Raw genomic sequence first — 56689 nt, forward strand, 5'->3', positions numbered from 1 at the left:
ACCGTCGCCGACGCCTACGGGCTGCTGCGCGCCTCCATCGCCTCCGACGACCCGGTGGTCTTCCTCGAACCCAAGCGTCTGTACTGGTCGAAGGAGGCCTGGAACCCCGAGGAGCCGACGACCGTTGAACCGGTGGGCCGCGCGGTGGTGCGGCGCCCCGGACGGAGCGCCACACTCATCACGTACGGGCCGTCGCTGGTCGCCTGCACGGAGGCGGCCGAGGCGGCCCGGGCCGAGGGGTGGGACCTCGAAGTCGTCGATCTGCGCTCCCTGGTGCCGTTCGACGACGAGACGGTGTGCGCTTCGGTGCGGCGGACGGGACGCGCGGTCGTCGTCCACGAGTCGGGTTCCTTCGGGGGCCCGGGCGGGGAGATCGCGGCCCGGGTCACGGAGCGCTGCTTCCATCACCTGGAGGCGCCGGTGCTGCGTGTGGCCGGGTTCGACATCCCGTATCCGCCGCCGATGCTGGAGCGTCACCACCTGCCCGGTGTGGACCGGATCCTGGACGCCGTGGGGCGCCTGCAGTGGGAGGCCGAAAGCTGATGGCACAGGTGCTGGAGTTCAAGCTCCCCGACCTCGGTGAGGGGCTCACCGAGGCGGAGATCGTGCGCTGGATGGTGGAGGTCGGCGACGTCGTCACCGTCGACCAGCCGGTCGTCGAGGTCGAGACGGCCAAGGCGATGGTCGAGGTGCCCTGTCCCTACGGGGGCGTGGTCACCGCCCGCTTCGGCGAGGAGGGCGCGGAGCTGCCCGTCGGGGCGCCGCTGCTGACGGTGGCGGTGGGCGAGGGCGCCGCCGCCCGTCCGGCGCGGGACTCGGGCACCGGCGGCGAGGCGGCCGGACCGGCACGAGCCGGCGAGCCGGAGGCCGGGGAGGGGAGGGCGGAAGAGGCGAAGACCGGGGGCTCGGGCAACGTCCTCGTCGGATACGGCACCTCCGAGGCGCCCGCGCGCCGGCGCCGGGTGCGGCCCGACCGGCAGGCGTCCGTCGTGGCGGACGGGCGGGCGAACGGCCGGGTCCGTACCGCCGGCCCGGTGGTGGAGGGCCCCGTCCCGGTCATCTCCCCGCTGGTGCGCAGGCTGGCCCGGCAGCACGACCTGGACCTGCGCGAGCTGACCGGTTCCGGCCCCGACGGGCTGATCCTGCGGGCGGACGTGGAGTACGCGCTGCGTGCCGCCGCCGCGCAGGGCGGCCGTACGGCGGGCCAGGAGAACGGGCAGGTCGCGGCCGCGGTGGGAGGGACACCGTCCGCCGCGCCGCGCTCCGGTGGCGTCCGCACCCCCCTCAAGGGGGTCCGCGGTGCCGTCGCCGACAAGCTCTCCCGCAGTCGGCGCGAGATCCCGGACGCGACCTGCTGGGTGGACGCCGACGCGACCGAACTGATGCGGGCGCGCTCGGCCATGAACGCGGCGGGCGGGCCGAAGATCTCCCTCGTCGCCCTGCTGGCCAGGATCTGCACGGCCGCACTGGCCCGCTTCCCCGAGCTGAACTCCACGGTCGACACGGAGGCCAGGGAGGTCGTCCGGCTCGACCACGTCCACCTCGGTTTCGCCGCGCAGACGGACCGGGGGCTGGTCGTGCCGGTCGTCCGGGACGCGCACGCGCGCGACGCCGAGGCGCTCACCGCGGAGTTCGCCCGGCTGACCGGGGCGGCCCGCGAGGGCCGGCTGTCACCCGGTGAACTGACCGGCGGCACCTTCACGTTGAACAACTACGGCGTGTTCGGCGTGGACGGCTCCACGCCGATCATCAACCACCCGGAGGCGGCGATGCTCGGTGTCGGCCGCATCGTCCCCAAGCCGTGGGTGCACGACGGCGCATTGGCGGTGCGTCAGGTCGTCCAGCTGTCGCTGACCTTCGATCACCGGGTGTGCGACGGCGGCACGGCGGGCGGTTTCCTGCGGTACGTGGCGGACTGCGTGGAACAGCCGGCGGTGCTGCTGCGCACCCTGTGACGGCGGCGCCGGGGGCGCCCCGCGATCGCGCGGGCTCCCCCGCGTTCCCCGTGATCGCGCAGGGACGCATACTCAGGGGGTGACCGCGTACGAGCCCCCCGGTGAACCCGGCGCCGGCACCGAGCCCGCGCCGGACCCGGCATCCGCCGGATACGACGCCGTCGTACTCGCCGGCGGGTCCGCCCGGCGGCTCGGCGGCGCGGACAAGCCGGGCCTGCGCGTGGGCGGACGCGCGCTGCTGGACCGCGTGCTCGCCGCCTGCGCCGGAGCACGGACCACCGTCGTCGTCGCCGACCCGAGGCCGGCCGCGCGCCCGGTCACCTGGGCCCGCGAGGACCCGCCCGGCGGCGGACCGCTCGCCGCCCTCGCCGCCGGCCTGCGGCACACCACCGCGGAGCACGTCGTGGTGCTCTCCGCCGACCTGCCGTTCCTCGCCGGGCCCACCGTCGGGCACCTGCTGTCGGCCCTCACCGCGGGTGACGCCGACGGCGTGCTGCTCACCGACGCCGACGGCCGCGACCAGCCCCTCGTCGCCGCCTATCGCGCGTCCGCGCTGCGCCGCGGGACGGCCGCGCTCACCCGGGACCGGGCAGACCTCACCGGGCTGCCGCTGAGACGTCTGACCGGCACCCTCCGCCTCACTCGCATCCCCGGCGCCGTCGCGTCCTTCGACTGCGACACCTGGGACGACATCGCCATCGCAAGGGCACGCATCAGGGAGCATGGGCACGTGTTGGATGAATGGATTTCCGCAGCCAAGGACGAGTTGGGCATCGACCTCGACGTCGACACCGGCCTCCTGCTCGACCTCGCCCGGGACGCCGCCCACGGGGTGGCCCGGCCCGCTGCGCCGCTGACCACCTTCCTGGTCGGTTACGTGGCCGGGCGGGCCGGGGGCGGCCCCGAGGCCGTCGCCGAGGCCGCCCGCAAGGCCGCGGCCCTCGCCGAGCGCTGGGCCGAGGAGGCCGCCGGCACCGCCCCCGCCGGCACCGCATCCGCCTCCGCGCCCGCATCTGCGCCGGACGCCGCCTCCGCGCCCGCCGACGCGTCTGCGCCCGATGCCGTTTCCGCGCCCGCCGACGCATCTGCCCCCGACGCCGCCTCCGCGCCCGACGGCACCTCGTCCGCCGTCGACGCCGCGCCGGCCGGCACCGCACCCGCCCCCGACGCGGGCAAGCCCGGCGAGGCTCCCGGCGCCGCCTCCGACACCCGCCCGGACGCGTGATGGCCTCCCCCGGCACGCGCGCCGACGAGGAGGCGGAAGACCTCGACGTGGAGGAGGCGCTCGCCCTCGTGAACGAGACCCCCCGCCCTCCGCACGGCGATTCCGGCCGGGCGGCGACGCCCCCGCACACCGCGCACCCCGGTCACCACGGCGCCCCGCGGCAGCAGGCGGATCCCCACCACCGCGCGACGCCCTGGCCCGAAGCGAGGGCGACCGCCGAGCGTGCCGCGCGCACCGCCGTCCGTGCCGCCCGCCGGGCCCCGGTCTCCGCACCTCTCGACGTCCCCCTCGACGCGGCCCTCGGCCTGGCCCTGGCCGCGCCCCTGGCCGCCCTCACCGACCTGCCCCCCTTCGACACCTCCGCGATGGACGGCTGGGCCGTCGCCGGTCCGGGCCCCTGGACGGTCCGCGAAGAGGGCGTGCTGGCCGGGCACGCGGAGCCCGCGCCCCTCACCGACGGCGAGGCCGTCCGCATCGCCACCGGTGCCCGCGTCCCCCACGGCGCCACCGCCGTACTGCGCACCGAGCACGGCCGCACCGACGACAAGGACCGGCTCCAGGCCGTCCGCGAGGCCGCGTACGGCCAGGACATCCGCCCGCGCGGGCAGGAGTGCCGCAGCGGCGACCAACTGCTGCCCGCCGGCACCCTCGTGACCCCGGCGGTGCTGGGCCTCGCGGCGGCCGCCGGCTACGACACCCTCGCCGCGACCCCCCGCCCCCGCGTCGACGTCCTGGTCCTCGGCGACGAGCTGCTCACCGCGGGCCTCCCGCACGACGGCCTCATCCGGGACGCGCTCGGCCCGATGCTGCCGCCCTGGCTGCGGGCCCTGGGCGCCGAGGTCCGCACGGTCCGCCGGATCGGCGACGACGCCGAGGCCCTGCACCGCACCGTCACGGCCTCCGACGCCGACCTGATCGTCACGACCGGCGGTACCGCCGCGGGCCCCGTCGACCACGTCCACCCGGTCCTGCGCCGGATCGGTGCCGACCTCCTCGTGGACGGCGTCAAGGCGCGCCCCGGCCACCCGATGCTGCTGGCCCGGATCCAGGAGGACCAGCACCTCGTCGGCCTCCCCGGCAACCCCCTCGCCGCCGTCTCCGGACTGCTCACCCTCGCCGCGCCGTTGCTGCGCACGCTCGCCGCCCGCCCGGCGCCCGAGCCGTACACCCTGCCGCTGCGGGACGCGGTGCACGGGCACCCGTACGACACCCGGCTCGTCCCCGTGGTCCTGCGCGGCGACGGCGCGGTGCCGCTTCGCTACAACGGACCGGCCATGCTGCGCGGCGTCGCCGCCGCCGACGCCCTGGCCGTCGTACCCCCGGGCGGTGCGCGGGCGGGTCAGGAGGCCGAACTGCTCGACCTGCCCTGGACCACCGGTGGGATCGGGGTGTGTTTCACGTGAAACTTCCGGGCCAGGACGCGATCGCCCGTCAGGCGGACGAGCATCTCGTGACCCATCGCGTGAAACTCCCGCGGAAGCTGGTGGAGCACCCGATCCGCCAGGTCGGCAAACGGCTGTCGCTGGCCTTGGTGGTCCTCGTGGCGACCGCCTTCATCGTCTACACCGACCACGACGGCTACAGCGACAACTCCGACGGCTCCGTCGACCTCCTCGACGCCTTCTACTACGCCACCGTCACGCTCTCGACCACCGGCTACGGCGACATCACGCCGGTCAGCGACGCCGCCCGGCTGACCAACATCTTCGTCATCACGCCCCTGCGCGTGATGTTCCTGATCATCCTGGTCGGCACCACCCTGGAAGCCCTCACCGAGCGCACTCGGGAGGAGTGGCGCCTGAACCGCTGGAGGTCCACCTTGCGCGATCACACCGTCGTCGTCGGTTTCGGAACCAAGGGGCGGTCGGCGATCCAGACCGTCTGCGCGACCGGCCTGCGCAAGGAGCAGGTCGTGGTGGTCGACCCCAGCGGGAAGGCCATCGAGGCCGCGACGGCCCACGGTTACGCGGGCGTCATAGGGGACGCGACACGCAGTGACGTGCTCAACCGCGCCGAGGTGTACCGGGCGAAGCAGATCATCATCGCCACCCAGCGGGACGACACGGCCGTACTGGTGACCCTGACGGCCCGGCAGCTCAACCGGGGCGCGAAGATCGTGGTCGCGGTCCGCGAGGAGGAGAACGCGCCGCTGCTGAAGCAGTCCGGCGCCGACGCCGTGATCACCAGCGCCAGCGCCGCGGGCCGTCTGCTCGGGCTCTCCGTGCTCAGCCCCGCCGCCGGCATGGTCATGGAGGACCTCATCAGCCAGGGCAGCGGGCTCGACCTCATCGAGCGGCCGGTCATAAAGGCCGAGGTGGGCAAGAAGCCGCGCGAGACGGACGACCTCGTGGTGAGCGTCCTGCGCGGGCACCGGGTACTCGGCTACGACGATCCGGCCGTGGGCGGACTGGAGCCGGCGGACCGCCTGATCACGATCGTGCGGGCGACACCGGCCACCCACGTGGCACCCGACGCCCGCCCGCTGCCCCGCGACTGACGGAGCGCCGGCCCCGTACGCGGAGGGCTACTTGCGGTTGTAGAGCCGCATCGTGACGGGGCCGAAGACCAGGAGGAGCACGCCCGCCCAGCCCAGTGTCCAGGCGATCTCGGCCCCCGGCCACTCACCGGCCATCAGACCGCGCACCCCGGACGCCAGGTGCGTGATCGGGCTGTTGTTGACGAACGCCTGCAGCCAGCCCGGCATGGTCTTCGGGTCGACGAAGACGTTGGACAGGAAGGTGAGCGGGAAGATCACCATCATGCTGACGCTCATCACCGACTTCTCGGTGCGCATCATCAGCCCGAACATCGTCCAGATCCACGAGAAGGCGAACGAGAACACCAGCAGCAGCGCGACCCCGGCGACCACACCGGCGACCCCGCCGTCCGGCCGGTAGCCGAGCAGCAGGCCCACGGCGAGCATGACGACGGACGCGATGGTGTAGCGCAGGGCGTCGCCGAGCAGGTAGCCGACCATCGCCGAGGGCCGCCAGATCGGCAGCGAGCGGAAGCGGTCGAAGACGCCTTTCTCGATGTCGACGTTCACCGAGATCCCGGTGTACATCGTGATCATCACGACCGACATCACGAGGATGCCCGGCAGCACGAACTGGATGTAGTCACTGGGCGAACCCGCCAGTGCGCCGCCGAAGAGGTACGTGAACATCAGCAGGTTCATGATCGGGAAGGCGGTGACGTCGAACAACTGCTCCGGCACGTGCTTGATCTTGAGGATCGCGCGCCAGCCGAACGTCACGGACGTGGACAGCGCGCTGGGCCGCGGCGGCCGCTCCTTGGCGACCAGCAGGGCCGCCAGCGACTCGGTGCTGACCGCCGCGAGTTCCTTGTTCCCGGTGCTCGTGGCCGTGCTCATGCCGCCACCTCGTCCTTCGTTTCGGGGCCGGTTCCGTTGCCGGTGCTCTGGCCGGTGTGGCGTCCGGTCAGCGCCAGGAAGACCTCGTCGAGGCTGGGCTGTCCGAGGGAGAAGTTGTCGACGGTGATGCCCTGCCGGGTCAGCTCACCGAGCGCCTTGGCGGCCTGGTCGGCGGCCGTGTCGCTCGCCGTCACCCCCAGGCGGGCGGTCAGGGCCACCGGGTCGGGCTCCAGCTGCACCTCGGCGGTCAGCAGGTCGCGCAGCAGCCGCTCGGCCTCGGGGCGCCGGTCCGCGTCGCGCAGCCGCAGATGGACGGAGCCGGCGCCGACGGACGCCTTCAGCTCGCCCTTGGTGCCCTCGGCGATCACCCGGCCCTTGTCGATGACGGCGATCCGGGACGCCAGCTGATCGGCCTCGTCGAGGTACTGCGTGGTCAGCAGCACGGTCGTGCCCTGGGCGACGACCGCGCGCACGATGTCCCACACCTGGTTGCGGCTGCGCGGGTCGAGGCCGGTCGTCGGCTCGTCGAGGAAGAGCAGGTCCGGGGTGTTGAGGATGGACGCGGCGATGTCGATGCGCCGCCGCATGCCACCGGAGTAGTGCTTGACCTGCTTCCCCGCGGCGTCCGTCAGCCCGAAGGCCGCCAGCAACTGCTCGCCCCGCTGCCGCGCGGCCGTCTTGCCGTGTCCGAGGAGACGGCCCAGCAGGGTCAGGTTCTCGGTGCCGGTGAGGTCCTCGTCCACGGAGGCGTACTGGCCGGTGAGACTCACCCGGCCGCGCACCTCGTCGGCCTCGCGCACGACGTCGTGGCCGAAGACGCGCGCCTGGCCGCCGTCCGGCCGCAGCAGGGTGGCGAGCATCTTCACCGTCGTGGTCTTGCCCGCGCCGTTCGGCCCGAGGACGCCGTAGACCGTGCCGGCCGGCACTACGAGGTCCACCCCGTCCACGGCTCGGGTCTCACCGAACGTCTTCACCAGTCCTGCGGTCTCGATCGCTGGTCCGGACGTCTGCGTGCTCATGCCTGGTGGTCCTTCCACGCTCGTGGCCACGCGTTCTTGGCCGTGCATTCTCGGCTGCGTTCTCGGCCGTGCGTTCTCGGCCGTGCGTTCTCGGTCTATGCAGGGGAAGACCTTCACCGTCGCGCAAACTCATCGGTTCCGCACCGGATTTCCCGGCCCACCGTCCGAAAGTCCGAGGGTGCTCCGTCCGGGGAACCAGGTGGGAGGGCCCGGCCGGGGCCGGAGGAGTAGCGTCGCCCTCATGCATGCGATCACGATTACCGAACCCGGAGGCCCCGAGGCGCTGGTCTGGGCCGAGGCCCCCGACCCGGTGCCCGGCGAGGGCGAGGTCCTGGTCGAGGTGACGGCCAGCGCCGTCAACCGCGCGGACATCATGCAGCGCCAGGGCTTCTACGACCCTCCGCCCGGAGCCTCCCCCCACCCCGGCCTGGAGTGCTCCGGGCGGATCGCGGCCGTCGGGACCGGCGTGACCGGCTGGTCCGTCGGCGACGAGGTGTGCGCGCTGCTCGCGGGCGGCGGCTACGCCGAGAAGGTCGCCGTCCCGGCCGGCCAGCTCCTGCCGGTCCCCGAGGGCATCGACCTCAAGCGGGCGGCGGCGCTGCCCGAGGTGGTCTGCACCGTCTGGTCGAACGTCTTCATGGTGTCCCACCTGCGTCCCGGCGAGACGCTGCTGGTGCACGGCGGCTCCAGCGGCATCGGCACCATGGCCATCCAGCTCGCCAAGGCCGTCGGCGCCGTGGTCGCCGTCACGGCGGGCACCGCGGAGAAGCTGGAGCGCTGTGCCGAGCTGGGCGCCGACATCCTGATCAACTACCGGGAGCAGGACTTCGTCGCCGAGGTGAAGGAGGCGACGGGCGGCGCCGGCGCCGACGTCATCCTCGACAACATGGGCGCCAAGTACCTGGACCGCAACGTGCGGGCCCTCGCCGTCAACGGCCGGCTCGCGATCATCGGCATGCAGGGCGGCCGCAAGGGCGAGCTGGACATCGGCACCCTCCTCGCCAAGCGCGCCGCGGTCAGCGCGACCTCGCTGCGCGCCCGGTCGCCGGAGGAGAAGGCGGCCATCGTGGCGGCCGTGCGCGAGCACGTCTGGCCGCTGCTGGCCGGGGGGCACGTCCGCCCGATCGTCGACCGCGAACTCCCGATGAGCGACGCCGGTGCCGCCCACCGGGTCGTGGAGGAGAGCGGGCACATCGGGAAGGTGCTGCTCGTCACCTCGTCGTAGGGGCGTGCCGGTCCTCGTCCCGCGGCCCGGCCCCGGCGGGCCGTGCCGCGGACGGGGAGCCCGCCGTGGCCTAGCCGCGGCGCAGGCGCAGGCCGACGAAGGCCAGGCCCAGGCCGAGACCGACGAGGACCAGCCCGGTGCCCAGGGGCAGGACCCGCAGGACGGGTTCGGCGGCCCGCCCGGCACCGGCGCGGCTCCGGCCCGGGGACGCGGAGGGCACCGCGACGGCCTCCCCGGACGGTACGGCGGTGGCCGGGTCGTCGGGGACGTCCTCGGCGTCCTCCTCCGCGTGGTGAGCGGGGGCCTCGTCCGCGCCGTCGTCCTCGGACACCCGCTCCCCGGGCCGCCCGGGACGCTGCCGCCCCTCGCCCGGCCGGCTCCCCGCCCGGGAAGGGGCCGGACCGTCTGCCGAGGAGGAGGGGGAGGGGGACCGGGAACCGCGTGCCCCGTCGCCCGCCGGGCCGGAGGGCGGCCGGCCGGACGGGCGGGATTCCCCGGCGGACGGAGCGGCCGGGCCGGCGCCGGGCCCGGCCGCATCCTCGCCTCCGTCGTGGCCCTCGGGACCGTCGGGACCGTCGGGGCCCTTGTGGCCGTCCTGCCCCTCGAGTTCCCCGGGGCCTCGGTGCCCGTCGTCGCCCCCGGGGCCTTCGGGACGATCCCGGCCACCGGAACCGTGCTCGTCGGAGTCCGCCCCCCCAACGGGGGCCGACCCGGACGGAGAAGGAGCCACGGCGGCCCGTGACACCGCCGCCCCGGTGCCGTACGCCGCCTCCGCCCCGCACGGCGACACCAGCACGCTCACCCCCACCACCCCCACCACCCCCACCAGCCCCGTCGCTCGCAGGGTGCGCAGCCATGGAGTCACGTCCGTGACCCCCTCCCGGTGAGTACCAGTCGCAGGAAAGAGACGGAACAAGCCTCACCCCCGCCCGTCTCACCGGCATGTCGGGCGCCGCCGATCGTGTCGGGCCGCCCTTCCCCGGGGGGCACCGCACGGTCGGCGCGGACGCGTGCGCGACAATGGCCCCATGGAGATGCCGAGGAACGACAGGTCGCCGGAGAACCCCCAGATCCTGGTCGTCGGCCAGGACGGTATGGCGCTCAGCGGCGGCGGCAGCGGCGGGGACGACGACTCCCGCGAGATCCCGGTGACCGAGCAGGTGGAGCAGCCTGCCAAGGTCATGCGGATCGGCAGCATGATCAAGCAACTGCTGGAGGAGGTGCGCGTCGCACCCCTGGACGAGGCGAGCCGGGCCCGGCTCAAGGAGATCCACGCCAGCTCGGTGAAGGAGCTGGAGGACGGTCTGGCGCCGGAGCTGGTCAAGGAGCTGGAGCGGCTCTCCCTGCCCTTCACGGACGACGTGACCCCGACCGACGCCGAGCTGCGGATCGCCCAGGCGCAGTTGGTCGGCTGGCTGGAGGGCCTGTTCCACGGCATCCAGACCACCCTGTTCGCCCAGCAGATGGCCGCGCGGGCCCAGCTGGAGCAGATGCGCCGCGCGCTGCCGCCCGGCGTCGGCCAGGACGGCGAGGAGCCGCCGCACCCGGGCGGCCGCATCGGCGGCCCCTACCTGTAGGAACACCCACTCGACGGCATGACGAAGGGCCCGGCGGCACCTGCCGCCGGGCCCTTCGTCATGCCGTGGTCAGGCGGACGGCGGGTTGCCCGTCGAGACCTTCAGCTGGATTTCCGGCATGTCCTTCGGGTCGACGTCCGTACCGGGGGTCGGGAACTGGTCCCGCACCGACCCCTCGCCGTACGTGTTCTCGTCGACCTCGACGACCTCCATCGTCCAGCCGGCGGCCTGGAAGCACTCCTTGACCGAGCCGATGTACTTGAAGGTGAAGTCCGGCACCTGGATCTTGTCGGGGTCGTTGTACGACTCCTCGGGCTCCGTGCACTCGTCCTTCTCGATCGTCTTCGTCCTGTCCGGCCCGCGGTAGCCCGCCGCCTTCTCCTGCGACGCGGACGCACTGGCGGTGGCGGTGGCGTCCCCGCCCTCGGGGTCGTCCTCGCCGTTGTTCATCATCAGCGTGCCGATCAGACCGCCGGCCACCAGCACGGCGACCGCCACCGACCCGATGATCACCCTCTTGTTGCCCTTGCCGCCGCCCGGGGAACCGGACACGGAGGTGGCGGGCGTGAGGTTGTACGGCGGCGGCGTCTGCGCGGCCTGGTGCTGCTGCGGCGCGTACGGCGACGGGGCCGGCGTCTGGTAACCGCCCTGCTGCGGATAGCCGTACGCGGGTGAGTGCGCGGCCGGCGTCGGGGGGCCGTACGGGTTCGGGGCCGGCGTCGGCTGGTACGGCGTCTGGACGGGGCCCGTGGGCGCGGGCGCGGACTGGTCGACCGGCGGGAACACCGCGGAACCGACGCCCGCACCGCTGGCCGCGTGCGTGCCGGGCACGATGCTCGGCGCGGCCGGCCGGAAGGAGGCCGCGACGCGCAGGCACTCGTCCCGCATGGCCTCGGCGCTGGGGAAGCGCTCGTTGGGGTTCTTCTTCAGCGCGCGGGCCACCAGCGCGTCCACGGCCGGCGGCAGGGCGCGGTTGACGGAGGACGGGGCGACCGGCTCCTCCTGCACGTGCGCGTACGCGATGGCCAGCGGCGAGTCCGCGTCGAACGGCAGGCGTCCGGTGACCAGCTGGAACAGCATGATGCCGACCGAGTACAGGTCGGAGCGGGCGTCCACGCCGCGGCCGAGGGCCTGCTCCGGCGAGAGGTACTGCGGGGTGCCGACGACCATGCCGGTCTGCGTCATCGACGTCACGCCGGACTGCATGGCGCGGGCGATGCCGAAGTCCATGACCTTGATGACGCCGCGCTTGGTCATCATCACGTTGCCGGGCTTGATGTCGCGGTGGACCAGGCCCATCTCGTGGCTGATCTCCAGGGCCGCCAGCACGTCCGCGGTGATCTTCAGCGCCTTGTCGGCGGGCATCGCGCCCTGCTGCCGGACGTCCTCGTCGAGCACCGAGCCGAGCGGGCGCCCCTCGACGTACTCCATGACGATGTAGGGCGTCGTCAGCCCGTTCAGCTCGTCCTCGCCGGTGTCGAAGACGGAGACGATGTTGGTGTGCGTGAGCTTGGCCACGGCCTGGGCCTCGCGGCGGAAACGCTCGCGGAAGGCCTGCTCGCGGCCCAGCTCGGTGTGCAGCGTCTTGATCGCGACCTGACGGTCCAGCACCGAGTCGTACGCCAGGTGCACCGAGGCCATGCCGCCCTCGCCGAGCAAGTCGCGCAGCTGGTAGCGGCCGCCGGCGAGCGCCCGCCCCGCGTACCGGCCCTGTCCGGCGTCCTGGCTCATGTGTCCGTGTCCCCCGTAGGCGTTGGCGCCGTTGGAGGCGGCACGCACGCTCGTGTTCGAAAGTGCTATTCCCGGCCAAGTCTGCCCCAGGGCACTGACACGTCAAGCGCGGTGCCCGTTCCGTGACCGTACGCGGAAGAAGCGTCGCGGAAGCGTTACAGCCGGCGTACCGCCGGTACACGGAATTTGCACGACAGTACGGAACCAGGGTTTCATGACCGGTCCGTCTCGATGCCGGTTCCGGCGCCCATCTCGGACCGATGGCCCCCGTGAAGGCTGTAGCGTGGCCGACGGAGACCGTAACAACACCGCGCGCACCGCGGGCAGAAACGACGGCGAGGACTGATGGCACAGCAGCAGCGCGCCCAGGGCCCGTCCGATCCCGAGGCGACTGGCGGCGGTATGTCTGACGCGCCGGAGACCTGGGGCAACGGCGGCCTGGTCGGCGACGGCCGGTACCGGCTGACCCGCAGGCTCGGGCGGGGCGGCATGGCCGAGGTGTTCGCCGCCGAGGACGTCCGCCTCGGACGCACCGTGGCCGTCAAGCTGCTGCGCGCCGACCTCGCCGAGGACCCGGTCTCCAAGGCGCGCTTCACGCGCGAGGCGCAGTCGGTGGCCGGGCTCAACCACCACGCCATCGTGGCCGTGTACGACTCCGGCGAGGACTTCGTCGGCGGCCAGTCCGTGCCGTACATCGTGATGGAGATCGTCGAGGGCCGCACCATCCGCGACCTCCTCCTCAACGCCGAGGCGCCCGGCCCCGAGCAGGCGCTGATCATCGTCTCCGGTGTCCTGGAGGCGCTCGCCTACTCGCACCAGCACGGCATCGTCCACCGCGACATCAAGCCGGCCAACGTGATCATCACGCACAACGGCGCGGTGAAGGTCATGGACTTCGGCATCGCCCGCGCCCTGCACGGCGCGTCCACGACGATGACGCAGACCGGCATGGTCATGGGCACCCCGCAGTACCTCTCCCCGGAGCAGGCCCTCGGCAAGGCCGTCGACCACCGCTCCGACCTGTACGCGACCGGCTGCCTGCTGTACGAACTGCTCGCGCTGCGCCCTCCGTTCACCGGCGAGACCCCGCTGTCGGTGGTCTATCAGCACGTCCAGGACATCCCCACGCCCCCGTCCGAGGTCTCCGACGCCACCCCGCCGGAGCTGGACGGCCTGGTGATGCGCTCGCTGGCCAAGGAGCCCGACGACCGTTTCCAGACCGCCGAGGAGATGCGCGGCCTGGTCCAGTACGGGCTGCAGATGCTGTACGAGCAGGGCGGTCACACCGGCACCTGGAACACCGGCCCGGTCGCCGCGCACGACGGCCGGTACGCCGCGGCGGCCGGCCTCGCCGGGACCTCCGTGCTGCCGCACCCCGACCACGGTGCCTCGGGCACCCAGCAGATCCCCCAGCCGATCCTGCCGAACCGCTACGGCGGGGGCGACGACGGCGGCTTCGAGGGCCACGGCGCCAAAGGCGGCGGCCGCGGCAAGCTGTGGATCCTGGCCGTCCTCGCGGTGATCGCCATCGCCGCGGGCGTCGCGCTGGCCATGAACAACGACGGCGGCGGCGAGGGCGGCACCGACACGGACAAGAGCCCGTCGGCCTCCACCTCGCAGAGTTCCGACAAGGAGTCGCCCAGCACGTCGCCCAGCAGCGAGGAGACGCAGGAGTCCGCCGACCCGGGCACGGGGCAGGGCAACGGCGGGGGCGGCACGGGCGGCGGGGACTACACGCCGTCGTACACACCGTCGTACACGCCCTCGCAGAGCGTGACCCAGGACCCGACCGGCGATCCGACGGGCGACCCGACCGGGGACCCGACGACGCCCACGGGCGATCCGACGGGCGACCCCACCGGTGACCCGACCGGCGGCACCGACGGCGGCGCGACCGGTGACCCGACCGGCGGCACCGTCGGCGGGGCGACCGGCGACCCGGGCGGCGTCGACCCGGTGAGCGACTGACGCGGAAGCCACTCCACGCGCGCGTGCGGCCCGGAAACGGGCTCCACGCGCACGTCGCGTTCGTCCGGGCGTCAGGCGTCCTTGAGGACGTGGCCGGAGGCGCCCGCCATGATCGCGTCGAAGAGGGTCTCGTCGTCGGCGAAGGAGGTCGGCGCGAGGCACCGGACGGACTCGTCCCGGGAGCGGATCTCCCGGCACCCCTCCACGCCGCTGCCGCCCGGCAGCCGGACGTCCAGCACCGCCACGTCCGGACGGGTGGCCGGCATCCGGGCCGGCGCCTCGGCCGCCGTACCGGCCTCGCCCACCACCTCGACACCGGCCTCGCCCGCGAGCAGATCGTGGCCCCCGGCGGACGACCTCGTGGTCGTCGAAAAGAAATACCCGGACATGTCCGGCTTCACGCACACGCCCGGTCTCGCACACCGACTCTTCCCGTGCCCGGGGTGGCCGGGATAACGTGCCGTTGTTCCGGCCCCCTGCGAGGCTGTGACCAGCAAAACCTCCGCGCTTCGCCGATTTACTTGGAAATCCGAGTAAAAACGCAGGTCAGGAGGGGTTTCACAGAAATGTGGAGCACTGGGTAACGTGCTGTTCGCAGGGCGCTCGCCGGGGCACCTGTCACGCCTGTTCCCGACCGGGCCGCACCCACCCTCGTGCGTCCGCCGGGCCGCAGGTGAGCCGCACTGGCTTCCGGCGAACCCGGGGGCCGGACCGACGGAGGAGCACACGTGACCGAGAGCACTGCCGCGCGCAAGCCGCGACGCAGCGCCGGAAGCAAGGCGACCGGTAGCACCGGCACCAAGGCCGGTGCCGCAGCCGCGAAGGCCGGCGCCACCGGCGCCAGGCGCACCCCCCGCACCGCTGCCGCGAAGGACTCCGCGACGGAGCTGGTGCAGCTGCTGACGCCCGAGGGCGAACGCGTCGAGACCGCCGCGAACTCGCCCTACGCCGAGTACGCCCAGTACGTCGCCGACATCACCCCCGACGAGCTGCGCGGCCTGTACCGCGACATGGTGCTCACCCGGCGCTTCGACGCCGAGGCCACCGCGCTGCAGCGCCAGGGCGAGCTGGGCCTGTGGGCCTCGCTGCTGGGCCAGGAGGCCGCCCAGATCGGCTCCGGCCGGGCCACCCGCGAGGACGACTACGTCTTCCCGACCTACCGCGAGCACGGCGTCGCCTGGTGCCGCGGGGTGGACCCGACCAACCTGCTCGGCATGTTCCGCGGCGTGAACAACGGCGGCTGGGACCCCAACGGCAACAACTTCCACCTGTACACCATCGTCATCGGCTCGCAGGCGCTGCACGCCACGGGCTACGCCATGGGCATCACCAAGGACGGCGCGGACTCCGCCGTGATCGCCTACTTCGGCGACGGCGCCTCCAGCCAGGGCGACGTGAGCGAGGCGTTCAACTTCGCCGCCGTCTACAACGCCCCCGTGGTGTTCTTCTGCCAGAACAACCAGTGGGCCATCTCCGAGTCCAACGAGAAGCAGACCCGGGTGCCGCTCTACCAGCGCGCCCAGGGCTTCGGCTTCCCCGGCGTGCGCGTCGACGGCAACGACGCGCTGGCCTGCCTCGCGGTCACCCGGTGGGCGCTGGAGCGGGCGCGGCGCGGTGAGGGCCCGGCGCTGATCGAGGCGTACACGTACCGCATGGGTGCCCACACCACCTCGGACGACCCCTCCCGCTACCGGCACGACGACGAGCGGGCCGCCTGGGAGGCGAAGGACCCGATCCTGCGCCTTCGCCGCTTCCTGGAGTCCGCAAACCACGCGGACGAGGGATTCTTCGGGGAACTGGAGTCGGAGAGCGAGGCGTTGGGCAAACGAGTGCGCGAAGTGGTCCGTGCCATGCCGGACCCGGACCGTTTCGCCATCTTCGAGAACGTGTACGCGGACGGGCACGCGCTCGTCGACGAGGAGCGGGCCCAGTTCGCCGCCTACCAGGCGTCGTTCGCAGAGACCGAGGGGGTCTGACATGGCGGCGGTAAAGATGGCGCTGGCCAAGGCGATCAACGAGTCGCTGCGCCGCGCGCTGGATTCGGACCCCAAGGTCCTGATCATGGGCGAGGACGTCGGCAAGCTCGGTGGCGTCTTCCGGGTCACCGACGGCCTGCAGAAGGACTTCGGCGAGGACCGGGTCGTCGACACCCCGCTGGCGGAGTCCGGCATCGTCGGTACCGCCATCGGCCTGGCCCTGCGCGGCTACCGCCCGGTGGTGGAGATCCAGTTCGACGGCTTCGTCTTCCCGGCCTACGACCAGATCGTCACCCAGCTGGCGAAGATGCACGCCCGCTCGCTGGGCAAGGTCAGGATGCCGGTCGTCATCCGCATCCCCTACGGCGGCGGCATCGGCGCGGTCGAGCACCACTCCGAGTCGCCGGAGGCGCTGTTCGCGCACGTGGCGGGCCTGAAGGTGGTCTCGCCGTCGAACGCGGCGGACGCCTACTGGATGATGCAGCAGGCCATCCAGAGCGACGACCCGGTGATCTACTTCGAGCCCAAGCGGCGCTACTGGGACAAGGGCGAGGTCGACCCCGAGGCGATCCCCGGCCCGCTGCACACCGCGCGCGTGGTCCGCGAGGGCACCGACCTCACGCTGGCCGCCTACGGCCCGATGGTGAAGCTCTGCCAGGAGGTCGCCGACGCGGCGGCCGAGGAGGGCCGCGCGCTGGAGGTCGTGGACCTGCGGTCCATCTCCCCGGTCGACTTCGACACGATCCAGGCGTCGGTGGAGAAGACCCGCCGCCTGGTCGTGGTCCACGAGGCGCCGGTGTTCCTGGGCTCCGGCGCGGAGATCGCCGCCCGGATCACCGAGCGCTGCTTCTACCACCTGGAGGCCCCGGTGCTGAGGGTCGGCGGCTACCACGCCCCGTACCCGCCGGCCCGCCTGGAGGAGGAGTACCTGCCCGACCTGGACCGGGTGCTCGATGCCGTCGACCGCTCGCTGGCGTACTGAGGAGAGGGCCGTGACGACGATGACCGAAGGGTCCGTACGCGAGTTCAAGATGCCCGACGTGGGCGAGGGACTCACCGAGGCCGAGATCCTCAAGTGGTACGTCCAGCCCGGTGACACGGTCACCGACGGCCAGGTGGTGTGCGAGGTCGAGACGGCGAAGGCCGCCGTCGAACTGCCCATCCCCTACGACGGCGTGGTCCGCGAGCTGCACTTCCCCGAGGGCACCACGGTCGACGTGGGCACGTCGATCATCGCGGTGGCCGTCGGCGGCGCGGCGGCGGCGCCCGTGCCGGAGCCGGCGCAGGCACCCGTCGGGGGCGCGGAGGGCGCGGCGTCCGCGCCGGCCGAGGCGGAGGAGAAGAAGCCGGAGGGCCGCCAGCCGGTCCTGGTCGGGTACGGGGTGTCCACCTCCGCGACCCGCCGCCGCCCCCGCAAGGGCGCTCAGGCCCCGGGCCCGGAGGCGGCGGCGTCCGCCTCGATCCAGGCGGAGTTGAACGGCCACGGGCCGGCCGTGCCGGTCACCCGGGAGCGTCCGCTCGCCAAGCCCCCGGTGCGCAAGCTGGCCAAGGACCTCGGCGTCGACCTGGCCACGGTCACGCCGACCGGCCCGGACGGCGTCATCACACGCGAGGACGTGCACGCGGCGGTGGCCCCGGCCTCGGCCCCGGCCCCGGAGCCCGAGGCGGCACCCGCAGCCAAGCCCGCGGCCTCCTCCCCGGCCCCGGCCGCGGCGTCGTACGACACGGCGCGTGAGACCCGCGTCCCGGTCAAGGGTGTCCGCAAGGCGACGGCCGCGGCGATGGTCGGCTCCGCGTTCACCGCGCCGCACGTCACCGAGTTCGTCACGGTCGACGTGACGCGCACGATGAAGCTGGTCGAGGAGCTGAAGCAGGACAAGGAGTTCACGGGCCTGCGGGTGAACCCGCTCCTGCTGATCGCCAAGGCCCTGCTGGTGGCGATCAAGCGCAACCCCGACGTCAACGCGTCCTGGGACGAGGCGGCGCAGGAGATCGTGGTCAAGCACTACGTCAACCTGGGCATCGCCGCCGCGACCCCGCGCGGCCTGATCGTGCCGAACATCAAGGACGCCCACGCCCAGACGCTGCCGCAGCTGGCGGCATCCCTGGGCGAGCTGGTCTCGACGGCCCGGGAGGGCAGGACGAGTCCCGGCGCCATGCAGGGCGGCACGGTGACCATCACCAACGTCGGCGTTTTCGGCGTCGACACCGGTACGCCGATCCTGAACCCCGGCGAGTCCGCGATCCTCGCGGTCGGCGCGATCAAGCTCCAGCCGTGGGTGCACAAGGGCAAGGTGAAGCCGCGTCAGGTGACCACCCTGGCGCTGAGCTTCGACCACCGCCTGGTCGACGGGGAGCTGGGCTCCAAGGTCCTCGCCGACGTGGCGGCGATCCTGGAACAGCCCAAGCGCCTGCTCACCTGGGCGTAGGCACGACGGAACAGCCCAAGCGCCCGCCTCACCCGGGCGCAGGCGCGACAGACGGAGCCGCGTGACCCCGAGGGGCCACGCGGCTCCGCCGTGCCGGTGCCGGTGCCGGTCCGCTTCCCCCTCGTTCCGGTGACGCGCGCCCGCGTTCGCGCGGGCCCTCAGCGCCGGGGCCGGCCTCCGGTTGCCGGCGCGTTGAGCAGGGCCGCGCCCCGCTCCGCGTCGTCGACGCTCACCGCGAAGTCGGCACGGTGGCCCCGGGGCCGTATCACCACCATGGGATCCACCGGGACGCAGAACGGGCCCGGCGTCGTGGCGACGGGCCCGTTCGGGGGTGGGGTGGCGGGGCGTCAGCCGAGCCTGGCGAAGCCGTAGTCCATGAGCTTCGTCGCGTCCTTGGCGCGCTGCGCCGACGACGAGGAGGTCAGTACCGTGCCGATGACGGTCCGGCCCTTGCGGGTCGCGGCGAAGACCAGGCAGTACTTGGCCTCCGTACCCGACCCGGTCTTCACGCCGATCGCGCCGCTGTAACTGCCCAGCAGCGTGTTGGTGTTGGTCCAGGGCGCCATCGTGCGGGTGCCGCCCGTCCTGGTGACCGTCTTCGCCGTGTACTTCTTCGTCTTCACGATCGCGCGGAAGGTGGAGTTCTTCATCGCGCTGCTCGCGAGCTTCGTCAGATCGCGCGGCGTGGAGTAGTTCCTGCCGTTGCCGATGCCGTCGAACGAGTCGAAGTACGTGTTCTTCAGGCCGAGGCTCTTGGCGGTGGCGTTCATCTTGCCGATGAACGACTTCACCCGAGCCGCCCGCGTCGTGCCCGTGCCGAACTTGTCGGCCAGCGCGTAGGCGGCGTCGCAGCCGGACGGCAGCATCAGCCCGTGGAGCAGCTGCCGCACCGTCACCTTGTCGCCGACGATCAGACGCGCCGAGGAGGCGTTCTTCGACACGATGTAGTCGCTGTACGCCATCTGGATCGTGACCTTGGCGTCCAGGTTCAGCTTCGGCTGCGCCAGCACGACCTTGGCGGTCATGATCTTGGTGGTGGAGCCGGTGGCGCGCTTGGTGTCCGCGGCCTTGGTGTAGAGCGACGTGCCGTTCGCGTGGTCCATCACGAAGCCGCCCTTGGCGGCCACCGAGGGCACGGCGACGGCCTTCAGGGACGCCGTCTTCAGGGACGCCGTCTTCGCGGACGCCGCCTGCGCGGTCGCGGGCTGTGCGGGTGCCGCCTGCGCGGGTGCGGCCTGCGCGGGCACGGTGGAGAGGGCTCCGGTCGCGAGCACGGCGCCGCTGGTCAGGGCGACGGCAACGGCTCTGCGGAGGCGGGTGCCCTGAATGGTGTGTATCAAGTCGATTACCCCGATTGCTGTGAATTCCCCTGGAGTGCGGCCCAGTTGTGGTCGGTGTGGCCCGGACCGCGTCTGTGCGACACGTGAATAGCACGGATGGTTGCGCGGCGGTCGGCAGAGGCCGCCGCGTCCCCTCTGACGGGTGGTCCGGCGTCCGCATGATGGACGGCCCGCCGCTTGCGTCTCTGTTGTATCTATCCTGTCGGCATGATCACGGCAGTGAAGCAACCCCCCGCGGCGGACCGCGTCTACACCCACGTCAAACAGGGTGTCCTGGAGCGCAGCTACGAGGGCGGGACCCTGCTCACCGAGGGTGAGCTGGCCGAGGCAGTGGGGGTTTCCCGCACACCGGTGCGCGAGGCGCTGCTCCGGCTGGAGGCCGAGGGGCTGATCCGGCTCTACCCGAAGAAGGGCGCCCTGGTCCTGCCCGTCTCCGCGCAGGAGATCGCGGACGTGGTGGAGACCCGGCTGCTGGTCGAGGAGCACGCGGCCAGGAAGGCCGTGCCCGCGCCGCCCGGCCTCGTCGAGCGGCTGGAGGAGCTGCTCGCCCGGCAGCGGGAACAGGCCGCCGCCGGTGACTACGCCGCCGCCGCCGTCACCGACCGCTGCTTCCACGCCGAGATCGTCCGCAGCGGCGGCAACGAGATCCTCAACCGCCTCTACGACCAGCTCCGCGATCGCCAGCTGCGCATGGGCGTCGCCGTCATGCACTCCCACCCCGACCGGATCGCCAAGACCCTGGCCGAGCACGAGGAGATCCTGGGCGCGCTGCGCTCCGGGGACGCCGAGGCGGCCGTCGGTGTGGTCCACCGGCACGTGGGCTGGTTCTCGCACCTGGCCCGGGGCGAGGTCCGATGAGCGGCTCGGGGGGTCTGCCGGGCGATCCTCCGGGCGGTCGCCGCGCGATCGCCGTGTGGGGCGTCGGCGTCTCCGTCTACTTCGTCGCCGTCATCTTCCGTACGTCGCTGGGGGTGGCGGGCCTCGACGCGGCCGACCGCTTCCACGTCAACGCCTCGGCCCTGTCCACCTTCTCCATCCTCCAGCTGCTGGTCTACGCCGGCATGCAGATACCCGTCGGCCTGCTGGTCGACCGGCTCGGCACGAAGAGGGTGCTGGGCATCGGCGTGGTGCTGTTCACGGTGGGGCAGCTGGGCTTCGCCCTCTCACCGTCGTACGGCATGGCGCTCGCCTCCCGGGCGCTGCTCGGCTGCGGGGACGCGATGACGTTCATCAGCGTGCTGCGGCTGGGCACCCGCTGGTTCCCGGCCCGGCGCGGGCCGATGGTCGCCCAGGTCGCCGGACTGGTCGGCATGGCGGGCAACCTGGTCTCCACCCTCGTCCTCGCCCGGCTGCTGCACGGCATCGGGTGGACGGCGGCGTTCGCGGGCAGCGCGCTGGCGGGCGTGGTCGTCCTCGTCCTCCTGCTGCTGTTCCTGAAGGACCACCCGGAGGGCCACGAGCCTGAGCCGCCGCCGCACCAGGGTGCCGCCTACGTACGGCGGCAGATCGCCACGTCCTGGCGGGAGCCGGGGACGCGGCTCGGTCTGTGGGTGCACTTCACCACCCAGTTCCCGGCGATGGTGTTCCTGCTGCTGTGGGGGATGCCGTTCCTGGTCGAGGCGCAGGGGCTGTCCCGGGGCACGGCCGGCGGGCTGCTCACCCTCGTCGTGCTGTCCAACATGACGGTCGGCCTGGTCTACGGCCAGGTCATCGCCCGGCACCACGCGGCGCGGCTGCCGCTGGCGCTCGGCACGGTGGGCGCGACGGCCCTCCTGTGGGCGGCGACGCTCGCCTACCCCGCCGACCGGGCGCCGATGTGGCTGCTCGTCGTACTGTGCACGGTGCTCGGCGCGTGCGGGCCGGCGTCGATGATCGGCTTCGACTTCGCGCGGCCGGCGAATCCGCCCCAGCGGCAGGGGACGGCGTCCGGCATCACGAACATGGGGGGCTTCGTGGCGTCGATGACCACGTTGTTCGCGATCGGGGTGCTGCTGGACGCCACCGGCGACGACTACCGGGTCGCGTTCTCCTCGGTGTTCGTCCTCCAGGCGCTCGGCGTGACGCAGATCCTGCGGCTGCGCGGGCGGGCGGCGAGCAGGGAGCGGGAGCGGCTGGTCGCGAGCCGGGTGGAGACGGCGCACGTGCCGGTGTAGGCGCCCTGTGCGCGGTCGCCCGGTGCCGGCGGGGGGCGCGGCTGGCGTCGGCGTGGTGGGGGGCGCGGCTGGGGGCCCTGCCCCCAGTTGCCCGCCCGCTCCGGCGCTACGGGGTGACGACGAAGTTCCGCAGGATCGCCGCCGTCAGGTCCGGGTCGCCCTCCGCCTTGATGCGGTCCGCCGCCGCCTCCGGGGTCACGCGGCCGCAGGCCAGACGGACGTAGGTCTCCCAGTCGAGGGAGAGGGTGGCGGCGGGGCCGAGGGCGGGGGCCGTCTCCAGGGTGCCGCGGCCCTGGATGTCGACGCGGATCGTGCGCAGGAACTCGACCGGGCCGTGGACGTCGAAGACGACGGCCGAGCTGCGGGGCGCGTCCGCGCGCTCGGCGACGACGCCCGGCAGCTCGCCGAGGAGCACGTCACGGGCGACGAGCGCGCCGGGGGAGTCGAGGTTGCCGGGGCGGCCGAGAGCCGTGCGCAGATCCTGCTCGTGCGCCCACACGTCGAAGGCGTGCCGGCGCATCGCCTCTTCCAGGGTCAGCTCGGTGCCGAGCGGGCCGCGCACCTTCGTGCCGGGGTCCCGGGACTCGTTCCGCAGCTGGCGGTTGCGCCGGATGATCATGTACTCCAGCTCGGACGTCATCTCCGGCGCCGTGTGGTGGCGGCGGACGTCGACCTGCATCTCCATGTAGCGCTGGTGGTCGTTGGTGACGTGGAAGAGGTCGCGCGGGAGCGTGTGGATGGGGCGCGGGTCGCCCAGCATCTCCGAGTCCAGGCCCATCACGTGGGAGACGACATCGCGCACCGACCAGGCCGGGCAGGGCGTGCGGCGGTTCCACTCTGCTTCCACAAGCGGCTGGACCAGCTCGGATATCGCCTCGATGGAGTGAGTCCAGGCGTCGGCGTAGGGCTGGAGGGTGGGATGCAGACTCACGGAACGGGACCCCTCGGCGGTCGGTACGCGGGCAGATTGTGGCGGCGGTGCCAGTGGGAGGTGGCTGCGGTCGGCGTCGTCTCGGGTCCCCCGGCCCTCGACTCCGCTCGAACCGGGGGAACCCCCAAGTTACGCTGCTGTGCGGCACCCCGGCAGTGCTTTCGTGTGACGATCGTAGGCCCGTGTGGACGGCTCGAATGCCAGGACGGTGGTAGTGTGCGCGCCTCTTTGATCCAAATCGCCGTGAACGAGGACGAATCGGTTCAAGCGCGTCGTCGGCGTGCGGCCTCGCTGGTACGGGAGCAGGCGGGCGCCGCCGATCTCGTCGTCCTGCCGGAGCTGTGGACCACGGGCGCCTTCGCCTTCGCTTCGTTCGACGCGGAGGCCGAGCCGCTGGACGGCCCGACGTACGAGGTGATGGCGGAGGCGGCGAGCGAGGCGGGCGTGTGGCTGCACGCGGGGTCGGTCCCCGAGCGCGCCGCCGACGGGCAGCTCTACAACACCTCCCTCGTCCTGTCCCCCTCCGGTGAGCTGGCGGCGGCCTACCGCAAGATCCACCGGTTCGGCTTCGACAGGGGCGAGGCGGTGCTGATGGGCGCGGGCAGCGAGCTGGTGACGGTCCGTCTGCCGGAGACGACCGCCGGTGTGGCGACCTGCTACGACCTCCGCTTCCCCGAACTCTTCCGCGGCCTCGTCGACGCCGGTGCCGAGACCCTCGTCGTCCCGGCGGGCTGGCCGGAGCGCCGCCGGTCCCACTGGACGCTCCTGGCGCGGGCCCGGGCGGTGGAGAACCAGGCGTTCGTCCTCGCCTGCGGAACGGCCGGGACACACGCCGGAGTTCCGCAGGCCGGTCACTCGATCGTGGTCGACCCCTGGGGCGAGGTGCTGGCGGAGGCCGGTGCGGGCGAGGAGGTCCTCACGGTGGAGTTCGATCCGGCGAAGGCGGCACGCACCCGCGAGCAGTTCCCGGCCCTCAAGGACCGGATGCTGGGGCTGGAGGCGCCGCGGCGGTGAGGCACCGGCGCCCGGCCGTGCGCCCGCTCCGGGCCGGTCGACGTGCGTGCGGCCCGGGGGCCGGACCGGCCGCGCGGCTGAGCCGTCCCCGGGGCCGCCGCCGGACCGCCGTCGAACCGCCGCAGGGCCGCCCCGCCCCTTGACCTGACCGTCAGCCGTTCCCGGCGTCCGCTCCGTCCTCCCCGTCCGCCCCGTCCTTCTCGCGTTCCTTCTCCGCGAGGTGGATCACGCACACCGTCAGCGCGATCAGCAGGGCCGGGTCCGCGTCGTCCCGTACGACGTCCACGCCGTAGGTGTCCCGCAGGGTCAGCCACCGCCGGGAGACGACGGCCAGGAGTTCGCCGTCGTACTCGATGGCGAACTCCCGGTCGAAGATCCTGCCGCTGACGTCCAGCTCGGTGCCGTCGGCCAGGGAGACCCGGTAGTGGTTGCGCAGCAGGGACAGCCGCTTGCGCCTGATCCGGGCCAGCGGCTCGCCGCTCCGCTCGATCACCATCGTGTCGCGCAGGGCGAGCATCTTCTGGTGGATGTCGACGAGGACCCGGCCCTGGGTGTCCTTCAGCTCCCAGGTGTCCCGCAGCCGCATCGCCTTGCCGTCGACGAGGTACACCTTGTCGCCGTTGTCGTCCTCGATCCAGTAGTCGTCACCGAAGCCGAGGAGCCGGTCGTACACGAGGAATCTCATGGCGTGATCGCTTCCCCGCGCGACGACGGGGAACGCGGCCGGTAGGCCGACAGGCTGACGGCCACCCCCTGCGCCGCCACGACCCGGCGCTGGGCGTGGCGGCGACGCTCTCACGGTCGTCGGGCCGGCACGGCCCGGCACCCGCCCCTCCGGTTCGGCCACCCCGAGGGGCCCTGCGCGCCGAAGCGGCCGTCCACGGCCGGGACCGGGGAGCCGTGGTCCGTCCCACCGCGTCGGTCACGGGCCGTCCGCCCCGTGAGCCGTCCGCCCCGCGCCGGCCGGCCCGGGTGCCCGGCCCGCGGGCGGATCAGGCGCCGTAGCCGTTGTGGTAGCCGTCGCGCGTGGGGTGGTGGGGCCGCTCCTCGACGACCGGGGTCGTCGGCGGCATCACGAGCCGGCGGCGCCGGGCGATGCTGCTGAACGTCGCGACACCGATCAGACCGACGATCATGAGGATGACACCGACCAGGTCGACGTTGACACCCTGCATGTCCCAGTCGGTCGCGAACGTGAGGATGGCTCCCACGGCGATGAGGATGATGCACCCGCCGAGGCCCATGACTGTTGCCTCCCTGTAGATCCGGTCGGTTCCGGGTTTCCGGGCGATCCGGTTCCGTTCGGGTACCCCGCGTGTCAACCCCCATGCCGTGGCGCGCCGTTCCGGGTTGACGGCCGACGGGCCGGTCCTACGGCTGGAGGAACGCCACCAGCGCGTTCGCCAGCAGGTACGGGTCGTCGGCGCCGCACAACTCCCGGGCGCTGTGCATCGAGAGGATGGCGGAGCCGATGTCCACGGTGCTGATGCCGTGCCGGGCCGCGGTGATCGGTCCGATGGTCGTGCCGCACGGCATGGTGTTGTTGGAGACGAAGGTCTGGAAGGGGACGCCCGCCTTCTCGCAGGCGGCGGCGAACACCGCGCGTCCCGAACCGTCCGTGGCGTACCGGTTGTTGACGTTGACCTTGAGGATGGGGCCGCCGTTGACGCGCGGGTGGTGCGTCGGGTCGTGCCGCTCCGCGTAGTTGGGGTGCACGGCGTGGCCGGTGTCGGAGGAGAGGCAGACCGTGCCGGCGAAGGCGCGCGCCCGGTCCTCGTACGAGCCGCCGCGCGCGAACACCGAGCGCTCCAGCACGCTGCCGAGCAGCGGGCCGTCCGCGCCCGTGTCCGACTGCGAGCCGGTCTCCTCGTGGTCGAAGGCGGCGAGGACGGGGATGTACGGGAGGTCCGCGCCGGAGGCCGCGACCGCGGCCAGGGCGGCCACCCCGGCGTGCACGGACAGGAGGTTGTCCATGCGGGGGCCGGCCACCAGCTCCCTGTCGCGGCCCAGGTAGGCCGGGGGCTCCACGGAGTGGGTCATCAGGTCCCAGCCGGTGACCTCGCCGCGCGCCAGACCGGCCTCCTCCTCCAGGAAGGCGATGAGGTCGCCGTCGCGGACGGTGTCGCCGAGACCCCACACGGGCTGCAGGTGGCGCTGCTTGTCGAGCTTGAGGCCCTCCGCGGACACGTTGCGGTCCATGTGGATGGCGAGCTGGGGGACGCGGAGCAGCGGGCGGTCGACGTTCACCAGGCGGGTCGAGCCGTCCCGCAGGGTGAGGCGGCCGGCCAGGCCCAGGTCCCGGTCCAGCCAGGAGTTCATCAGCGGTCCGCCGTAGATCTCCACGGCGATCTGGCGCCAGCCGTGCGTCCCCGTGTCGGGCCGCGGCTTCACGCGCAGGTTGGGGGAGTCGGTGTGGGCGCCGACGATGCGGAAGGGGGTGTGCGGCCGGGCGCCCTCGGGGGCGTACCAGGCCACGATCGCGCCGCCGCGCAGCACGTACGCGCCACCGGCCGTCCCGTCCCAGGCGTCCGTCTCCGCGACCTGGCGGAAGCCGGCCTTCTCCAGCCGCTCGGCGGCGTTCGCCACGGCGTGGTACGGCGTCGGGCCGGCCGCCAGGAAGGACATGAGGTCGTCGGTGTGGCCGCGGTCGAAGGCGCGGGGGGCGCGCGCAGCGTTCCGTGCGGGGGCGGCGGCGGGAGACGGGCGGGAGGGTGCGCTCATGGGTTCACCTTAACGACGTGCGAGGGCCCGCTCCCCGGGAAGCGGGAGCGGGCCCTCGTGAAGGGTGTGAGGGGTTGGTGGAGGGTGCCGGACGGGCCTCAGAAGGCCGCTTCGTCCAGCTCCATCAGGTCCAGCTCGACACCCTGGGCCACCTTGCGGGCCAGCGTGAGGCCGGGCAGGACGTTGGCCGCGAAGAACTTCGCCGCCGCGATCTTGCCGGTGTAGAAGGCCTTGTCCTTGGCGGAGGCGGTCGGCAGCTTCTCGGCGGCGATGGCCGCGCCCTTGAGGAGCAGGTAGCCGACGATCACGTCACCGGAGGCCAGCAGCAGGCGGGTGGTGTTGAGGCCCACCTTGTAGATGTTCTTGACGTCCTGCTCGGTGGCGGCGAGGTCGGTGAGCATGACGCCGACGATGGCCTCCAGCTCGACGGCCGCCTTGGCCAGGTGCTCGCGGGCGCCGGCCAGCTCCTCGCCGCCGGTGGCGAGGGCCAGGAACTTCTTGATGTCCTCGGCGAGCGAGTTCAGCGCCGCGCCCTGGTTGCGGACGATCTTCCGGAAGAAGTAGTCCTGGCCCTGGATCGCCGTGGTGCCCTCGTACAGGGTGTCGATCTTGGCGTCGCGGATGTACTGCTCGATCGGGTACTCCTGCAGGAAGCCGGAGCCGCCGAAGGTCTGGAGCGACTGGGCGAGCTGCTCGTAGGCCTTCTCCGAGCCGTAGCCCTTGACGATCGGCAGGAGCAGGTCGTTGAGGGCGTGCTCGGTCGAGGCGTCCTCGCCGTTCGCCTCCTTGACCTGGATTTCGTCCTGGACGGAGGCGGTGTACATCACCAGCGCGCGCATGCCCTCGGCGTACGCCTTCTGCGTCATGAGGGAGCGGCGCACGTCCGGGTGGTGCGTGATGGTGACCTTGGGGGCCGTCTTGTCCATGAAATCGGCCAGGTCGGGGCCCTGGAGGCGCTCCTTGGCGTACTCCAGGGCGTTGAGGTAGCCCGTGGAGAGGGTGGAGATCGCCTTCGTGCCGACCATCATGCGGGCGAACTCGATGATGCGGAACATCTGGCGGATGCCGTCGTGCTTGTCGCCGATCAGCCAGCCCTTGGCGGGGTGGCGGTCGCCGAAGGTCATCTCGCAGGTGTTGGAGGCCTTCAGGCCCATCTTGTGCTCGACGTTGGTGGCGTAGACGCCGTTGCGCTCGCCCAGCTCGCCGGTCTCGAAGTCGAACTCGTACTTCGGGACGAGGAAGAGGGACAGGCCCTTGGTGCCGGGGCCGGCGCCCTCGGGGCGGGCGAGGACGTAGTGGAGGATGTTCTCCGACATGTCGTGCTCGCCGGACGTGATGAAGCGCTTGACGCCCTCGATGTGCCAGGAGCCGTCCTCCTGCCGCACGGCCCTGGTGCGGCCGGCGCCGACGTCCGAGCCGGCGTCCGGCTCGGTGAGCACCATGGTGGAGCCCCACTGCTTCTCGACGGCGATCGAGGCGATGTGCTTCTGGACCTCGTTGCCCTCCTCGAAGAGGATGCCCGCGAAGGCGGGGCCGGAGGAGTACATCCACACGGCCGGGTTGGCGCCGAGGATCAGCTCCGCGTAGGCCCAGATCAGGGAGCGCGGCGCGGTGGTGCCGCCGATCTCCTCGGGCAGGCCCAGGCGCCAGTACTCGGAGTCCATGAAGGCCTGGTAGCTCTTCTTGAAGGACGCCGGGACCGGTGCGGTGTTGGTCTTCGGGTCGAAGACCGGCGGGTTGCGGTCGGCGTCGGCGAAGGACTCGGCCAGCTCGTTCTCGGAGAGGCGGGTCAGCTCCTCCAGGACGCTCCTGGCGGTGTCCGTGTCCATCTCCGCGAACGGGCCGGTGCCGTAGACCTTGTCGCGGCCGAGCACCTCGAAGAGGTTGAACTCGATGTCCCGGAGATTCGGCTTGTAGTGCCCCATGGCGACGGCTCCGTTGAGAGATCGGCGAGGCACTGTCTCCTCGCATCCGTACACATACCGACTGCGCGTACCGAGCAGTAGCTACGATGATGCTACCCGTCGGTAATAAGAAGCAACCCCGGGCGGGGCAACTGTGACTCGTTACTCGCTACTCTTTGCGGCATGTACGGCTACGACCAGACCGCGGGCCAGCAGCAGTACGCCCCGCCGCAGCAGCCGATGTCCGGCGGATACGGCCAGCAGCCGCCGCTGTACCCCGAGCCGTCCCCGCCCTCGCTCGCGGACGCGGTGCGCGCCTTCACCACCGGCCAGATGTCCGCCGAGGACTTCCAGCAGGTCTTCGCCACCTCGAAGGTCTACTGCCCGCGCGGTGACAACCCGGGCTTCCTCGCGCTGCACAACACCCAGCAGCCGGTGATCCCGATGTTCACCGGGCTCAAGGAGCTGCGCCGGTACGCCGGCAAGGAGTCCAAGTACTTCGTGATCACCGGTGCGGAGGTGATCGACCTGCTGCCGACCGGCTACGGCTTCGTCCTGGACATGGAGGGCGAGCACCGGATGGTCTTCGACGCGAAGGCCGTCGAACAGATGGTCGATTTCGCGATGCGCCGGATGTACGGCTAGGCGCGACCGCCGCCATGGAGAGCCCGGAGGGAATGCCCTCCGGGCTTTCGCCGTTTGAGGTGGCAAGAAGTTCAACGCTCAACTAAAGTGGGGCGCACGCCGCCCGAGGAGGACGACATGCCTGCCGTGACCGTCGAGAACCCGTTGACGCTGCCCCGCGTATCCGCACCCGCCGACGCCGTGGCACGTCCCGTACTCACCGTGACGACCGCGCCCGGCGGTTTCGAGGGCGAGGGCTTCCCGGTGCGCCGCGCGTTCGCCGGGATCAACTACCGCCATCTCGACCCGTTCATCATGATGGACCAGATGGGGGAGGTGGAGTACGCGCCCGGGGAGCCCAAGGGAACGCCCTGGCACCCGCACCGCGGCTTCGAGACCGTCACGTACATCATCGACGGGATCTTCGACCACCAGGACTCGCAGGGCGGTGGCGGCACCATCACCAACGGCGACACCCAGTGGATGACGGCGGGCTCCGGGCTGCTGCACATCGAGGCACCGCCGGAGCAGCTGGTCATGTCCGGCGGGCTCTTCCACGGTCTCCAGCTGTGGGTGAACCTGCCGGCCAAGGACAAGATGATGGCGCCGCGCTACCAGGACATCCGCAGCGGCAGCGTCCAGCTGCTCACCTCTCCCGACGGCGGCGCGCTGCTGCGCGTCATCGCCGGCGAGCTGGACGGCCACGAGGGCCCCGGCATCACCCACACGCCGATCAGCATGGTCCACGCGACGCTCGCGCCGGGCGCCGAGGTCACCCTGCCCTGGCGGGAGGAGTTCAACGGCCTCGCGTACGTGCTGGCCGGGCGCGGGTCGGTGGGGGCCGAGCGGCGTCCGATCCACCTCGGGCAGACGGCCGTCTTCGGCGCCGGCGGTGCGCTGACCGTCCGCGCGGACGAGAAGCAGGACGGGCACACCCCCGACCTGGAGGTCGTCCTTCTCGGCGGACAGCCGATCCGTGAGCCGATGGCGCACTACGGGCCGTTCGTCATGAACACCCGCGACGAGCTGCAGCAGGCCTTCGAGGACTTCCAGAAGGGGCGGCTGGGGACGGTCCCGGCGGTGCACGGGATGGCGGCGGCGGGGCCGGAGGCCTGACGGCGGTCGGCGGCACGGCGCACTGTCGTCGCGTCACCCGGGCGGGCCGTCCGCGCAGGACAGCCCGCCTCGGTGCGTGGTCGGCTGAGGGGGTGCAGCTGCTTCCCGGTCCGGTGCGTCGGTTCGCCGCCTGGTGCGCCGTCATCCTGCTCGCCGGCGGGGTCGTCTACCTCGCGGTCCGGCTCTGCGTCGAGTTCCGCACCGCGGTGACGCCGGCGCTGCTCGCGCTGCTCGGTACCGCGCTGCTGCGACCGCTGCACCGGCGGCTGGTGCAGGCGCACGTCCAGCGGTCGCTGGCCGCCGGGCTCACCTGCGTCGCCGTCGTGGCCGTGGTCGGCGGGGCCGTGTACATCGTGGTGTCCGCGCTCGTCGAGACCGGCGACCAGATCGTCGCCTCGCTCCGGAACGCGGCCCGGGGCATCGCCGACCACTTCGGGGCGGCCGGGACCTCGCTGGAGGACGTCGCGTCCAACGCGCGCGAGCTGCTCGGCAGGTTCGGCGGCACGGCCGCCTCCGGGGTGGTCACCGGGATCAGCGTCGTCGGCGAGATGCTGGCCATGGCCGTACTCGCCCTGCTGCTCGTCTTCTTCTTCCTGCGCGACTCCGACCGGGCCGTCGGCACGGTGCGGGGCCTCTCGCCGCCGCACGGTGCCGACATGGTGGAGGCGATGGCCCGGCGGGCCTTCGGGGCCGTCGAGGGCTTCATGCGGGGCACCACCCTCATCGCCCTGATCGACGCGGTCTGCATCACCGTCGGGCTGCTCGTGCTCCGCGTCCCCGGCGCCGTCGGGCTCGGCGCGCTGGTCTTCGTCGGCGCCTACGTCCCCTACCTCGGCGCCTTCATCTCGGGGACCGTCGCCGTCCTGGTCGCGCTCGCCGACCGCGGGTTCGTCATCGCGCTGTGGGCGCTCGGGGTGGTGCTGGCCGTGCAGGTGCTGGAGGGACACGTGCTCCAGCCGATGATCCAGAGCCGGACCGTGCAGATGCACCCGGCGATCGTGCTGCTGGCGCTCACCGCGGGGGCGTCGGTGGCGGGCATCCTGGGGATGCTGCTCGCCGTTCCGCTCACCGCCGCCGCGTTCGGCGTCGTGCACGAGCTGCAGAGCCGTTACGCGGCCTCGGGACCGCCCTCCGCGTCCACGGCGAAGCCGTCCTCGGGGTCCGCGGACTCGTAGACCTCGTACCAGATGCTCTTGCCCTCGCCGCGCGGGGCGACGCCCCACTCGTCGGCGAGCAGCTCGATCAGCATCAGGCCGCGCCCCGAGGAGGCCATCTCCCCCGGCCGGCGCTTGTGCGGCAGGTCGTCGCCGTTGTCGGTGACCTCCACCCGGATCCGCCGCTCGCCCGGCTCCCCGGTGACCTCGGCGACCAGCAGGGCGTCGGCGTCCGTGTGGACCAGGACGTTCGTCAGCATCTCGGAGAGCAGGAGCACCGCCGCGTCCCGCTGCTCCCCGCTGGGCCAGTCGTGCAGCAGGTCGCGCAGATGCTGCCGGGCGGTGGCGATCCGCTCCGGCTCGGCCTGCGCGACCGTGAGCATCGTGCGGCGCAGGGGCGTCCGGAGGACGGGGCTGTCGCCGCAGCCGCAGCCCTCGCCCTGCCGGCACAGCAGCAGCAGGGCGATGTCGTCCTCCCGCCGGTCGGCGAGCGGGCCCGTGGTGTGGTGAGAGGTGGGCCCGTGCACGGCCTGGACCAGCGCGTCGGCCAGCTCCTCCAGGGCGCCGTCGTGCTCCTCCAGGATGACGCGGAGCCGGTTCCAGCCGGAGTGCAGGTCGTGGCCGCCGGTCTCGACCAGGCCGTCCGTGCACAGCATCAGGGTGTCCCCGGGCTCCAGGGCCAGTCGGGTGGTCGGGTAGTCCGAGTCCGGGTCGATGCCGAGGGGCAGCCCGCCCGCCGTGGCCCGGATCAGCGCCGTCCCGTCCGCCATGCGCACCACCGGGTCCAGGTGCCCGGCGCGGGCGCTCTCCAGGGTACCGGTGGCCGGGTCCACCTCGGCGTAGTAGCAGGTCGCGAAGCGCAGGTCGCCGGGGTCGTCGTCGGACTGGGTGAGGCCGTGGAAGAAGTGGGAGGCGCGGGAGAGGACCGCGTCGGGGCGGTGCCCCTCGGCGGCGTAGGCGCGCAGGGCGATGCGCAACTGGCCCATCAGCCCGGCCGCGCGCACGTCGTGACCCTGGACGTCGCCGATGACCAGGGCGAAGCGGCCCCCGGGCAGTGGGATCATGTCGTACCAGTCGCCGCCCACCTGGAGGCCGCCGCCGGTGGGGACGTAGCGGGCGGCGATGGCCATGCCGGGGATCTCCGGGCCGAGCACGGGCAGCATGGTGCGCTGCAGTCCGTCGGTCAGCTCCCGCTGGGTCTCGGCGGCGCCCGCCCGGGACAGGGCCTGCGCCAGCATCCGCGCCACCGTGGTCAGCACCGACCGCTCGTCAGGCGTGAACGCGACCGGGTAGGCGAAGGCCGCCATCCAGGCGCCCATCGTGCGGCCCGCCACCGTCAGGGGCAGGAAGGCCCAGGAGCGGCGGCCGAAGCGCTCGGCGAGCGGCCAGGTGAGGGGATAGCGGGCTTTGTACTGCTCGGCGGAGGAGAGGTAGACGGCGCGGCCGGTGCGGGCCACCTCGGCGGCCGGGTAGGGCGTCTCCAGGGGCATGTTCACGAACGGGTTCATGTCGTTCTGCGGCTGCCCGTGGTGGCCGATGACCGTCAGACGGTCGTTCGAGACCCCGAACACCGCGAGCCCGTCCGGCGAGAACCCCGGCATCGACAGGCCCGCCGCGACCCGCAGCACCTCTTCGGTGGACCGTGCCTCGGCCAGGGCCCGGCCCGCGTCGAGCAGGAAGGCCTCCCGCGAGCGGCGCCAGTCGCCGGTGACCGCGCGGCGTCCGGCGGGGGTGCCCGGCGTCGGCTCGGCGACCTCCTGGAGGGTGCCGATCAGCTGGTACGCCTTGCGCCGGGGGTCGAAGGACGGCTTGGAGCGGCTGCGCACGGTCCGGACGATGCGCCCCTGCTCGTCCATGATCCGGATCCGCACCTCGGCGAGCGTGCCCTCGGTGGCGGCGAGCTGGACCACTCCGGTGATCTCGTTCCAGTCCACCGGGTGCAGCCGGGCCCTCGCCTGGGCCTCGGTGAGCACGGCGCGCCGGGCGGGCAGCCCGAGCAGCCGGGCTGCCACCGCGTCGACCGTGACCTCCCCCGTGGCGGTGTCCCATTGCCACAGGCCGGTCGCGAGAGCGGCAAGGACGTCCCCCACCTCCGGCAGGGGGTCACCAGTGCGCATGGCCCCACTGTAAGAAGAGGTGATCGCAGGCTGCCACCGGTCGCCCTCGCGCCGCCCCCGCGCCCATGAAGGGGAACGCAACGGTGGGTCCCCGGTACGCTGGGGTTGTTTCACGTGAAACGCGAAACACCATCCCCGATCCACGAAGGCTGGATGAACGACGATGCATCGGTACAGGTCCCACACCTGCGGCGAGCTCCGCTCCTCTGACGTCGGCACCGACGTCCGACTGAGTGGCTGGCTGCACAATCGGCGCGACCTGGGCGGCATCCTCTTCATCGATCTGCGCGACCACTACGGCATCACGCAGCTCGTCGCCCGTCCGGGCACCGAGGCGTACGAGGCGCTGGACAAGCTGACCAAGGAGTCGACCGTCCGGGTCGACGGCAAGGTCGTCTCCCGGGGCACCGACAACGTCAACCCCGACCTGCCGACCGGCGAGGTCGAGGTCGAGGTGGGCGAGGTCGAGCTGCTCGGCGCCGCCCAGCCGCTGCCCTTCACCATCAACACCGAGGACGGGGTGAACGAGGAGCGGCGCCTGGAGTACCGCTTCCTGGACCTGCGCCGCGAGCGCATGCACCGCAACATCATGCTGCGCACGGCGGTCATCTCCGCCATCCGCCACAAGATGGTGGCCCTCGGCTTCAACGAGATGGCGACGCCCATCCTCACCGCCACCTCGCCCGAGGGCGCCCGCGACTTCGTCGTGCCGTCGCGCCTGCACGCGGGCCGCTTCTACGCCCTGCCCCAGGCGCCGCAGCAGTTCAAGCAGCTGCTGATGATCTCCGGCTTCGACCGGTACTTCCAGATCGCCCCCTGCTTCCGCGACGAGGACGCCCGTGCCGACCGCTCGCCGGGCGAGTTCTACCAGCTCGACGTCGAGATGAGCTTCGTCGAGCAGGAGGACGTCTTCCAGCCGGTCGAGCGGCTGATGACGGAGCTGTTCACGGAGTTCGGCGGCGGCCGTGAGGTGACCTCGCCCTTCCCGCGCATCCCGTTCCGCGAGGCGATGCTGAAGTACGGCTCCGACAAGCCGGACCTGCGCGCCCGGCTGGAGCTGGTCGACATCACCGACGTCTTCGCGGGCTCGGAGTTCAAGGCCTTCGCCGGCAAGCACGTCCGCGCGCTGCCCGTCCCGGACGTCTCCGGCCAGCCCCGCAAGTTCTTCGACCAGCTCGGCGACTACGCCGTCTCGCAGGGCGCCAAGGGCCTGGCCTGGGTCCGCGTCGGCGAGGACGGCGGGCTGACCGGCCCGATCGCCAAGTTCCTCACCGAGGAGAACGTCGCCGAGCTGACCAAGCGGCTCTCCCTGGCCCCCGGCCACGCGGTGTTCTTCGGCGCCGGCGAGTTCGACGAGGTCTCGAAGATCATGGGCGCGGTGCGGGTCGAGACCGCCAAGCGCGCCGGGCACTTCGAGGAGAACGTCTTCCGGTTCTGCTGGATCGTCGACTTCCCGATGTACGAGAAGGACGAGGAGACGGGGAAGATCGACTTCTCCCACAACCCCTTCTCGATGCCGCAGGGCGGCATGGACGCCCTGGAGAACCAGGACCCGCTGGATATCCTGGCCTGGCAGTACGACATCGTCTGCAACGGCGTCGAGCTGTCCTCCGGCGCCATCCGGAACCACGAGCCGGAGATCATGCTCAAGGCCTTCGAGATCGCGGGCTACGACGCCGAGACCGTCGAGCGCGAGTTCGCCGGCATGCTGCGCGCGTTCCGCTTCGGCGCCCCGCCGCACGGCGGCATCGCCCCGGGCGTCGACCGCATCGTCATGCTGCTGGCCGACGAGCCCAACATCCGCGAGACCATCGCCTTCCCGCTCAACGGCAACGCCCAGGACCTGATGATGGGCGCGCCGACGGAGCTGGACGAGACCCGGCTGAGGGAGCTGCACCTGACGGTGCGCAAGCCGCAGCCGAAGTAGTCCGCCGACGGCACGGCGCAGGGCCCGGCACCGGATCGATCTCCGGGGCCGGGTCCTTCGTCGTCACACCTGGTCCTCGCTCCGGTAGTGGGTGGTTCACAGAGGGCGCAGGTGGGACCGGCACCCGCCTCGTCGGGTTCCGGAGTTCCGGAGTTCCGGAGTTCCGGAGTTCAGGAGTGACGACGCCGTCGCGTAGGGACACTGTCCGCCAGTGGTCCGGGGGTGTCCGGGCTTGTCAGGGCGGTGCGTACGGGTAGGGCGTGGCTGGTACGCGGCGGTACGACGGAGGGGCGCGCGCATGTCGGTGGACGGTGAGGTTCGGCAGCTCAGGACCGAGGCTGACGAGCCCGGGTGGGATGTGGACCCGGACGACGAGTGGGGCGTGGCGGTGGTCGCCACCGTGGGGCGGCAGTTGAAGCTGCGCCGGGAGGCCGTGGGGATGCGGGCCGGTGACTTCGGCAGGGCCGTGGGGTACGGCGAGGATCTGGTGTACAAGATCGAGGGCGGGAAGCGGATTCCCCGTCCGGAGTACCTGTCGATGGCCGACGAGGTGCTGGAGGCCGGTGGGCTGCTCGCTGCCATGAAGGAGGACGTGGCGAAGGTCCGGTATCCGAAGAAGGTGCGGGATCTCGCGCAGATGGAGGCCAAGGCGGTCGAGATCGAGGTGTACGAGAACAGCAACATCGCTGGTCTCTTGCAGACTCCGGAGTACACCAGGGCGCTGCTTGAGTCGTGGCAGCCCGCCTACACGCCGGAGGACCTGGAACGTCGAGTAGCCGCCCGTATTGCTCGGCAGGTCGTGTTTGAGCGGTCTCCTGCGCCCGCGCTGAGCTTCGTCCTGGAGGAGGGGACGCTTCGGCGCAAGGTTGGGGGCACAATGGTTCGACGGCAGCAATTCGAACGCTTGCTGGAGGTGGGGCGGATGAACAGCGTCACCCTCCAGGTCATGCGGATGGACAGTGGACCGCACCCCGGCATGAGCGGCAGGATCGAGGTGCTGAAGTTCGAGGACGGCACGGCGGTGGGACGCTCCGACGGGGCGTTCAACGGCCGCCCGACGCATGACCCGAGGCAGCTTCGCATCCTTGAGCTTCGCTATGGCACCATCCGGGCGCAGGCTTTCCCACCTGGGGAGTCGCTGGCCTTCATCGAGCAACTCCTGGGAGACACATGATCGGCAAGGCCTCCGCTGGCGACGCCTCCGCACTGGCGTGGTTCAAGAGCAGCTACAGCAGTGGCCCTGACGGCGACTCGTGCGTCGAGGTGGCCACCTCTCCCGGCACCGTCCACGTCCGTGACTCCAAGTACCGCGACGCGAGCCCCCGTCTCGCGGTGGCGCCGAAGGCGTGGGCGGACCTCGTGACATACGCGTCCGGAAGCTGATTTCCCCCACTGCGTCTTCCCCGAGTCGGGCAAGCTCAGTGGACGGACAGAGGTGAGAAGCGGATCGTGAGGGTCTCCGCCGATGTGCCGGCAGGGTCCGCTCCGGCCGAAGCGTCGATTCCGGTGACCCTGGGGTCCTCCCTCTCGTACCGCTTCACGGGCTTGTCACGGCTTGCTACCGCGACCTCGGACGGTGACGGATTCAGGGCGACCTACCGCGCCACGAACTGGGTCAGGATCGCCTGGACCTCGTAGATGTCGACGCCCTTGGTGAAGGTCTTCTGGATGGGGGCCTGGGAGCCGGAGAGCCAGATCTTCAGCTCGGCGTCGAGGTCGAAGGTGCCGGCCGTCTCGACCGCGAAGTGCGTGATGCTGCGGTACGGGACCGAGTGGTACTCGGTCTTCTTGCCGGTGATGCCCTGCTTGTCGACCAGGATCAGCCGCCGGTCGGTGAACAGGATGGTGTCGCGGATCAGCAGGTACGCGGCGTGGATCTGCTCACCGTGGCCGAGCAGCCGTGCGTACTCCTGCTGCGCCTGGGCCGGGTCGATGCTGTGTGCGTTGCCGAAAAATGCCATGACTGGCTCCCCGTGTGGCCGGAAACATGTCTCGCGCGCGTGAGCCGCGCACTCAGACGGACGCGCCGGGGCCCGGGAACGGTTGCTCCCGGGCCCCGGCGTGCGTGGTGAGCCGTCGTTCAGGCGGTCTGCGGCTCGCCGCCGAAGCGCTCCTTGTAGGTCTCCAGGTCCTCGTCGGTCAGCTTGGCGAAGAGGACCGGCGGGACCGTGAAGGGGACACCGGGGGCGACGGCCGTCAGGGCGCGGGCCTCCTCGGCGGTGACCCAGGTAGCCGTGTCGTCGGAGAGGGAGAAGGCCTGGCGCATCGCCGCCGCCGTGGCCGGGATGAACGGTTCCGAGACCACCGCGTACAGGTGGATCAGGTTCATCGCCGTGCGCAGGGTGAGGGCGGCGCCGTCCTTGTCGGTCTTGATCTCCAGCCAGGGGGCCTTCTCCTCCAGGTAGGAGTTGCCCGCGGACCAGAGGGCGCGCAGCGCGGCGGCCGCTTTGCGGAACTGGAGCGCTTCCATCTGGGACTCGTACTCGGCGAGGAGCGCCGCGATCTCCGAGCCGAGCCGGGTCTCGGCCTCGCCGGGCTCACCGCCTGCCGGGACCTCCTCGCCGAAGCGCTTCCTGGAGAAGGAGAGCACGCGGTTGACGAAGTTGCCGAGCGTGTCCGCCAGGTCCTTGTTGACCGTGGCGGTGAAGTGCTCCCAGGTGAAGGACGAGTCGTCCGACTCGGGGGCGTTGGCGATGAGGAAGTAGCGCCAGTAGTCGGCCGGGAGGACGTCCAGGGCCTGGTCGGTGAAGACGCCCCGCCGCTGCGAGGTGGAGAACTTGCCGCCGTAGTACGTCAGCCAGTTGAAGGCCTTGACGTAGTCGACCATCTTCCAGGGCTCACGGACGCCCAGCTCGGTCGCCGGGAACATCACGGTGTGGAACGGGACGTTGTCCTTCGCCATGAACTCCGTGTAGCGAACGGTGTCGTCCGCCTCGTACCACCACGACTTCCAGTCCCTCGTCTCCCCGTCGGGTGCCGAGTCCGCCCACTCCTTCGTCGCGGCGATGTACTCGATGGGAGCGTCGAACCACACGTAGAAGACCTTGCCCTCGGCCGCCAGGTCCGGCCAGGTGTCGGCCGGGACCGGGACGCCCCAGTCCAGGTCCCGGGTGATCGCGCGGTCGTGCAGGCCCTCGGTGAGCCACTTGCGCGCGATGGAGGCGGCCAGCTGCGGCCACTCCTCCTCGTGCCGGGCGACCCACTCCTCGACCTCGTGCTGGAGCCTCGACTGGAGGAGGAAGAGGTGCTTGGTCTCGCGCACCTCCAGGTCCGTGGAACCGGAGATCGCCGAGCGGGGGTCGATCAGGTCGGTGGGGTCCAGTACGCGGGTGCAGTTCTCGCACTGGTCGCCGCGCGCCTTGTCGTAGCCGCAATGGGGGCAGGTGCCCTCCACGTAGCGGTCCGGCAGGAAGCGGCCGTCGGCGGGGCTGTACACCTGCCGGATGGCGCGCTCCTCGATGAAGCCGTTCTCGTTGAGCCTGCGGGCGAAGTGCTGGGTGATCTCGACGTTCTGGGACGAGGAACTGCGGCCGAAGTAGTCGAAGGCGAGAGCGAAGCCGTCGTACACCGACTTCTGGGCGTCGTGCGCCTGCGCACAGAAGGCGTCGACCGGGAGGCCCTGTTCCTTCGCGGCCAGCTCGGCGGGGGTGCCGTGCTCGTCCGTCGCGCAGATGTAGAGCACCTCGTGGCCGCGCTGACGCAGGTAACGGGCGTAGACGTCCGCCGGGAGCATGGACCCCACCATGTTGCCCAGGTGCTTGATCCCGTTGATGTACGGAAGGGCGCTGGTGATGAGGTGTCGAGCCATCGCGGGCTGCTCCCAGGTTGAAACGTACGGAACCTTGGAATCGTAGCCGACATGGGTACGCCGCCCGCTTCCCGTTTTGTGGGCTGAGAAGCGGGCGGCGTGGCCCCGCCGGAGGGCGCGGGGGCGTCGGGTGCGGTTTTATGGGCGCCAGGTGGCCAGTACGCCCTCGTAGAGCTCCGTGTCGGTCAGCTCCTTGGGGGTCTCGCCGGCCAGGAAGTGGGACGCGTTGCCCGTCTTGAGCTTGCGGAGGTAGTCGAAGGCCTTGTTCTCCGGGTCGCCGAAGGCGACGAAGGAGAAGTGGACGTTCGGGTGGTCGGCCGCCGCCTTGGTGAGGGACTGGGTGGCCGGGGTCTTGGCGTCGGGGGCGCCGTCGGTCTGGAAGACCACCAGGGCGGGGGTGCCGGGAGCCTCTTCCTCGGCGTGGTGGGCGAGGACGGCTTCCACGGCGGCGTGGTAGCTGGTGCGGCCCATGCGGCCGAGCCCTGCGTGCAGCTCGTCGATCTTGTTCTCGTGGTCGGTGAGGGTCAGCTCGCCGGTGCCGTCCACCTCTGTGGAGAAGAACGTGACGTGGACCGTCGCCTCGGGGTCCAGGTGCGCGGCGAGCGCGAGGGTCTGCTCGGCGAGGGCCTGGGCGGAACCGTCCTTGTAGTACGGGCGCATGGAGGCGGACCGGTCCAGGACGAGGTGGACCTTGGCGCGGGTGCCGGTGAGGTCGTGCTTCTGGAGGGCGGTGGCGGCGGCCTTGTAGGCGGTGGTGAGGCCGGGGGCGCGGGTACGGACGTGCTCCGCGGGGGTGGCGGGTGCGGGGGCCTCGGTGGGGGGCTCGGCGGGGGTCTCGGGGGCCGGGGGCGCCTCGGCTTCGCCTTCGGCGGTCGTGTTCCCGCCCGCGTCGTTCGTGCTGCCTTCGTCGTCGGACGACGAAGGTGGTCCCTGCGGGGCTGCGTCGCCGTCGCCGTCGCCGTCGCCATCGGCGGCTGCGGCTGCGGCTGGGGGCTCGGGAGCGGGGGTGGGGGCAGGGGCAGGCGTCTTCGGCTCCGCCTTGGCGGCAGGCTTTGCCTTGTCGTTCGGCTCCTCCGCGTCGGCCGGCTCTTCTGCGTCGTTCGGCTCCTCCGCGTCGGCCGGCTCTTCTGTCTCCTTCGGCTTCGCCGTGTCTGCGGGCTCCGCCGTCTCGGCTGCCTCGACCGTCTCGGTGGCCTCGGGTGCCTCGGGTGCCTCGGGTGCCTCAGGCGTCTCCGATGCCTCGGGTGCCTTGGGGGTTTCGAGTGCCTCGGATGTCTCGGGTGCCTCGGATGTCTCTGGCGTCTTCTGTGCCTCCGGTGCCTCCGGTGCCTCCGGTGCCTCGGAGGCCACGGAGGTCTCCTGCGCCTCAGGTGTCTCCGACGCCTCGGTGGCCTCGGGTGCCTCCGACGCCTCGGTGGCCTTGGGGGCCTCGGCGTCGGCCTGGGCCTCGTTCTCCGGGGCGTGCTCCGTGACCGGCTGGGGCTCGGAGGCCGGGACGCGTTCCGGGACGGTGGCCTCCGGTTCCGGGGTGGCCTGCGCTTCCGGTTCCGGGGTGGCCTGCGCCTGCGCCTCCGGTTCCGGGGTGGCCTCCGGCTCCGGGGCCGGTTCCGGGGTGGGCTCCGGCTTCGTTTCCGCCTTCGGGGCCTCGTCCGGCGCGTCGGCCGGCCTGGGGACCGTGACGTTGGCGAAGGCCGCCTTGACGAGTTCGTGCTCGTCGGAGGAGGTCGCCGCCGTGCGGGGCTCGGGCACCTGGGCCGCCGCCTTGGGGGCGGGGTCGGTGGACTCGCCCTCGGAGTCGGGGCCGCTGGACACGGCCTCGGCCTCGGCCTTGGGGGAGGGGGCGGTGGTCCCGGCCTCGGGGGCGGTGGCCCGGTCCGGGGCCTCGGCCGGTGCCGGGGGTGCGGTGGGCTGGGACGGGAGCTTCGGCTCCGGCGCGGTGGCCGGCGGTGCCGTCTCCTGCGTCACACCCTCCGCCTGGGCGGTCCGGTCTTTGCGTGACCGGCCGAACACGTTCCGCAGAGAGGTGAGAATGCCCATGTGCGCAACCCTTCGCGTGAGTTGATGCCCGTAGATCCCTGGCCAGGACGGACACGTAAGGTTAGCGGCCCCCACTTGTGATCTTGTGCAGGGTCTGCCACGAAAGCACGGGCGCGTCAAGGAGGGATCGAGACGCCGCGGCGATTCCCGTCCGGATTCCACGGATTCACCCGTCGTTCACCGCGGCGCCCGTCCCCCGCACGTATGTGCACTTACGGTCGCGCTGACACCAAGGGCATCCAAGGGCATCTCAAGGGGAGAACACAGTGCGCAAGCTGCTGCCATTGATCGGAACGCCGTCCGGTTCGCATCCCGGCGGCCGGTCCGCCATGACCTGTCGTTTCCGGTGTGGTGACGCCTGCTTCCACGAGGTGCCCAACACCAGCTCCAACGAGTACGTCGGCGACGTCATCGCCGGCGCGCTCAGCCGCCGCTCCATGATGCGTGCCGCCGCCGTCGTCACCGTGGCCGCCGCGGGCGCCGGGGCCGTGGGCGTGGCCGGGGCGCCGTCCGCGCAGGCCGCGCCGGCGGCCGGCCAGGGGCACGGCAAGCCGTCGAAGGCGCAGGGTGCGCGCGGGCTGCGGTTCACGCCCGTGGCGCCCAACACCAAGGACGCCGTCACCGTCCCGGAGGGGTACCGGCAGGACGTCGTGATCCGCTGGGGCGAGCCCATTCTGCGCGGGGCGCCCGCCTTCAACCCGGAGAAGCAGACCGCCAAGGCGCAGGCCGGGCAGTTCGGCTACAACAACGACTTCCTCGCGCTGCTGCCGCTGCAGGGCGAGCGCAACCGGCAGATCCTCGTCGCCAACCACGAGTACACCGACGAGGTGCTCATGTTCCGCGGCTACGACCCCGAGAACCCGACGCGCGAGCAGGTCGAGATCGCCTGGGCCGCGCACGGACTGTCCGTCGTCGCCGTGGAGGAGGAGAACAGGAGCGGGAAGCTGACGCCCGTCTCCCGCCACCGCCTCAACCGCCGCGTCACCGCCACCACCGAGTTCCGGCTCACCGGGCCCGCCGCCGGGTCCGACCTGGTGAAGACCTCCGCCGACCGCAGCGGCCGGAAGGTGCTCGGCACCCTCAACAACTGCTCCGGCGGCACCACCCCGTGGGGCACGACGCTGCACGGCGAGGAGAACTTCAACCAGTACTTCGCCAACAGCGGCCGGGAGACGGACAGGCGCTACGGCATCGGCACCGGCACCACCGAGCGCAAGTGGGAGCGGTTCGACAAGCGCTTCGACGTCGCCCGGGAGCCGAACGAGGTGCACCGCTTCGGCTACGTGGTCGAGCTGGACCCGTACGACCCGGAGTCCACCCCGCGCAAGCACACCCTGCTCGGCCGCTTCAAGCACGAGGCGGCGACCGTGCGGCTGACCCAGGACGGACGTCCGGTCGTCTACACCGGCGACGACGAGCGGTTCGACTACTTCTACAAGTTCGTCGGCAGCAAGCGGATGCGGCACGGGAACTCCCGCTCGGCGCGCGAGCACAACCTGTCGCTGCTCGACGAGGGCACCCTCTACGTCGCCAAGCTCTCCGGCGACTCCCCGGCGACGGAGATCGACGGCACGGGCACGCTGCCGGGCGACGGCGAGTTCGACGGCAGCGGCACGTGGATTCCGCTGGTCACCGCGACCGACGACGGTGCCGTCTCGCACGTCGAGGGCATGACCGCCGAGGAGGTGTGCGTCTTCACCCGGCTCGCCGGTGACAAGGTCGGCGCCACGAAGATGGACCGGCCCGAGGACATCGAGCCGTCGCCGCAGTCGGGCAAGGTGTACGTCGCCCTCACCAACAACACCAACCGCGGCAAGGCCGGTTACGCCGGCCCCGACGAGGCCAACCCGCGCAACGGCAACAAGCACGGCCACGTCCTGGAGCTGACCGAGCGCCGGAACCGGGCCGACGCCACCACCTTCGCCTGGTCGCTGTTCCTCGTCGCCGGTGACCCGGAGGACCCGGCGACCTACTTCGCGGGCTTCCCCAAGGACCGGGTCAGCCCGATCTCCTGCCCGGACAACGTCGCCTTCGACGACCACGGCAACCTGTGGCTGTCCACCGACGGCAACGCGCTCGGCACCCACGACGGCCTGTTCGGCGTCGCGACGAAGGGCGACCGGCGTGGTGAGCTGAAGCAGTTCCTGACCGTGCCGACCGGCGCGGAGACCTGCGGTCCGGTCATCCAGGACCGGCGCGTGCTGGTCGCCGTGCAGCACCCGGGCGAGGTCGACGGCGCCTCCGTGGAGCAGCCGGCCAGCACCTGGCCCGACGGGCCCGGCACGTACGTGCGCCCGGCGGTCGTGGCGGTGTGGCGCGCGGACGGCCGCGACATCGGCGTCTGAGCCCGCTCTCCGCACGGGGCCGGTGTCAGCCGGCCCCGTGCAGCGTGAGGTCGACGACCAGCGCGCGGTGGTCGGTGTCCGCCAGGTCCAGGAAGCGGACGCGGTGCGCGGCGAAGTCGTCCGACACCAGGACGTGGTCGATCTGCGCGCCGAACGCCGGGGCGGTCCGGGCCGGCCAGGTGGCCGTACGGCCGGCCCCGGCCAGCCGGGCCGCGTCGCGCAGTCCCGTGTCGAGGATGCGGCGGAAGGCGGCGTGGTCCTGGGAGGCGTTGAAGTCGCCGGCGAGGATGGCGGGGGTGTCGCCGTCCCCGGCGGCGGCGTCGCGCAGCGCCTCCAGCTCCCGCCGCCACAGGCCGACCTGGTCCGGCAGCGGTGGCATCGGGTGGGCGAGCTGGAGCCGTACGGCGTGGCCGCGTACGTCGGCGACGGCACCGGGCATGCCCATGGTGCCCGGGACGCCGGGGGTGGCCTTGAGCGGGAAGGCGCTCAGAATGACCGACCCCTCGGAGCCGCCGCCCTCGACGGCCTGCCGGTGGGGGTAGTCGGCGGCGAGCCCGCGCCGCAGTGCCGCGTCGCACGTGTGCTCGCACTCCTGTACGAACACGAGGTCGGGTTCGGTCCGGCGCACGGCGGACACCAGTGCACCGGTGCCCTGCCCGAACTCGACGTTCGAGGTCAGCACCCGCAGCTCGGCGACGGGCGGCCCGGCGGGCGCGCCGGTCCTGCCGTACGGCTCGATGAACCACGCCAGCGGTGCGAGCAGCGCGACGCCCCACACCGCGCCGGGCCACCACCGGGCGAGCAGCGTCAGCAGCAGCCCGGCCCCGGTCGGCACGAGCAGCCAGGGCAGGAAGGCGAGCAGTTGCGGCACGGGCGTGACGCCGTCGCTGTCGGCGACGCGGCAGCCGACGACCACGCTCACCCCGGTGAACAGCAGTCCCGCGCACCGGGCCCCGAACCGCCGCCCCGCCCCGCGGGCGGCCGGGCGGTCGCCCGAGTCCGTCCACCCGTCGGTCGCCGTGTCGGTGTCCACGTCCCGGCCTTCCGTTCGCGGGTGCGCCGCCTGCCGCTGCCTGCCCGTGCGCCGGCCGTTCCCGGACGGGCCGCGCGGGCGATGCCCGAATCCTCCCTCCAAGACGAGACGGGAACGGCGGGCGGAAGGTTGCGCCCCGGCGCGGGCTCCGGGGCGCCGCGCCCGCGCGGGGGACTCCCGGACGGCCTCGCCGCGGGGCGGGCGCCGGGCCCGGCCGCGGGCCTCGGCCGCCCGTCCGGGAGCCGGGCCGGGGCGGGTGGACGAGGCGCCGGGCGGCTCACGGCCGGGCCCGGGGCGGGGCCGAGCCGACGGTGGCCCCCGGTGGTGTGCGGCGGCGGCGCAGCAGGTGTCCGTAGCGGCCCGTGAGCCAGGAGGCCAGGGCGACCGCGAGGCCGAGGCCGACCAGCAGCCGGGAGGCCGTGCGCAGGGTCGCGGTGAGGGTGTCGTAGACGGCGCCCGCGGCCGGTCCGTCGACCGCGCCGTCCACCGCGCCGGGAAGCCCGGTGACGGTGAGCCGGCGGCCGACGACCACGGAGAGGGCGAGCAGCGCCCCGCCGAGGGCGGTGCCGACCCCGGCGGCGGTGACGGCGCGCCGGCGGCACGCGGCGACGGCGATGCCGGTGACCGCGAAGACGACGGCCGCCAGCGGCAGCCAGAAGGCGGCGACGTCGAGCACGTGATGGCCCTTCCCGAGCCGGTCCGCCTCGTGGGCGAGCGGTGCCACGGCGGCGACGTACCGCCCGGTGCCGGCCGGCCCGGGCACCGCCCCGACCGCCGGCGTGCCGCACGGCGCGAGCAGGCAGGCGAGGGCGATCAGGGCGGTCGACAGGGCGTTCCGGAGGCGTCGGGGCACCCCTCCAGACAAGGTCCCGGGAGTGGTCCGGGCGACCGGCGTGACTGCATATGGACCCCCGAGGCGCGCCGAACGGGCGGCCCGGCCGGGCCGGACGACCCACGGGCGTACGGCCGTGGCCCGTCCGGGCCGGCACCCGGCCCCGGCTGCCGGCCCGTCCCGGCATTCGGCCCCCGGCGTCCCTCTGCCGGCCCGTCCCGGCATTCGGCCCCCGGCGTCCCGCTGCCGCCCGTCCCGGCCCCCGTCCCGGGCCCCCGGCCCCCGCTGCCGGCTGGCCTCAGGTGAGGCGGTGTCCCTCCGCGTCCTCGTGGGTGTAGTAGCGGTAGAACAGGGAGGCGAACACCGCCGCCGCGAGCAGCAGGGACACGACGACGCAGGTGAACACGGCGACGCCGCTCCGCGCGTACAGGAAGCCCAGCGCGCTGCCCGCGAACGCGGCCCACAGCACCGCGTGTCCTTCGCGCGGCAGCCGTCCGGCCACCGCCCGGACCACGGTGAGGACGACGACGAACGCGAGCGCGGTCAGGAAGCCGACCAGCAGGTTCCAGCCGGTGACGGGACCGCCGTGGCGGTCGACGGAGGCGGCCCAGTAGCCGTAGACCAGCCCGATCGCGCCGGGCACCGCCCATTTCGCGATCCGGTGGGCGCGCTCGCCGAAGACGTCGGGTGTCGTCGTACGGCCGCGGGGGCCCGGTCCGGTGGGCGCTTCGGCGGGCGTTCTGCCGGCTGAGCCGCGTGCCGGTACCGCGTGAGCCATGGGAGCACTCCTCTCGCCTCGTCCCCGTCTACCAGCGCACGCCTGTGCGGGCCGGTCGGCAAGTCAGGATGCGGGGTCGCGGGGGCCGTGTTTCGCTGGGGCCTGTGAGGGGTCGCGACCGCAGGCCGGTGCGCGGCCGGTGGCGGCTGCTCGGCCGGCTGATCCAGGCCGCCGGCCGGGGCGACGCCGTGTCCCGGCACGAGCTGCTCAGCGTCCGCGGCCACAGCGTCGCCTGGATGTTCCCGCTGCTGCTGCTCATCGCCATCATCGCGGCCGACACCACGACCGGCGCGTTCGAGATCATCTCCTGGACGGTGCTCGTCCCGGGCGTGGCCGCCGCGGTCTGCGGGGTGCGGACCACGGCCGTGTACGCGGTGGTCGCCGTCGTCGTCTACGTCCTGGCCGACACCGTCTGGCAGCACCGCGACCAGACCGGGCTGCCCGGCCTGATCCTCGTCGCCCTCGGCGGATCGATCGCCGTCGTGGCCGCCGCGCTCCGGGTCGGGGGCGAGCGCCGCATGATGCACATGCGGGACATCGCCGACACCACCCGCCGTACCGTGCTGCGGCCCCTGCCGACGGGGTTCGGCGGCCTCGACCACGCCGCCGTGTACCTCTCCGCGGACACCGAGGCCCGCGTCGGCGGCGACTTCTACGACATCCAGCCAGGCCCGCACGGCACCCGCGTCCTCGTCGGCGACGTGCAGGGCAAGGGGCTGGGCGCGGTGGAGGCGGCGGCCGCGCTGCTCGGCACCTTCCGCGAGGCCGCGTACCACGAGGAGGACCTCGCGACGGTCGCCGAGCGCCTGGAGGTGCGCATACGGCGCCATCGCGCGCACACCGCGGCCCTCGGCCGGGCCGACGGCGACCGTTTCGCCACCGCCGTGCTGATCGGTTTCCCGCAGGACCGGCCCGACGCCGTGGAGTCCGTCGTCTTCGGCCACGACGCCCCGCTGGCGGTCGGCCCCGGCGGCGTACGGACCCTGCCGGTCGCCGGCGGGCTGCCGCTGGGCATGAACGACCTCGTCCCCGGCCCGCCGGTGCCGCCGGTCAACCGTTCGGCCCTCGCCGCCGACGAGACGCTGCTGCTGGTCACCGACGGGGTGACGGAGGCCCGCGACCCCGACGGGTGCTTCTACCGGCACGCCGAGGAGGTCGCCCGCGCCGTGGCCGCCGACCCGTCGGGGGCCGTTCCGCAACGGCTGGTGGCGCTCGTGCGGGACGGCACGCTGCGGCACTGCCGGGGGAGGCTGGCCGACGACACCACGGTCTTCGCGGTACGGCGGTGGGGGCGGCCGCCGGACTGGTAGGCGCCCCGCTTCGCAGCCGCAGCGGTTACGGTGCTGCCGTACGTGATCGACAGGGGGAGGGGACATGCCCGGAACCGTGCTGCTGCTCGCGGCGTCGCCCGTGGGCAGGGGATGCCTGGTGGACGCCGCGTCCGTGCTCCCCGTGCTGGCGGCCGTGCCGCCCGCCGTGCTCTCCGGCACCGACACCGCGAACGTCGTCGAACTCGCCGACCCGCTGGAGCCGCAGGCCGTCCTCACCCGGCTGCGCGCCGCGGCGGCGGCCCCCGGCCCGCTGACGGTGTACGTCGCCGGGCAGCTCCAGCTGGACCGGCGCCAGCGCCTGCCGCACCTGGCGCTGGCCCGGACGACTCCGGCCACCGTCCGCTACACCGCCCTGCCCTGGCACTGGATCCGCGAGGAACTGCGGCTGCGGCCGAACGGCGCGACGACGCTGCTGCTCGACCTGCACGCCGACCGGGAGACCTGGCAGTGGCTGCGCGCGAACCCGCTGGACGCCGGGCGCAACAACGCCGTCTACGGGCGCGTCGCGCCGCCGCCCTCGCGGCGGCGGGTGGCCGCCCCGGCGTACCTGCGCGCCGTGGCGACGATCCTGCGCAGCGGGCACCGGCCGCCGCCGGACCAGCTGCACCAGCAGGCGCTGGCCCGCACCGCGGCCGAGGACGCGGAGCGCGGTACGGCGGCCGGTGCGGACCTGGTGCTGGCGGCGCCGGGGCCGGTGGCGGGCGACCCGCACGCCGTCATCACCGACGCCGTGAGGTCCGGGCGGCACGCGGACGCCGACGCGCTCGCCGCCCGGCACGAGCGGGCCGCCGCCCTCGCGCACGGGCCCGCCTCCGAGGACGCGCTGCACTGGACGGAGGTCCGGGCCGACCTGGCGATGTTCGCGGGCGACCCGGTGCGCAGCTGCCGTGCCTGGCTGGCGGTGGCCGAGGCCCGGCTGGGCGCCGGTCAGCCGTCCGGGGCGCCCGCGGTGGAGGCGGCCGTGGACCGGGCCCACCACCAGTGGGGGAAGATCCGCGACGCCCGCCACGCCCGCGATCTGGGCACGGCGCTCGCCGTGCTGCGGGGCCGGGTGCCCGGCCGGCGGGAGGGCGCGCTGGACCACGTGCAGCGCGAGCTGAGCCGTCTGCAGACCCAGGGCTGAGGCGGTCCGGGCGGCCCGGGGCTGAGGCGGTCCGGGCCGCCCGGGGCCGGGGGCGCACCCGTGGGCCCATCGTGAGAGCGGTGCACAAACCCTCCCCTGCGCGCAACGGGGGTGCCATGATGGTGAGTTATGGCTGAGGGGGACGGAGTGGTGACGTACGGTATCCGCGTCCGGCTGGAGGGGACCGCGAGCGAGAGGGACGTCGACGCGCTGCACAAGTGGCTCGAGCGGGAGAAACCGCTCGCCGACCTGGCCCGGACCGACCAGCTCCGCATCGACGAACGGAGCCGGACCGACGAGGCGGGCGCCCCGATGGGCACCGGCATGGACATCGTCGTGGCGGTGATCGGGGGCGCCGCGGGGGCGCTCTTCCAGGGGGTGGTGGAGCAGGTCGGGCAGTCCGTGGAGGCCTGGCGGGCCAACCGCCGTGCGGTGGAGGACGGCGAGCCGCCCGGGGTGAGTGTCGATCCGGTGCGACCCGACGACAGGTAGGCGCCCGGTGACCGGTTACGACCCGCGGGGGAAGGCGAACCGGGCGCTGCTGGTCGGGGTGTCCGAATACGACAACACGGCGCCGCCGGACGGCGTGCCCGGGGACCTCCCCGCGGTCAAGCACAACCTGAACCGGCTGGAGGAGGCGCTGCGGCACGGCGGGGTGTTCGGCGAGGGGCAGATCACGGTGTGCCGCTCTCCCGACCAGGGCACCTTCGACCAGGAGCTGTGGAAGGCCGCCAAGGAGGCCGACGGCGTCCTGCTGCTGTACTTCGCCGGGCACGGGGCGATCCCGAACGCGGGCGACGAGCTGTTCCTGCAGATGCGCAAGGCGCGCGTGGTCGCGGGCGGGCACGCGGTCTTCCCGGGGGCGCAGCTGTACAGCGTCGCGCAGGCGATGCTCGCCTCCGGCCCGGCCCGGCGGATCGTCGTCGTCCTCGACTGCTGCTTCGCGGGCAACGCCGCCTGGATCCGCCCGGCCCCCCGCGACAAGCGCCGGTTGCTGCTGCTGATGAGCGTGCAGGCCAACCACCGCATCGACGCGGGCGATCCCGGCACCCCGACGCCGTTCACCGCCGAGCTGGCGAAGCTGCTGGAGGCGGGCGGTGACGTGTCGTTCCGGAGCCTCGCGGAGGACCTGCGGGCGCGGATGGCCGCCGCCGGTCACCGGACGGTGCGCGGTGACGCCTGGGAGCCGGAGAGCCGTGCCGAACCCGGGGAGGACGTGCTCCTCGCCGCCCGGGCGGACACGGCCGGGGTCCCGCCCGCACCGCCCCCGGGCCTGCCGGACCCCCCGGACCCGCCGGACCCACGGGACCCTCGCGACCCGCCCGGCCCACAGGAACCTCGGGACCCGCCGGAACCGCGGGACCCGCCTGACCCGCCGGTCCCACCCGACCCGCCGGTCCCACCCGACCCGCCGTTCGGGCCGGGGACGCTCGGCCGGCTCCGGGCACGCCTGGCGGCGCTGTCGGGCAGGACGGCGGGGGCCGGGGGCGCGGTGCTCCGGGGCCTGCGCGCCCTCCGGCCGCCCCGGGCGGACCGGCGGCGGGCGAAACCGGGCGGGCGGTCGCGGCGGCTGCTCGCCGGGGGAGCGGCGCTGCTGCTCCTGGCCGTCGCCGTCGGCATCGGGGCCTACCGGTACGTCCTTCCGGCCGGCGCCTCCTCCTGCCCCGTCCCCCTGGAGCTGCGGGTGCTGACCGACCCCGACCTGGAGCGCACCGTCCGGGCCGCCGCCGACGCCTATCTGACCTCGCGGGAGAACACCGACGGCGACGGTTGCCGGCGCGGGGGCATCACCGTCTACAGCGCGGGCGCGGCCGACGCGGTCACCGCGCTGCGCAAGCAGACCCGCGCCTGGCAGGAGCCCTACGAGGACGGCACCAGCCCGCAGCGCGACGTCGGCCCGCAGCCCGACGTCTGGATACCCGGCTCCCGGGCCGACGCCGCCCGGGTCACCGCGGGACAGGACACCGACGCGGTGGCCGAACTGGACCCCGACGACGAGCCGTTCGCGTACTCCCCGCTGGTGCTGGCCGTTCCGCAGGACCTCGCCGTCGACGGTTACGACGGCCGCACCGGGCCGCCGCTCACCCGGATGATCGACGCCCTGCGCGCGCGGCACGAGGGCGCCGCGGTGCGCCGCCCCGACCCGGAGTTCACCGGCGCCGGGCTGCTGGCCACGATCGCCCTGTACGGCACCCCGGGCACCGCCGACGCCGGTGACGCCCGCCGCGCGGAGGAACGGGTCGCCCAGCCCGGCCCGCCTTCCCCGACCGCCGCCGAGCTGCTGTGCGCGCTGCCCGACGACGACGCCGTCGACAACCGCACCGCGGCGCTCGTCCCCGAGTTCCTGCTGCGCAGCGGCGTCGGCTGCGACAGCGCCCGCCGCGCTCCGCGCATGGCCCAGTACCCGGGCGACGTACCGGGTCTGGAGCCCCTCTTCGTCCGGGTCCGCTGGCAGGGCGCCGACCGCGACGAGACCGACCGCGACCGCGAGGCGGAGGCGTTCCGGACGTGGCTCACCGGTGAGGGCGGCCGGGCGGCCTTCGCCCGGGACGGCTTCCGCGGGGCCACCGGCAACCGCGCCCTGCTGGACACCGACCACGTCGCCGAGGGGGTGCTGCGGGCGCCGTCCCCGCTGACGGAGTCCGCCGGACGCAACGCGATGGAGGCGGCCCTGGAGGGCTACCGGGGTGCCAACGGCCCGGGCCGGGTGCTGTTCCTGCTGGACGGCTCCGGTTCGATGGCCGACCAGTGGGAGGGGCCCGGCGGCGGGCCCGGACTGCTGAAGCAGTCGCTGGGCGGGCTCGGCGGCCGGGACGAGTACGCCGTGTGGACGGTGGCGGGCACCGGCGGTGACACCTACGACACCGTGCTGTCCTTCGGCCCGCACGCGCGCAAGGACGCCGAGCGCGTCATCGACCGCGAGGCCCGGGTACGGGACGCCGAGGCCGACCCGGGCGGGGCGCTGCGGGCCGCGCTCGACGCCATGGAGGTGCGCGACGCCGACGACGAGCGCCCCGGGCTGATCGTGTTCGTCACCGACGACGAGGACGTGGGCCGGCTCGCCGGCGAGGGTTTCGGCACCCTCCTGGCCCTGGCGCGCGCGAGGGAGGTGCCGGTCGTGATGGTCTCCCTCAAGGGCGACGGCTGCGACGCGGGGAAGCCGGACGCCCGGGTCTCCGAGGCGAGCGGCGGCCGCTGCCTGGACGCGGACGGCGATCTGGGCGCCGCCCTGCACGACGAGGTCGCGCGCACCGGAACGGGGGAGGCCTGATGAGCGCGGGACCACGCCGGCGACGGCTCGCCCTGCTGCTGGCTCCGCTGCTCCTGCTGCTGCCGACCGCCTGCACCGACGGCGGGGGCGGCGGGCCCGTGGCGCCCGCCGCCGTGCCCGGTGACATCGTGGTCGCCAGCGGGCGGGACGTCACCGGCAGGAACGGCATCCGCCAGCGGCTCATCGACGCCTGGAACGCCGGGCAGGAGAAGGCCGGCACCGGCTACCGCGCCCGGCTGGTGGAGCTGCCCGGCAACGCCGACGAGCAGCGCAGCCAGCTGCTCGGCGCGCTCCAGTCCGGCAGCTCCGCCTACGACGTGGTCAACCTCGACGTCACCTGGGTCCCGGAGTTCGCCGCCGCCGGCCTGATCCGCCCGCTGCCGAGGACGCTGCTCGACGACGACGTCGTCGCGCCCGTGGCGAGCACGGCCCGCTGGGACGGCGAGGTGTACGCCGCGCCCTTCAACAGCGACGTCGGCCTGCTCTACTACCGGAGCGACCACCTGCGCCGGGCGGACGTCGAGCAGCCCGACCTGACGGCCGGTCCGGGCTGGCCGGAGCTGAAGAAGCTGATCACCGCCGTCGGCGACCACAAGCCCGGCGGCTACGAGGAGGGCTGGACGACCCAGCTCGCCCCGTACGAGGGACGCACGGTCAACGCCGTGGAGGCGTTCGCGTCGGCCGTGCCGGGCCTCGCGCTCACGGACGAGGACGGCCACTACGACGCCTCCGTCGAGGAGCTGACGGAGGGCATCACCGAGCTGCGCCGCCGCACCGAGGCCTCCTACCTGCTCCCGGACGCCTTCCACTCCGACGAGGCGGCGTCCCTCGGCGACTTCACCGCCGGCCGCACCACCTTCCTGCGGCACTGGCCGTACGTGTATCCCGCCCTGCACCAGGCGTTCCCGGACGACCGCCTCGGGGTGACCACGCTGCCGGGCCGGGCGGTGCTCGGCGGCCAGAACCTCGCGGTGACCGCGGCGTCCGAGCGGGCGGCCAAGGCGACCGACCTGATCGGGTACCTCACCGGCAGGCAGAGCGAGCGCTGCCTGCTGGACGCCGGCTTCGCGGCGACGCGCACCTCCGCGTACACGGACGACGCCGTGAGGTGCGCGGTGGGCGCGGCGACGCCCTCGGCGGCCCCCACCGGCGAGGGCGCCGACACCGTGCCCCGCGACGCCGCCGGCCGCCCGCGGTACGCCGCGAGAGTCCTGCTGCCGGCCCTCCGGCGGGCGGTGCACCGCCCCCGCACGCCGTGGTACGGCGCCTTCACCCAGACCTTCACCACCGAGCTGGGGGCCCTGTTCGCCGACGACCCGCCGGGCGACGCGGAGCTGGCGGAGCGGCTGGACGAGGCCCTCGGACGCGCGCTGCCCCGCTGACCGGCCCACGGGGGGCGGGGGCTTGGGATCACCGGAGCAGGAGCAGGGGGCACTTGGGTCCGCCGGGGTGGTGGTGCCTCGGCTCACGGGGGTGGCGGGTACTTCGGCTCGTGGTGGCGGTGGGTGCCTCGGCGCCGGGGTGGCGGGTGCCTCGGCCCGCCGGGGCGGTGGGTACTTCGGCCCGCCGGGGCAGCGGCTGAGCGGGGTGGCGGCTGACCGGGTCAGCGGCTCACGGTGGCCAGGGGGTCCGTGTCCGGGACGGTGTCCCGCGCCGGTGCGGGCGGCGGTGAGGGCGCGGTGCCCGTCGGTCCCGCGTTCGCGGCCAGCAGCAGGCAGGCCACGGCGGCGACGGCGGCGGTGAGCGCCCTGGCGTAACGTTCGGCGGTGCGTGTGCGTGCGAGCACGGTGTCCTCTGGGGGGATCGTACGGAAGGGTGCCGAGCGCGGTTAAGCGCACTTAACACACGGTTTAACCTAGGGCCGTCGGAGTCGAACGGCAAGAGCCGCAGGGGGAGTTGGCCATGGGGGACCGTGACGACCGGGGAACCATCGGACGCCGGGTGCAGCGGCTGCGGACCGAGCGCGGGATGACCCAGCGCCAGCTCGCGGAACCGGCGTACACACCCGCCTACATCTCCACCCTGGAGGCCGGCCGCGTCCGCCCCTCCGACGAGGCGCTGCGGCACCTCGCCGAGCGGCTCGGCGTCGGCTACGAGGAGCTGGCCACCGGGCGCCCGGCGCGGCTCGTCACCGGACTGCGGCTCAGGCTCACCGAGGCGCGGCGCACACTCGCCACCGGGGGTGCCGGCCAGGCAGCCGGGCAGTACGCCGAGCTGCTCGCCGAGGCCGAGGCGTACGAGCTGGCCGAGGAGCGGGCCGACGCGCTGCTCGGACTCGGGGAGTGCGCGGTGGAGACCGGCGAGCTGGTGACCGCCCGGCAGTACTTCGAGCGGGCCGAGGAGTGCCTCGCCGACGCCGGTGCCCCGCTGCCCGCCCGCGTCCCCGCCCTGCGCGGACGCGCCCTCGCCCACTACCTCGCCGGTGAACTCCGCTACGCCGTGTACCTCCTGGAGAGCACCCTCGACGAACTCAACCGCGGCGGCCTGCACGACCCCGACGCGCTGCTGCTGCTCTACGCCAGCGCCATCGGCCCGTACATGGACATGGGCGCGCACGCGCGTGCCGCCCAGGCCGCCGAACTCGCCCTCGCCCTCGCGCCCCGCGCCGGCGACCCCGCGCTGGTGGCCCGCATGCACCGCTCCGTCGCCCGCACCCTGCTCGCCGAGGGCCGCCTGGAGGAGGCCGACGCCTCACTGGCCAAGGCCGCCGAGCTGTACCGCACCCTGCAACTGCGCACCGAGCTGGCCAACTGCCACTGGATGCGCGGCTACGTCTGCGCCCAGAACGGTGAGCTGCACCGCGCCGAGGAGGAGATGCGGGAGGCCCTCGGCATGCTCTCGGCCTCCCGCGCCGCCCTCTACAGCAGTCAGGTCGCCGTCGAGCTGGCCGACGTACTGCACCGGCGCGGCAAGTCCGAGGAGGCCGCCGGGCTGCTGCACGGGGTGCTGGACGACCTGTCCTCCGAACGCGGCGCCGTGCACTCCGCGGGCGCGCACCGGCTGCTCGGCATCATCGCCGAGGACGCCCGGGACACCGAGGCCGCCGAGGAACACTACGTCCGCGCCCTCAGCCTGCTGGAACGGGCGGGCGCGGCCGGCGACCTGGCCGACCTGTGCCGACTGCTGGGCGACCTGCTGCGGCGCACCGGCCGGGTGGAGGCGGCCCTCGACGCCTACCGCACCGGCCTCGGGCACCGCACGGCGCCCGGCACGACCACTCTGGGCCCGGCCCCCGCCCAGCCACCACTGTAGGGGCCCGCGGCACGGCGCCGGGGGAGCGCTCCACGCGCCCGTGCGGGGACGGCCGAGGGCACGCCCGCCGACCGTGTGCTTCCCGGGGTTTCCCCCGGTGGGGCAGGGGTAACCGGCCCTCCGGCCGCTCTCGAGCGAAGGAGGCGGTGCGTGTGCGGCCCAGCGACGGATCCCGGTGGCCCTCGGACGGTTCGCGCGCCGCCGAGGTGATCGCCGCCCGGGTGCGCGGCGTCCCGCCCGGCGAGGTGCCGGGCAGGCTGTGCGAGACGGTCGTGCGGCTGCTGCCGGTCACCGGCGCCAGCGCGTCCCTGCGCAGCGAGGGCATGCCGGTGCGGCTGTGTGCCACGGGTGCCCGGGCGACGTTCCTCGCGGAGATCCAGGCCACCCTGGGCGACGGCCCGTGTGTGAGCGCCGCCGAGTCGGGCGCCGCGGTGCTCGCCTGCGATCTCACGGCCGGTGCCGACGCCGGCCGCTGGCCCGTCTACGCCCAGCAGGCGACGGCGGTCGGCGTACGGGCGGTCTACGCCCTGCCGCTGGGCAGCGCCGCGGAGTGCCTGGGCACCCTCGACCTCTACCGTGACTCCCCCGGGGAGCTGACCGGCTCGCAGCTGAACACGGCACGGCTGGTGGCCGGCGTCATGACGGTGGCGCTGATGGCGCTGCCGCACGGGGAGACGGCCTGGCTGGACGAGCTGGCCGGCGAACACGACGAGGTCTACCGGGCCGTCGGAATGATCATGGCCCAGCTGGGGGTGGGTGCCGACGAGGCCCTCGCCCGCCTGCGCGCCGACGCGTTCGCCCGGGGCCGCAGCGCCTACGAGGTGGCCCGCGACGTGACCGTCCAGCGGCGCCGCTTCGACGGGGACCGCTAGGGCCCGTCCGGCCCTTCCCGTCGTCGCCCGGAGCAGACGGGAAGGGCCAGACAGGCCCGAGGGCCCGCCGTCGGCCGCCCCGGCCCCGCACGCCTGCCCGAGGGGGCCCGCCCCCGCGTACGTACCGGTCATAGTGCGCCGGCTCCGTGCCCGCCCGGCCCGTGCCTGCCCGGCTCCGTGCCTGCCCGGCTCCGTGCCTGCCCGGCTCCGTGCCCGCCCGGCTCCGTGCCCGCCCGGCTCCGTGCCCGCCCGGCTCCGTGCCCGCCCGGCCCGTGCCCGCCCGGCTCCGTGCCCGCCCGGCTCCGTGCCCGCCCGGCCCGTCCCCGTCCCCGCTCGCCGGACCGGCGACGGGAGGCCGGCCGGTGCTAGACCTGCGCCCGCCCCTGCCGCCGGACCTCCGTCAGCCGCCGCGTCCCGGTCTCCGCGGCCGTCCAGGTGGCGTCGTCGGCGGGTTCGCCCAGGGTGCCGTTGGTGAGGCTGATCGCGTCGTCGCCGACGCGTACGGCGACGAGGTCCACGGTGAGGGCG

46 protein-coding genes and 3 pseudogenes (2 of these 49 running past the window's edge) are annotated in these 56689 nt (G+C 73.3%); 28 read left to right on the plus strand and 21 right to left on the minus strand.

Annotated elements, in window-relative coordinates; all coding sequences use genetic code 11:
- The 5 genes and pseudogenes from ACVV2G_RS07910 to ACVV2G_RS07930 form a co-directional block, all read left to right on the plus strand.
- Window positions 1–543 carry the 3' portion of an alpha-ketoacid dehydrogenase subunit beta gene (locus tag ACVV2G_RS07910; RefSeq protein ID WP_453841870.1) on the plus strand. Its footprint begins 462 nt before the window's first position, so the window shows 543 of its 1005 coding nt (coding positions 463–1005); its start codon lies off the left edge, out of view; its stop codon occupies window positions 541–543.
- Entirely contained in the window at window positions 543–1955 is a 1413-nt protein-coding gene (locus ACVV2G_RS07915) for a dihydrolipoamide acetyltransferase family protein (protein WP_453841871.1), read from the plus strand. The genes ACVV2G_RS07910 and ACVV2G_RS07915 overlap by 1 nt, the downstream gene beginning before the upstream one ends.
- A 79-nt stretch (window positions 1956–2034) precedes the next feature.
- Window positions 2035–3018, plus strand: a pseudogene (locus ACVV2G_RS07920) (NTP transferase domain-containing protein); the annotation flags it as partial.
- 161 nt (window positions 3019–3179) lie between these two features.
- Window positions 3180–4583 (plus strand): molybdopterin molybdotransferase MoeA, encoded by a 1404-nt coding sequence (locus ACVV2G_RS07925; RefSeq protein ID WP_453841872.1) that lies wholly within the window; start codon window positions 3180–3182, stop codon window positions 4581–4583.
- Entirely contained in the window at window positions 4580–5677 is a 1098-nt protein-coding gene (locus tag ACVV2G_RS07930; protein ID WP_453841873.1) for a potassium channel family protein, read from the plus strand. Before ACVV2G_RS07925 ends, ACVV2G_RS07930 begins: the two co-directional genes overlap by 4 nt.
- A 27-nt stretch (window positions 5678–5704) precedes the next feature.
- On the opposite strand, the gene ACVV2G_RS07935 is transcribed toward ACVV2G_RS07930, so the two are convergent.
- Both ACVV2G_RS07935 and ACVV2G_RS07940 read right to left on the minus strand, forming a co-directional pair.
- Entirely contained in the window at window positions 5705–6553 is an 849-nt protein-coding gene (locus tag ACVV2G_RS07935) for an ABC transporter permease (protein WP_453841874.1), read from the minus strand.
- Window positions 6550–7572: an ATP-binding cassette domain-containing protein gene (locus ACVV2G_RS07940; protein WP_453841875.1), complete on the minus strand. Its 1023-nt coding sequence runs from the start codon at window positions 7570–7572 to the stop codon at window positions 6550–6552. Before ACVV2G_RS07940 ends, ACVV2G_RS07935 begins: the two co-directional genes overlap by 4 nt.
- A gap of 241 nt (window positions 7573–7813) precedes the next feature.
- Between ACVV2G_RS07940 and ACVV2G_RS07945 the strand changes: the two genes are divergently transcribed.
- A complete protein-coding gene (locus ACVV2G_RS07945) occupies window positions 7814–8797 on the plus strand; it encodes an NAD(P)H-quinone oxidoreductase (RefSeq protein WP_453841876.1) in 984 nt (327 codons plus the stop codon).
- A gap of 70 nt (window positions 8798–8867) precedes the next feature.
- Here ACVV2G_RS07945 and ACVV2G_RS07950 read toward each other — a convergent pair whose 3' ends face one another.
- On the minus strand, window positions 8868–9128 hold the full coding sequence (locus tag ACVV2G_RS07950; protein ID WP_453841877.1) for a hypothetical protein: 261 nt from the start codon (window positions 9126–9128) through the stop codon (window positions 8868–8870).
- Between the two features lie 697 nt (window positions 9129–9825).
- Here ACVV2G_RS07950 and ACVV2G_RS07955 point away from each other — a divergent pair.
- The gene (locus tag ACVV2G_RS07955) at window positions 9826–10374 is read left to right on the plus strand and encodes a bacterial proteasome activator family protein (RefSeq protein WP_453841878.1); all 549 of its coding nucleotides are present in this window, start codon (window positions 9826–9828) and stop codon (window positions 10372–10374) included.
- Between the two features lie 69 nt (window positions 10375–10443).
- Here the strand turns inward: ACVV2G_RS07955 and ACVV2G_RS07960 are convergent, their stop codons facing one another.
- Window positions 10444–12105, minus strand: coding sequence for a protein kinase domain-containing protein (locus ACVV2G_RS07960; protein ID WP_453841879.1), 1662 nt, complete (start codon window positions 12103–12105; stop codon window positions 10444–10446).
- 345 nt (window positions 12106–12450) lie between these two features.
- Between ACVV2G_RS07960 and ACVV2G_RS07965 the strand changes: the two genes are divergently transcribed.
- Window positions 12451–14073, plus strand: a complete 1623-nt coding sequence (locus tag ACVV2G_RS07965; protein WP_453841880.1) for a protein kinase domain-containing protein — start codon at window positions 12451–12453, stop codon at window positions 14071–14073.
- 80 nt (window positions 14074–14153) lie between these two features.
- On the opposite strand, the pseudogene ACVV2G_RS07970 reads toward ACVV2G_RS07965, so the two are convergent.
- Window positions 14154–14478: pseudogene (locus tag ACVV2G_RS07970) on the minus strand (response regulator); the annotation flags it as partial.
- Between the two features lie 323 nt (window positions 14479–14801).
- On the opposite strand from ACVV2G_RS07970, the gene pdhA reads away from it, so the two are divergent.
- The 3 genes from pdhA to ACVV2G_RS07985 are packed head-to-tail and all read left to right on the plus strand — an operon-like array spanning window position 14802 to window position 18478.
- Window positions 14802–16049, plus strand: coding sequence for a pyruvate dehydrogenase (acetyl-transferring) E1 component subunit alpha (gene pdhA / locus ACVV2G_RS07975; protein WP_453841881.1), 1248 nt, complete (start codon window positions 14802–14804; stop codon window positions 16047–16049).
- A 16-nt stretch (window positions 16050–16065) separates the two neighbouring features.
- The gene (locus ACVV2G_RS07980) at window positions 16066–17031 is read left to right on the plus strand and encodes an alpha-ketoacid dehydrogenase subunit beta (RefSeq protein ID WP_453842050.1); all 966 of its coding nucleotides are present in this window, start codon (window positions 16066–16068) and stop codon (window positions 17029–17031) included.
- 10 nt (window positions 17032–17041) lie between these two features.
- Window positions 17042–18478, plus strand: a complete 1437-nt coding sequence (locus tag ACVV2G_RS07985; RefSeq protein ID WP_453841882.1) for a dihydrolipoamide acetyltransferase family protein — start codon at window positions 17042–17044, stop codon at window positions 18476–18478.
- Window positions 18479–18636: 158 nt separating this feature from the next.
- On the opposite strand, the pseudogene ACVV2G_RS07990 reads toward ACVV2G_RS07985, so the two are convergent.
- Window positions 18637–18750 (minus strand): annotated as a pseudogene (locus ACVV2G_RS07990) (DUF1648 domain-containing protein); the annotation flags it as partial.
- Window positions 18751–18825: 75 nt separating this feature from the next.
- On the minus strand, window positions 18826–19818 hold the full coding sequence (locus ACVV2G_RS07995) for a D-alanyl-D-alanine carboxypeptidase family protein (RefSeq protein WP_453841883.1): 993 nt from the start codon (window positions 19816–19818) through the stop codon (window positions 18826–18828).
- Between the two features lie 207 nt (window positions 19819–20025).
- On the opposite strand from ACVV2G_RS07995, the gene ACVV2G_RS08000 reads away from it, so the two are divergent.
- Both ACVV2G_RS08000 and ACVV2G_RS08005 read left to right on the plus strand, forming a co-directional pair.
- Window positions 20026–20676: a GntR family transcriptional regulator gene (locus tag ACVV2G_RS08000; RefSeq protein ID WP_453841884.1), complete on the plus strand. Its 651-nt coding sequence runs from the start codon at window positions 20026–20028 to the stop codon at window positions 20674–20676.
- Window positions 20673–21971 carry an MFS transporter gene (locus ACVV2G_RS08005; protein ID WP_453841885.1) on the plus strand — a complete coding sequence of 433 codons (1299 nt, stop codon included), beginning with the start codon at window positions 20673–20675 and terminating at the stop codon, window positions 21969–21971. The genes ACVV2G_RS08000 and ACVV2G_RS08005 overlap by 4 nt, the downstream gene beginning before the upstream one ends.
- A 106-nt stretch (window positions 21972–22077) precedes the next feature.
- Here the strand turns inward: ACVV2G_RS08005 and ACVV2G_RS08010 are convergent, their stop codons facing one another.
- Window positions 22078–22902, minus strand: coding sequence for a maleylpyruvate isomerase family mycothiol-dependent enzyme (locus ACVV2G_RS08010; protein ID WP_453841886.1), 825 nt, complete (start codon window positions 22900–22902; stop codon window positions 22078–22080).
- Between the two features lie 216 nt (window positions 22903–23118).
- Between ACVV2G_RS08010 and ACVV2G_RS08015 the strand changes: the two genes are divergently transcribed.
- Window positions 23119–23916 carry a carbon-nitrogen family hydrolase gene (locus ACVV2G_RS08015; protein WP_453841887.1) on the plus strand — a complete coding sequence of 266 codons (798 nt, stop codon included), beginning with the start codon at window positions 23119–23121 and terminating at the stop codon, window positions 23914–23916.
- Between the two features lie 151 nt (window positions 23917–24067).
- Here ACVV2G_RS08015 and ACVV2G_RS08020 read toward each other — a convergent pair whose 3' ends face one another.
- The 4 genes from ACVV2G_RS08020 to ACVV2G_RS08035 all read right to left on the minus strand — a co-directional run bounded on the left by ACVV2G_RS08020 (window position 24068) and on the right by ACVV2G_RS08035 (window position 28562).
- Complete coding sequence (locus ACVV2G_RS08020) at window positions 24068–24601, minus strand: LURP-one-related/scramblase family protein (protein WP_453841888.1); 534 nt, start codon at window positions 24599–24601, stop codon at window positions 24068–24070.
- A gap of 307 nt (window positions 24602–24908) precedes the next feature.
- The gene (locus ACVV2G_RS08025) at window positions 24909–25160 is read right to left on the minus strand and encodes a DUF6458 family protein (protein ID WP_453841889.1); all 252 of its coding nucleotides are present in this window, start codon (window positions 25158–25160) and stop codon (window positions 24909–24911) included.
- Between the two features lie 127 nt (window positions 25161–25287).
- Complete coding sequence (locus ACVV2G_RS08030; RefSeq protein ID WP_453841890.1) at window positions 25288–26637, minus strand: M18 family aminopeptidase; 1350 nt, start codon at window positions 26635–26637, stop codon at window positions 25288–25290.
- 98 nt (window positions 26638–26735) lie between these two features.
- Window positions 26736–28562 carry an acyl-CoA dehydrogenase gene (locus ACVV2G_RS08035; protein ID WP_453841891.1) on the minus strand — a complete coding sequence of 609 codons (1827 nt, stop codon included), beginning with the start codon at window positions 28560–28562 and terminating at the stop codon, window positions 26736–26738.
- 162 nt (window positions 28563–28724) lie between these two features.
- Here ACVV2G_RS08035 and ACVV2G_RS08040 point away from each other — a divergent pair, with 162 nt between their 5' ends.
- The 3 genes from ACVV2G_RS08040 to ACVV2G_RS08050 all read left to right on the plus strand — a co-directional run bounded on the left by ACVV2G_RS08040 (window position 28725) and on the right by ACVV2G_RS08050 (window position 31456).
- The gene (locus tag ACVV2G_RS08040; protein WP_453841892.1) at window positions 28725–29186 is read left to right on the plus strand and encodes an SseB family protein; all 462 of its coding nucleotides are present in this window, start codon (window positions 28725–28727) and stop codon (window positions 29184–29186) included.
- A 117-nt stretch (window positions 29187–29303) separates the two neighbouring features.
- Window positions 29304–30281, plus strand: a complete 978-nt coding sequence (locus tag ACVV2G_RS08045; protein WP_453841894.1) for a pirin family protein — start codon at window positions 29304–29306, stop codon at window positions 30279–30281.
- 92 nt (window positions 30282–30373) lie between these two features.
- Window positions 30374–31456, plus strand: coding sequence for an AI-2E family transporter (locus ACVV2G_RS08050; protein ID WP_453841895.1), 1083 nt, complete (start codon window positions 30374–30376; stop codon window positions 31454–31456).
- Here ACVV2G_RS08050 and ACVV2G_RS08055 read toward each other — a convergent pair.
- Window positions 31390–33552 (minus strand): SpoIIE family protein phosphatase, encoded by a 2163-nt coding sequence (locus ACVV2G_RS08055; RefSeq protein ID WP_453841896.1) that lies wholly within the window; start codon window positions 33550–33552, stop codon window positions 31390–31392. The genes ACVV2G_RS08050 and ACVV2G_RS08055 overlap by 67 nt on opposite strands.
- A gap of 163 nt (window positions 33553–33715) precedes the next feature.
- Between ACVV2G_RS08055 and aspS the strand changes: the two genes are divergently transcribed.
- The 3 genes from aspS to ACVV2G_RS08070 all read left to right on the plus strand — a co-directional run bounded on the left by aspS (window position 33716) and on the right by ACVV2G_RS08070 (window position 36862).
- Window positions 33716–35479 carry an aspartate--tRNA ligase gene (aspS, locus tag ACVV2G_RS08060; protein ID WP_453841897.1) on the plus strand — a complete coding sequence of 588 codons (1764 nt, stop codon included), beginning with the start codon at window positions 33716–33718 and terminating at the stop codon, window positions 35477–35479.
- A gap of 298 nt (window positions 35480–35777) precedes the next feature.
- Window positions 35778–36653, plus strand: coding sequence for a helix-turn-helix domain-containing protein (locus ACVV2G_RS08065; RefSeq protein WP_453841898.1), 876 nt, complete (start codon window positions 35778–35780; stop codon window positions 36651–36653).
- A complete protein-coding gene (locus tag ACVV2G_RS08070; protein ID WP_453841899.1) occupies window positions 36650–36862 on the plus strand; it encodes a DUF397 domain-containing protein in 213 nt (70 codons plus the stop codon). Before ACVV2G_RS08065 ends, ACVV2G_RS08070 begins: the two co-directional genes overlap by 4 nt.
- 212 nt (window positions 36863–37074) lie before the next feature.
- Here the strand turns inward: ACVV2G_RS08070 and ACVV2G_RS08075 are convergent, their stop codons facing one another.
- The 3 genes from ACVV2G_RS08075 to ACVV2G_RS08085 all read right to left on the minus strand — a co-directional run bounded on the left by ACVV2G_RS08075 (window position 37075) and on the right by ACVV2G_RS08085 (window position 41324).
- Window positions 37075–37440, minus strand: coding sequence for a PH domain-containing protein (locus ACVV2G_RS08075; protein WP_453841900.1), 366 nt, complete (start codon window positions 37438–37440; stop codon window positions 37075–37077).
- A gap of 119 nt (window positions 37441–37559) precedes the next feature.
- Entirely contained in the window at window positions 37560–39287 is a 1728-nt protein-coding gene (gene metG, locus ACVV2G_RS08080) for a methionine--tRNA ligase (protein ID WP_453841901.1), read from the minus strand.
- A 138-nt stretch (window positions 39288–39425) separates the two neighbouring features.
- A complete protein-coding gene (locus tag ACVV2G_RS08085; RefSeq protein WP_453841902.1) occupies window positions 39426–41324 on the minus strand; it encodes a VWA domain-containing protein in 1899 nt (632 codons plus the stop codon).
- 266 nt (window positions 41325–41590) lie between these two features.
- Between ACVV2G_RS08085 and ACVV2G_RS08090 the strand changes: the two genes are divergently transcribed.
- The gene (locus ACVV2G_RS08090) at window positions 41591–43669 is read left to right on the plus strand and encodes a PhoX family protein (protein WP_453841903.1); all 2079 of its coding nucleotides are present in this window, start codon (window positions 41591–41593) and stop codon (window positions 43667–43669) included.
- A 25-nt stretch (window positions 43670–43694) separates the two neighbouring features.
- Here the strand turns inward: ACVV2G_RS08090 and ACVV2G_RS08095 are convergent, their stop codons facing one another.
- The 3 genes from ACVV2G_RS08095 to ACVV2G_RS08105 form a co-directional block, all read right to left on the minus strand.
- Complete coding sequence (locus ACVV2G_RS08095) at window positions 43695–44702, minus strand: endonuclease/exonuclease/phosphatase family protein (RefSeq protein ID WP_453841904.1); 1008 nt, start codon at window positions 44700–44702, stop codon at window positions 43695–43697.
- A gap of 277 nt (window positions 44703–44979) precedes the next feature.
- Window positions 44980–45555, minus strand: a complete 576-nt coding sequence (locus ACVV2G_RS08100) for a hypothetical protein (protein ID WP_453841905.1) — start codon at window positions 45553–45555, stop codon at window positions 44980–44982.
- A gap of 277 nt (window positions 45556–45832) precedes the next feature.
- On the minus strand, window positions 45833–46312 hold the full coding sequence (locus ACVV2G_RS08105) for a hypothetical protein (protein WP_453841906.1): 480 nt from the start codon (window positions 46310–46312) through the stop codon (window positions 45833–45835).
- Between the two features lie 68 nt (window positions 46313–46380).
- On the opposite strand from ACVV2G_RS08105, the gene ACVV2G_RS08110 reads away from it, so the two are divergent.
- From ACVV2G_RS08110 to ACVV2G_RS08130, 5 genes are all read left to right on the plus strand, one after another.
- Complete coding sequence (locus tag ACVV2G_RS08110; RefSeq protein WP_453841907.1) at window positions 46381–47622, plus strand: PP2C family protein-serine/threonine phosphatase; 1242 nt, start codon at window positions 46381–46383, stop codon at window positions 47620–47622.
- Window positions 47623–47686: 64 nt separating this feature from the next.
- Window positions 47687–48766 carry a hypothetical protein gene (locus ACVV2G_RS08115; protein WP_453841908.1) on the plus strand — a complete coding sequence of 360 codons (1080 nt, stop codon included), beginning with the start codon at window positions 47687–47689 and terminating at the stop codon, window positions 48764–48766.
- A gap of 129 nt (window positions 48767–48895) precedes the next feature.
- Entirely contained in the window at window positions 48896–49258 is a 363-nt protein-coding gene (locus ACVV2G_RS08120) for a hypothetical protein (protein ID WP_453841909.1), read from the plus strand.
- Window positions 49259–49265: 7 nt separating this feature from the next.
- Window positions 49266–52037 carry a substrate-binding domain-containing protein gene (locus ACVV2G_RS08125; RefSeq protein WP_453841910.1) on the plus strand — a complete coding sequence of 924 codons (2772 nt, stop codon included), beginning with the start codon at window positions 49266–49268 and terminating at the stop codon, window positions 52035–52037.
- On the plus strand, window positions 52037–53419 hold the full coding sequence (locus ACVV2G_RS08130) for an extracellular solute-binding protein (RefSeq protein ID WP_453841911.1): 1383 nt from the start codon (window positions 52037–52039) through the stop codon (window positions 53417–53419). The genes ACVV2G_RS08125 and ACVV2G_RS08130 overlap by 1 nt, the downstream gene beginning before the upstream one ends.
- A gap of 221 nt (window positions 53420–53640) precedes the next feature.
- Here the strand turns inward: ACVV2G_RS08130 and ACVV2G_RS08135 are convergent, their stop codons facing one another.
- The gene (locus ACVV2G_RS08135; RefSeq protein ID WP_453841912.1) at window positions 53641–53823 is read right to left on the minus strand and encodes a hypothetical protein; all 183 of its coding nucleotides are present in this window, start codon (window positions 53821–53823) and stop codon (window positions 53641–53643) included.
- Window positions 53824–53939: 116 nt separating this feature from the next.
- Here ACVV2G_RS08135 and ACVV2G_RS08140 point away from each other — a divergent pair, with 116 nt between their 5' ends.
- On the plus strand, window positions 53940–55289 hold the full coding sequence (locus tag ACVV2G_RS08140) for a helix-turn-helix domain-containing protein (RefSeq protein WP_453841913.1): 1350 nt from the start codon (window positions 53940–53942) through the stop codon (window positions 55287–55289).
- A gap of 152 nt (window positions 55290–55441) precedes the next feature.
- Complete coding sequence (locus ACVV2G_RS08145; protein ID WP_453841914.1) at window positions 55442–56161, plus strand: GAF and ANTAR domain-containing protein; 720 nt, start codon at window positions 55442–55444, stop codon at window positions 56159–56161.
- 365 nt (window positions 56162–56526) lie between these two features.
- On the opposite strand, the gene ACVV2G_RS08150 is transcribed toward ACVV2G_RS08145, so the two are convergent.
- Window positions 56527–56689, minus strand: the end of a protein-coding gene (locus tag ACVV2G_RS08150) for a hypothetical protein (RefSeq protein WP_453841915.1). The gene runs 629 nt beyond the window's last position; 163 of the gene's 792 nt are visible here — the last part of the coding sequence; the start codon falls outside the window, past its right edge — the gene reads right to left on this strand; it ends in the stop codon at window positions 56527–56529.

The organism is Streptomyces sp. JK94 (assembly GCF_053613315.1).

Excerpts from the sequence above, each read along its gene's own strand:
- ACVV2G_RS07915 (WP_453841871.1), top strand. The coding sequence starts at position 543 with ATGGCACAGGTGCTGGAGTTCAAGCTCCCCGACCTCGGTGAGGGGCTC.
- ACVV2G_RS07925 (WP_453841872.1), top strand. The coding sequence starts at position 3,180 with ATGGCCTCCCCCGGCACGCGCGCCGACGAGGAGGCGGAAGACCTCGAC.
- ACVV2G_RS07935 (WP_453841874.1), bottom strand. The coding sequence starts at position 6,553 with ATGAGCACGGCCACGAGCACCGGGAACAAGGAACTCGCGGCGGTCAGC.
- ACVV2G_RS07940 (WP_453841875.1), bottom strand. The coding sequence starts at position 7,572 with ATGAGCACGCAGACGTCCGGACCAGCGATCGAGACCGCAGGACTGGTG.
- ACVV2G_RS07945 (WP_453841876.1), top strand. The coding sequence starts at position 7,814 with ATGCATGCGATCACGATTACCGAACCCGGAGGCCCCGAGGCGCTGGTC.
- ACVV2G_RS07955 (WP_453841878.1), top strand. The coding sequence starts at position 9,826 with ATGGAGATGCCGAGGAACGACAGGTCGCCGGAGAACCCCCAGATCCTG.
- ACVV2G_RS07960 (WP_453841879.1), bottom strand. The coding sequence starts at position 12,105 with ATGAGCCAGGACGCCGGACAGGGCCGGTACGCGGGGCGGGCGCTCGCC.
- ACVV2G_RS07965 (WP_453841880.1), top strand. The coding sequence starts at position 12,451 with ATGGCACAGCAGCAGCGCGCCCAGGGCCCGTCCGATCCCGAGGCGACT.
- ACVV2G_RS07980 (WP_453842050.1), top strand. The coding sequence starts at position 16,066 with ATGGCGCTGGCCAAGGCGATCAACGAGTCGCTGCGCCGCGCGCTGGAT.
- ACVV2G_RS08000 (WP_453841884.1), top strand. The coding sequence starts at position 20,026 with ATGATCACGGCAGTGAAGCAACCCCCCGCGGCGGACCGCGTCTACACC.
- ACVV2G_RS08005 (WP_453841885.1), top strand. The coding sequence starts at position 20,673 with ATGAGCGGCTCGGGGGGTCTGCCGGGCGATCCTCCGGGCGGTCGCCGC.
- ACVV2G_RS08020 (WP_453841888.1), bottom strand. The coding sequence starts at position 24,601 with ATGAGATTCCTCGTGTACGACCGGCTCCTCGGCTTCGGTGACGACTAC.
- ACVV2G_RS08025 (WP_453841889.1), bottom strand. The coding sequence starts at position 25,160 with ATGGGCCTCGGCGGGTGCATCATCCTCATCGCCGTGGGAGCCATCCTC.
- ACVV2G_RS08030 (WP_453841890.1), bottom strand. The coding sequence starts at position 26,637 with ATGAGCGCACCCTCCCGCCCGTCTCCCGCCGCCGCCCCCGCACGGAAC.
- ACVV2G_RS08035 (WP_453841891.1), bottom strand. The coding sequence starts at position 28,562 with ATGGGGCACTACAAGCCGAATCTCCGGGACATCGAGTTCAACCTCTTC.
- ACVV2G_RS08040 (WP_453841892.1), top strand. The coding sequence starts at position 28,725 with ATGTACGGCTACGACCAGACCGCGGGCCAGCAGCAGTACGCCCCGCCG.
- ACVV2G_RS08045 (WP_453841894.1), top strand. The coding sequence starts at position 29,304 with ATGCCTGCCGTGACCGTCGAGAACCCGTTGACGCTGCCCCGCGTATCC.
- ACVV2G_RS08055 (WP_453841896.1), bottom strand. The coding sequence starts at position 33,552 with ATGCGCACTGGTGACCCCCTGCCGGAGGTGGGGGACGTCCTTGCCGCT.
- aspS (WP_453841897.1), top strand. The coding sequence starts at position 33,716 with ATGCATCGGTACAGGTCCCACACCTGCGGCGAGCTCCGCTCCTCTGAC.
- ACVV2G_RS08065 (WP_453841898.1), top strand. The coding sequence starts at position 35,778 with ATGTCGGTGGACGGTGAGGTTCGGCAGCTCAGGACCGAGGCTGACGAG.
- ACVV2G_RS08070 (WP_453841899.1), top strand. The coding sequence starts at position 36,650 with ATGATCGGCAAGGCCTCCGCTGGCGACGCCTCCGCACTGGCGTGGTTC.
- ACVV2G_RS08075 (WP_453841900.1), bottom strand. The coding sequence starts at position 37,440 with ATGGCATTTTTCGGCAACGCACACAGCATCGACCCGGCCCAGGCGCAG.
- metG (WP_453841901.1), bottom strand. The coding sequence starts at position 39,287 with ATGGCTCGACACCTCATCACCAGCGCCCTTCCGTACATCAACGGGATC.
- ACVV2G_RS08085 (WP_453841902.1), bottom strand. The coding sequence starts at position 41,324 with ATGGGCATTCTCACCTCTCTGCGGAACGTGTTCGGCCGGTCACGCAAA.
- ACVV2G_RS08105 (WP_453841906.1), bottom strand. The coding sequence starts at position 46,312 with ATGGCTCACGCGGTACCGGCACGCGGCTCAGCCGGCAGAACGCCCGCC.
- ACVV2G_RS08110 (WP_453841907.1), top strand. The coding sequence starts at position 46,381 with ATGCGGGGTCGCGGGGGCCGTGTTTCGCTGGGGCCTGTGAGGGGTCGC.
- ACVV2G_RS08115 (WP_453841908.1), top strand. The coding sequence starts at position 47,687 with ATGCCCGGAACCGTGCTGCTGCTCGCGGCGTCGCCCGTGGGCAGGGGA.
- ACVV2G_RS08120 (WP_453841909.1), top strand. The coding sequence starts at position 48,896 with ATGGCTGAGGGGGACGGAGTGGTGACGTACGGTATCCGCGTCCGGCTG.
- ACVV2G_RS08130 (WP_453841911.1), top strand. The coding sequence starts at position 52,037 with ATGAGCGCGGGACCACGCCGGCGACGGCTCGCCCTGCTGCTGGCTCCG.
- ACVV2G_RS08140 (WP_453841913.1), top strand. The coding sequence starts at position 53,940 with ATGGGGGACCGTGACGACCGGGGAACCATCGGACGCCGGGTGCAGCGG.